The organism is Petralouisia sp. (genome assembly GCF_056822245.1).
Genome location: NZ_JBQIOP010000019.1, coordinates 1 through 57,671, shown reverse-complemented (window position 1 = coordinate 57,671; position 57,671 = coordinate 1). Strand labels below are relative to the sequence as shown.

At 47.4% G+C, this 57,671-nt stretch carries 54 protein-coding genes (1 of these 54 running past the window's edge); 48 read left to right on the top strand and 6 right to left on the bottom strand.

The genetic code is table 11. From position 1 onward, the window contains the following. Together ACTO17_RS09395 and ACTO17_RS09390 are read right to left on the bottom strand one after the other, a co-directional pair. Positions 1-1,560, bottom strand: the 5' portion of a protein-coding gene (locus ACTO17_RS09395) for a polysaccharide deacetylase family protein (RefSeq protein ID WP_482557766.1). It extends 237 nt beyond the left edge of the window; the window shows 1,560 of its 1,797 coding nt (coding positions 1-1,560); the start codon lies at positions 1,558-1,560; its stop codon lies beyond the left edge, outside the window. A 158-nt stretch (positions 1,561-1,718) separates the two neighbouring features. Next, complete coding sequence (locus ACTO17_RS09390; RefSeq protein WP_482557765.1) at positions 1,719-2,303, bottom strand: tyrosine-type recombinase/integrase; 585 nt, start codon at positions 2,301-2,303, stop codon at positions 1,719-1,721. Positions 2,304-2,435: 132 nt separating this feature from the next. Between ACTO17_RS09390 and ACTO17_RS09385 the strand changes: the two genes are divergently transcribed. From ACTO17_RS09385 to dmpG, 17 genes are all read left to right on the top strand, one after another. Continuing rightward, complete coding sequence (locus ACTO17_RS09385; RefSeq protein WP_482557764.1) at positions 2,436-4,544, top strand: hypothetical protein; 2,109 nt, start codon at positions 2,436-2,438, stop codon at positions 4,542-4,544. 84 nt (positions 4,545-4,628) lie between these two features. Continuing rightward, complete coding sequence (locus tag ACTO17_RS09380) at positions 4,629-6,020, top strand: MBOAT family O-acyltransferase (protein ID WP_482557763.1); 1,392 nt, start codon at positions 4,629-4,631, stop codon at positions 6,018-6,020. A gap of 92 nt (positions 6,021-6,112) precedes the next feature. Next, positions 6,113-7,498, top strand: coding sequence for an alginate O-acetyltransferase AlgX-related protein (locus ACTO17_RS09375; RefSeq protein WP_482557762.1), 1,386 nt, complete (start codon positions 6,113-6,115; stop codon positions 7,496-7,498). Between the two features lie 5 nt (positions 7,499-7,503). Beyond that, positions 7,504-8,451, top strand: a complete 948-nt coding sequence (locus ACTO17_RS09370; protein WP_482557761.1) for a ubiquitin-like domain-containing protein — start codon at positions 7,504-7,506, stop codon at positions 8,449-8,451. Positions 8,452-8,492: 41 nt separating this feature from the next. Next, entirely contained in the window at positions 8,493-9,986 is a 1,494-nt protein-coding gene (locus tag ACTO17_RS09365) for a fibronectin type III domain-containing protein (RefSeq protein WP_482557760.1), read from the top strand. Between the two features lie 22 nt (positions 9,987-10,008). After that, positions 10,009-12,288: a leucine-rich repeat protein gene (locus ACTO17_RS09360; RefSeq protein ID WP_482557759.1), complete on the top strand. Its 2,280-nt coding sequence runs from the start codon at positions 10,009-10,011 to the stop codon at positions 12,286-12,288. 226 nt (positions 12,289-12,514) lie between these two features. Continuing rightward, positions 12,515-12,628, top strand: a complete 114-nt coding sequence (gene rpmJ, locus ACTO17_RS09355) for a 50S ribosomal protein L36 (RefSeq protein ID WP_003497809.1) — start codon at positions 12,515-12,517, stop codon at positions 12,626-12,628. Positions 12,629-12,990: 362 nt separating this feature from the next. Further along, entirely contained in the window at positions 12,991-13,359 is a 369-nt protein-coding gene (gene rpsM / locus ACTO17_RS09350) for a 30S ribosomal protein S13 (protein WP_172535467.1), read from the top strand. A gap of 128 nt (positions 13,360-13,487) precedes the next feature. Then, the gene (rpsK, locus tag ACTO17_RS09345) at positions 13,488-13,883 is read left to right on the top strand and encodes a 30S ribosomal protein S11 (RefSeq protein WP_135989544.1); all 396 of its coding nucleotides are present in this window, start codon (positions 13,488-13,490) and stop codon (positions 13,881-13,883) included. Between the two features lie 19 nt (positions 13,884-13,902). Then, positions 13,903-14,496, top strand: a complete 594-nt coding sequence (gene rpsD, locus ACTO17_RS09340) for a 30S ribosomal protein S4 (RefSeq protein ID WP_172535468.1) — start codon at positions 13,903-13,905, stop codon at positions 14,494-14,496. A gap of 41 nt (positions 14,497-14,537) precedes the next feature. Then, a complete protein-coding gene (locus tag ACTO17_RS09335; protein WP_172535469.1) occupies positions 14,538-15,497 on the top strand; it encodes a DNA-directed RNA polymerase subunit alpha in 960 nt (319 codons plus the stop codon). Positions 15,498-15,638: 141 nt separating this feature from the next. Then, the gene (locus ACTO17_RS09330) at positions 15,639-16,175 is read left to right on the top strand and encodes a bL17 family ribosomal protein (RefSeq protein ID WP_482557758.1); all 537 of its coding nucleotides are present in this window, start codon (positions 15,639-15,641) and stop codon (positions 16,173-16,175) included. A gap of 126 nt (positions 16,176-16,301) precedes the next feature. Then, entirely contained in the window at positions 16,302-17,156 is an 855-nt protein-coding gene (locus tag ACTO17_RS09325; RefSeq protein ID WP_482557757.1) for a hypothetical protein, read from the top strand. A 170-nt stretch (positions 17,157-17,326) separates the two neighbouring features. Next, on the top strand, positions 17,327-18,097 hold the full coding sequence (locus ACTO17_RS09320; RefSeq protein ID WP_482557756.1) for an IclR family transcriptional regulator: 771 nt from the start codon (positions 17,327-17,329) through the stop codon (positions 18,095-18,097). Positions 18,098-18,354: 257 nt separating this feature from the next. Next, complete coding sequence (gene pfkB, locus ACTO17_RS09315; RefSeq protein ID WP_482557755.1) at positions 18,355-19,284, top strand: 1-phosphofructokinase; 930 nt, start codon at positions 18,355-18,357, stop codon at positions 19,282-19,284. A 42-nt stretch (positions 19,285-19,326) separates the two neighbouring features. Beyond that, entirely contained in the window at positions 19,327-20,193 is an 867-nt protein-coding gene (locus tag ACTO17_RS09310) for an acetaldehyde dehydrogenase (acetylating) (protein ID WP_172535614.1), read from the top strand. A gap of 59 nt (positions 20,194-20,252) precedes the next feature. Then, positions 20,253-21,254: a 4-hydroxy-2-oxovalerate aldolase gene (gene dmpG / locus ACTO17_RS09305; protein ID WP_482557754.1), complete on the top strand. Its 1,002-nt coding sequence runs from the start codon at positions 20,253-20,255 to the stop codon at positions 21,252-21,254. Between the two features lie 68 nt (positions 21,255-21,322). Here the strand turns inward: dmpG and ACTO17_RS09300 are convergent, their stop codons facing one another. Beyond that, on the bottom strand, positions 21,323-22,177 hold the full coding sequence (locus tag ACTO17_RS09300) for a helix-turn-helix transcriptional regulator (RefSeq protein WP_482557753.1): 855 nt from the start codon (positions 22,175-22,177) through the stop codon (positions 21,323-21,325). A gap of 190 nt (positions 22,178-22,367) precedes the next feature. Here ACTO17_RS09300 and ACTO17_RS09295 point away from each other — a divergent pair, with 190 nt between their 5' ends. From ACTO17_RS09295 to ACTO17_RS09225, 15 genes are all read left to right on the top strand, one after another. After that, on the top strand, positions 22,368-23,693 hold the full coding sequence (locus ACTO17_RS09295; protein WP_172535617.1) for an ABC transporter substrate-binding protein: 1,326 nt from the start codon (positions 22,368-22,370) through the stop codon (positions 23,691-23,693). An 11-nt stretch (positions 23,694-23,704) separates the two neighbouring features. Continuing rightward, positions 23,705-25,051, top strand: a complete 1,347-nt coding sequence (locus ACTO17_RS09290; protein WP_482557752.1) for an MATE family efflux transporter — start codon at positions 23,705-23,707, stop codon at positions 25,049-25,051. Positions 25,052-25,067: 16 nt separating this feature from the next. Beyond that, on the top strand, positions 25,068-25,520 hold the full coding sequence (locus ACTO17_RS09285; RefSeq protein WP_482557751.1) for a hypothetical protein: 453 nt from the start codon (positions 25,068-25,070) through the stop codon (positions 25,518-25,520). Between the two features lies 1 nt (position 25,521). Continuing rightward, complete coding sequence (locus ACTO17_RS09280; protein WP_172535620.1) at positions 25,522-26,244, top strand: polysaccharide deacetylase family protein; 723 nt, start codon at positions 25,522-25,524, stop codon at positions 26,242-26,244. Positions 26,245-26,255: 11 nt separating this feature from the next. Continuing rightward, positions 26,256-27,953, top strand: a complete 1,698-nt coding sequence (gene ilvD / locus ACTO17_RS09275; RefSeq protein ID WP_482557750.1) for a dihydroxy-acid dehydratase — start codon at positions 26,256-26,258, stop codon at positions 27,951-27,953. 36 nt (positions 27,954-27,989) lie between these two features. After that, complete coding sequence (locus ACTO17_RS09270) at positions 27,990-28,769, top strand: SDR family NAD(P)-dependent oxidoreductase (protein ID WP_482557749.1); 780 nt, start codon at positions 27,990-27,992, stop codon at positions 28,767-28,769. A 58-nt stretch (positions 28,770-28,827) separates the two neighbouring features. Then, entirely contained in the window at positions 28,828-29,787 is a 960-nt protein-coding gene (locus ACTO17_RS09265) for a hypothetical protein (protein WP_482557748.1), read from the top strand. Further along, positions 29,787-31,160 carry a family 4 glycosyl hydrolase gene (locus ACTO17_RS09260; RefSeq protein WP_482557747.1) on the top strand — a complete coding sequence of 458 codons (1,374 nt, stop codon included), beginning with the start codon at positions 29,787-29,789 and terminating at the stop codon, positions 31,158-31,160. The genes ACTO17_RS09265 and ACTO17_RS09260 overlap by 1 nt, the downstream gene beginning before the upstream one ends. A gap of 31 nt (positions 31,161-31,191) precedes the next feature. Beyond that, entirely contained in the window at positions 31,192-32,184 is a 993-nt protein-coding gene (locus ACTO17_RS09255) for a 2-hydroxyacid dehydrogenase (protein ID WP_482557746.1), read from the top strand. Next, positions 32,181-33,434, top strand: a complete 1,254-nt coding sequence (locus tag ACTO17_RS09250) for an SIS domain-containing protein (RefSeq protein WP_482557745.1) — start codon at positions 32,181-32,183, stop codon at positions 33,432-33,434. The genes ACTO17_RS09255 and ACTO17_RS09250 overlap by 4 nt, the downstream gene beginning before the upstream one ends. 104 nt (positions 33,435-33,538) lie before the next feature. Further along, the gene (locus tag ACTO17_RS09245; RefSeq protein WP_482557744.1) at positions 33,539-34,270 is read left to right on the top strand and encodes a GntR family transcriptional regulator; all 732 of its coding nucleotides are present in this window, start codon (positions 33,539-33,541) and stop codon (positions 34,268-34,270) included. 36 nt (positions 34,271-34,306) lie between these two features. Next, entirely contained in the window at positions 34,307-35,239 is a 933-nt protein-coding gene (locus ACTO17_RS09240) for a carbohydrate ABC transporter permease (RefSeq protein WP_482557743.1), read from the top strand. Continuing rightward, the gene (locus tag ACTO17_RS09235) at positions 35,236-36,063 is read left to right on the top strand and encodes a carbohydrate ABC transporter permease (protein WP_482557742.1); all 828 of its coding nucleotides are present in this window, start codon (positions 35,236-35,238) and stop codon (positions 36,061-36,063) included. The genes ACTO17_RS09240 and ACTO17_RS09235 overlap by 4 nt, the downstream gene beginning before the upstream one ends. A gap of 70 nt (positions 36,064-36,133) precedes the next feature. Continuing rightward, a complete protein-coding gene (locus ACTO17_RS09230) occupies positions 36,134-37,108 on the top strand; it encodes an N-acetylglucosamine kinase (RefSeq protein WP_482557741.1) in 975 nt (324 codons plus the stop codon). A gap of 41 nt (positions 37,109-37,149) precedes the next feature. After that, positions 37,150-38,001, top strand: coding sequence for a class II fructose-bisphosphate aldolase (locus tag ACTO17_RS09225; RefSeq protein WP_482557740.1), 852 nt, complete (start codon positions 37,150-37,152; stop codon positions 37,999-38,001). A gap of 61 nt (positions 38,002-38,062) precedes the next feature. On the opposite strand, the gene ACTO17_RS09220 is transcribed toward ACTO17_RS09225, so the two are convergent. Genes ACTO17_RS09220 through ACTO17_RS09210 form a run of 3 tightly spaced genes read right to left on the bottom strand, consistent with a single transcriptional unit; the run spans position 38,063 to position 42,579 of the window. Beyond that, the gene (locus tag ACTO17_RS09220; protein ID WP_482557739.1) at positions 38,063-39,484 is read right to left on the bottom strand and encodes a sensor histidine kinase; all 1,422 of its coding nucleotides are present in this window, start codon (positions 39,482-39,484) and stop codon (positions 38,063-38,065) included. Beyond that, positions 39,481-40,182 carry a response regulator gene (locus ACTO17_RS09215; protein ID WP_482557738.1) on the bottom strand — a complete coding sequence of 234 codons (702 nt, stop codon included), beginning with the start codon at positions 40,180-40,182 and terminating at the stop codon, positions 39,481-39,483. The genes ACTO17_RS09220 and ACTO17_RS09215 overlap by 4 nt, the downstream gene beginning before the upstream one ends. 27 nt (positions 40,183-40,209) lie before the next feature. Further along, positions 40,210-42,579, bottom strand: a complete 2,370-nt coding sequence (locus ACTO17_RS09210) for an endonuclease MutS2 (protein ID WP_482557737.1) — start codon at positions 42,577-42,579, stop codon at positions 40,210-40,212. 477 nt (positions 42,580-43,056) lie between these two features. On the opposite strand from ACTO17_RS09210, the gene ACTO17_RS09205 reads away from it, so the two are divergent. From ACTO17_RS09205 to ACTO17_RS09130, 16 genes are all read left to right on the top strand, one after another. After that, complete coding sequence (locus ACTO17_RS09205; protein ID WP_482557736.1) at positions 43,057-44,349, top strand: S1C family serine protease; 1,293 nt, start codon at positions 43,057-43,059, stop codon at positions 44,347-44,349. A 35-nt stretch (positions 44,350-44,384) separates the two neighbouring features. Next, complete coding sequence (locus tag ACTO17_RS09200) at positions 44,385-45,338, top strand: 3'-5' exoribonuclease YhaM family protein (protein ID WP_482557735.1); 954 nt, start codon at positions 44,385-44,387, stop codon at positions 45,336-45,338. Positions 45,339-45,521: 183 nt separating this feature from the next. Then, positions 45,522-47,006, top strand: a complete 1,485-nt coding sequence (rlmD, locus tag ACTO17_RS09195; RefSeq protein ID WP_482557734.1) for a 23S rRNA (uracil(1939)-C(5))-methyltransferase RlmD — start codon at positions 45,522-45,524, stop codon at positions 47,004-47,006. Positions 47,007-47,337: 331 nt separating this feature from the next. Next, on the top strand, positions 47,338-47,535 hold the full coding sequence (locus ACTO17_RS09190) for a hypothetical protein (RefSeq protein WP_251389462.1): 198 nt from the start codon (positions 47,338-47,340) through the stop codon (positions 47,533-47,535). Further along, complete coding sequence (locus tag ACTO17_RS09185) at positions 47,525-47,860, top strand: hypothetical protein (RefSeq protein ID WP_482557733.1); 336 nt, start codon at positions 47,525-47,527, stop codon at positions 47,858-47,860. The genes ACTO17_RS09190 and ACTO17_RS09185 overlap by 11 nt, the downstream gene beginning before the upstream one ends. A gap of 150 nt (positions 47,861-48,010) precedes the next feature. Continuing rightward, positions 48,011-48,838, top strand: coding sequence for a ParA family protein (locus tag ACTO17_RS09180; protein WP_482557732.1), 828 nt, complete (start codon positions 48,011-48,013; stop codon positions 48,836-48,838). Further along, positions 48,792-49,727 (top strand): ParB/RepB/Spo0J family partition protein, encoded by a 936-nt coding sequence (locus ACTO17_RS09175; protein WP_482557731.1) that lies wholly within the window; start codon positions 48,792-48,794, stop codon positions 49,725-49,727. Before ACTO17_RS09180 ends, ACTO17_RS09175 begins: the two co-directional genes overlap by 47 nt. A 208-nt stretch (positions 49,728-49,935) precedes the next feature. Then, positions 49,936-54,084: a SpaA isopeptide-forming pilin-related protein gene (locus tag ACTO17_RS09170; protein ID WP_482557730.1), complete on the top strand. Its 4,149-nt coding sequence runs from the start codon at positions 49,936-49,938 to the stop codon at positions 54,082-54,084. A gap of 195 nt (positions 54,085-54,279) precedes the next feature. Continuing rightward, positions 54,280-54,585, top strand: coding sequence for a hypothetical protein (locus ACTO17_RS09165; RefSeq protein WP_120427974.1), 306 nt, complete (start codon positions 54,280-54,282; stop codon positions 54,583-54,585). A gap of 8 nt (positions 54,586-54,593) precedes the next feature. Beyond that, positions 54,594-54,965, top strand: a complete 372-nt coding sequence (locus ACTO17_RS09160; RefSeq protein ID WP_482557729.1) for a hypothetical protein — start codon at positions 54,594-54,596, stop codon at positions 54,963-54,965. Then, a complete protein-coding gene (locus tag ACTO17_RS09155) occupies positions 54,955-55,230 on the top strand; it encodes a hypothetical protein (RefSeq protein WP_482557728.1) in 276 nt (91 codons plus the stop codon). The genes ACTO17_RS09160 and ACTO17_RS09155 overlap by 11 nt, the downstream gene beginning before the upstream one ends. A 149-nt stretch (positions 55,231-55,379) precedes the next feature. After that, entirely contained in the window at positions 55,380-55,985 is a 606-nt protein-coding gene (locus ACTO17_RS09150; RefSeq protein WP_482557727.1) for a hypothetical protein, read from the top strand. Continuing rightward, positions 55,985-56,680: a hypothetical protein gene (locus ACTO17_RS09145; protein ID WP_482557726.1), complete on the top strand. Its 696-nt coding sequence runs from the start codon at positions 55,985-55,987 to the stop codon at positions 56,678-56,680. Before ACTO17_RS09150 ends, ACTO17_RS09145 begins: the two co-directional genes overlap by 1 nt. Positions 56,681-56,692: 12 nt before the next feature. Beyond that, on the top strand, positions 56,693-56,899 hold the full coding sequence (locus ACTO17_RS09140) for a hypothetical protein (protein WP_016221066.1): 207 nt from the start codon (positions 56,693-56,695) through the stop codon (positions 56,897-56,899). Beyond that, on the top strand, positions 56,896-57,120 hold the full coding sequence (locus ACTO17_RS09135; protein ID WP_482557725.1) for a hypothetical protein: 225 nt from the start codon (positions 56,896-56,898) through the stop codon (positions 57,118-57,120). Before ACTO17_RS09140 ends, ACTO17_RS09135 begins: the two co-directional genes overlap by 4 nt. Before the next feature lie 71 nt (positions 57,121-57,191). Next, positions 57,192-57,650 (top strand): DUF3435 domain-containing protein, encoded by a 459-nt coding sequence (locus tag ACTO17_RS09130; protein ID WP_482557724.1) that lies wholly within the window; start codon positions 57,192-57,194, stop codon positions 57,648-57,650. The last annotated feature ends 21 nt before the right edge of the window (positions 57,651-57,671 follow it).

The following is a 57,671-nucleotide window of genomic DNA, read 5'->3' as shown; positions in this document are numbered from 1 at the left end:
GGACCAGAGAATCAGTGGCATACCTACGCTTCCCTCTACGGTTCCGTTGTGGGCTCCTCCAGGAGGGCGCATGACAACAGGAGAAATGCCGGTGATGGCTTTGACGGCGTCATTGGTCATGTTTATCTGGCTTTGAATTTCAGATATGCTGATTTTGGTAAGCGTTTTGTGGCTGTAAGTGTGATTGCCGATTTCACAGTGCAGCTCGCATGCCCGTCTTAAAATATCAGGATAACTGTTTACCCGTTGGCCTACCACGAAAAAAGTTGCGGCGCTGCCATGCTGTTCCAGTATATCCAGAATGGCTGAGGTATACTGGGAAGGCCCGTCGTCATAAGTTAAAGCAACCATGGGCTTGTTCAAATCAATCTGCCTGACTATAACCCCTTCTCCATTGTAATAACACATAAAATGAGAATCCCTGACGCGGCAGCTGGTGATTCTGTTTCCGTCTGCTGTGTAGGAAAGAAGTTGGCCGTGGATTTCTTTTTCCACCCGCCCCTTTGAGGTGACGTAAATCAGCTTGCCGGATATAGTTTGATAAAGTCCGGGAGAACTCATTTTTACTCCGTCAGGGCCAAAGAAATATTTCTTTTTATGGATGCTTCGGATGTCATTTTTGATCAAAGTTTTGCTGTTTTTCCCCAGATCATAGAATTTGCAGGAGGAGATATTGTACAGGTGGGTGCATTTGCCGGAGCCGTTAAAATAATATCTCTGTTTGTTTACAGTTTTCCATACTTTTTTCTGTTTCTGCCATGCATCTTTGGAATAGCTGTATTGATAAAATTTCCAGTAACCGCTCTTTTTTTCCATTTTGCAGGTGACAAAACCATTTTTCCCGATTTGTACATAGAGAGAGCCGGAACTTTTCTGCCATCCCTTTTTGGCAGTCCGCACTCCTTTGGAGTTAAAATAATAGAGTTTTCCATCAGAAAGCCGGCCGATTTCTTTTTTCATGACGGTCATTTTGTCCTTCTTGAGCTTCTTGCACTGTTTAGAGGCCGGATCATAAATTCTTGTGCATTTGCCGGATTTGCTGAAATAATAATATTTTCCCAGTACGTTTTTCCACACATCTTTCTGGAGCTGGAAGGATACAGTTTCAGAATCATAGTCGTAATAACGCCAGATATTGCCGGATTTGGACATTTTGGCGGTGACAGCGCCTTGCTTGTCAATTAGATAGCGTTCAGCGGGAGAAAGTTTTTTCCATCCCGGTTCTGTGACAGGCGTTCCGTCTATGTACAGCAGATAATGGCCGTTTTGTAAAACCAGACCGTTTTCAGTCTCCGGCTGCGGTGCGGGAAGTTCTTCGCCGGCAGAGGAATTTATCTCCTTCGGAATTTCCTGAACAGGAACGGAATCTTCTGGCGGATACAGGGCTGTACTTTCTTCGAAAGGAAGCGTTTCCTCTGTCTGCTCCCATACCTGGGTCATTGGACGCACAGTGTCCAGTTCTGCGGCGCTGGCTTTTGCGGGCAGGAACATACAGAACATGAAAAGCAGAAATAAAAATCTTGTGTTGCTGCTTCGTTTTTTCTTCTGAGTAAAACTCATGATGTCATCTCCTTGTTAAAACTCGTTTGAATAAAATTAATTGGGTAAAGTAAAAAATGTAACCTTATATTGACAAAGGTTACATTTAGACCATATGGTATATATCGGCAGAATTTGTAAAAATTTTATAGATATTGTAAATTTTCTTGAAAAAGCAGTTAAAGATTGAGCTGACAAAAAACATGATCTTTATCCTCCTGGTCAATACATAAGTAACGTTTGGTAATCTGGTAAGAAGAATGATTAAAAATGGCCATCAGAAGGGCCGGAGGAGTTCCGTTTTTCCAGGCATGATAACCGAATGTTTTCCGCAGGGAATGGCAGCTGATATGCTCCGTCAGGTGGGCATGGTCTGCGGCCTCTTTTATAATGCGGTAAGCCTGCTGCCGGCTGATAGGGGCGGATTTGTTCTTCTGGCCGGAAAACAGGTAGAGGTTTTCACTGGCAGGCTGCCGGCTTTGCCTGAAAGCGTCCAGGGCGGCAATGGCAGTATGGTTCAGCGCTATCATGGTTTCTTTGCGCGTTTTCTGTTCCGTTAAAAGTAAATGGGAACGGTACTGATTTCTTTCAAAATCATATACCATCCCCCATTTGATTTTTAAAATATCCCCGATGCGCAGCGCAGTATTCAGTCCCAGAGTAATCAAAGTGTAGTTGCGCAGGTTCGGGTGTTCGGTCAGATAATATTCTTTCAGTTCTGTTAATTGGCGGGTTTCCCGGATTGGCTGTGTCTTACTCATCATTCATTTCCTCCTTTGTACATGTATAGTTCTGATTCTAAATTTAAAGCTGTAGTACCAGATAAAATCATGATTCAAAATGTAACCTTTGTCAATAAAAGGTTACATTTCACAATTAAATGGGAGGAAAAACTTATGGAGAAAAAGAAAATTGCAGTCCGTCTCTGCGCATTTTCACTGGCTGCAAGCCTGTTTGCCGCTGATGTGATGCCTGCATTTGGGGCGGCAGAGCCGAAGCAGCCGGCGGACAAAGTACAGACTGCAGGATCAGAACAACCGGCAGATAAGCCACAGACTGCGGAGCCGGAGCAGCCAGCAGACGAAATACAGACTGCCGAGCCGAAGCAGCCGTCAGATAAACCGCAGCCAGCAGAACCAGAACAGCCGTCAGACGAAATACAGCCAGCAGAACCAGAGCAACCGTCAGACAAACCGCCAGTTGATGAAGCAGATGCAGAAGCGGAGAATCTTCAGCCGGAACAATCCGACAGTACCGCAGAAGAGACCGAAATGTTGGAGGAGACCAGTGAAGGGCCGGAGTTTTTTTCTGTTCCACAACCGGGAGAAGTTTCAGAAACAACGCCGGATGCACCGGAGGAAAAAGACGGTCTGATTTATGTAAACGGCGTGGTTTACAGCGGGTATTATCTGGACAGCGCCGGACTTTTCTGTCTGGTGTCCAACGGAACAGCAGAACCATTCTGCGGAACGGTCAGGGAAGGGACAGAATATTACAGCAGCGCAGACCAGAAAATGATAAAACTTGCCAAACAGACGGTATATGTGGAAGGAAAAACGTATACAGGATACTATCTGGACAACGGTGTCTTTTATCTGGTATCTGACGGTGCGGCAGCGCCGGTTTTCGGAACCGTGAAGGCAGGAACAGAGTATTACAGCAGCGCAGACCAGAAAACGCTGAAGCTGAACAGCCAGACAGTATATGTGGAAGGAAAGGCCTATACGGGATATTATCTGGAAAATAATATTTTATACCTGGTATCCAACGGAACGGCAGAAGTAAAAAGCGGAACCCTGAACAAAGGAACGAAATATTACAGTTTCGCAGAACAGGGCATGATTGCATTGCCGGATCAGACAGTATTTGTACAGGGAAAAATTTATACCGGGTATTATTTGGACAGCAGAAAGAAGATGTATAAGGTAAAACAGGGAATACGCACCCTGCACACCGGAACGCTGAAGGCGAAGGCCAAATACTACAGTTATAATGAGGCCAAAACAAAAAAACTGTCTAAAAAGACGCTGTATGTCAAGGGAAAAGTTTATACGGGCTATTACCTGAACAGCAAAAAGAAGCTGTATAAGGCCAAACAGGGAACCTGCACTCTGCACACCGGAACGGTAAAAGCAGGCGCAAAATATTTTAATTATAATACAGGCAAGAAAAAGAAGCTGTCGAAGGATACTTTGTATGTGAAAGGAAAAGTTTATACCGGGTACTTTTTAGACGGCAAAAAGAAGCTGTATTATGTAAAAAAGGGAACGCGTGTCTTACAGACGGGAATTGTGAATGCCGGTACAAAATACTATAACTATCAGGCGAAAAAGACAGGAAAGCTGTCAAAGGATACGTTATATGTGAAGGGAAAAGTTTATTCCGGTTATTATCTGGACGCCGGAACGATAATGTACAGCGTCAGTGACGGCACATGCACTCCGGTGAGTGCGGCCCTGAATGCGGGAACCCGTTATTACAGTTTCAATGAGGGCAAAATGCTGGCCCTTTCGAACACAACCGTATACATAAACGGAAAAGCAATGGAAGGAATGAGCCCGGAATCTCTGGCAACCCTTCAGAGGGCCCAGGCTGTGGTAGCCAGTATCACAAATGACGGTATGACCAGGGAAGAAAAACTGAGAGTCTGCTTTGATTACGTGAAAGCGGCTTATCCTGAAATCAAGCCCAGAATCCCTCATTACCTGGGAATGGACTGGCCGGTGATTTATGCCAATGATATGTTTATAAACGGAGCGGGAAATTGCTGCAGTTATGCGGCTGCTTTTGCGTATATGGCAAAGGCCATTGGATATGAAGAAGTGTATTGCTGCAACAGCGGCGGTCATGGCTGGGCTGAGATTGACGGGCTGGTTTATGATCCGGAGTGGAGCAAGTGGCATCATGTATACAATTATTTTGCACTCAGCTATGACACCCCCACAGATCAGGGCTACAAAGGCGCCATTGGAGCAGGAAAACCCTGGATGCGTGTAAAAATCTGATTGTGGAGCGGCTGCAGCGACGGCTTTAGTTCCATTCCTTTTTAAAGCTCATAAGTTCGCTGCAGCGGCAGCAAAGGAGAAAAAATGGTTTTCAGTTCATTGGTATTTTTATGCATATTTTTTCCGGTGGTATTTTGCCTGCACAGCGCAGTCCCTTCTATAAAAATAAAAAATATCCTTCTGGTTCTGGCCAGTCTGATTTTTTATGCCTTTGGAGAACCGGTCTATGTGATTTTAATGGTCATAAGCGCTTTTCTCAATTATCTGTGTGCATTATTTATGGGAAAAGCCGGCCGGAACGCATTGCTGATTGGGGCGGTGGGAATTAACATCGGGATCTTATGCGTATTTAAGTATACCGGATTTATCATAACAACAATGAATGGCGTACCGGGAGTCAGAATAAACGATCCTCAGATAAGCCTGCCTGTGGGAATTTCTTTTTTTACATTTCAGGCATTGTCTTATGTCATTGACGTTTACCGGGGACAGGTGGAGGTTCAGAGGAATTTCGGCAAAGTGCTTTTGTACATCTCTTTCTTTCCCCAGCTGATTGCGGGGCCCATTGTAAAGTACAGAGATATTGCCCTGGAAATTGACAGCCGCAGCGTGAATCCCCGGGAGGCGGCCCTTGGCCTGAGACGTTTTATCTGCGGCCTGGCGAAAAAGATTTTGATTGCCAATACTATGGCGGTAACTGCGGATCAGGTATTTCGGCAGGGGATAGATTCTCTGAATATCATAAGCGCGTGGCTTGGGGCCATTGCCTATACCATGCAGATTTATTTTGACTTCAGCGGATACAGTGACATGGCAATCGGTCTGGGGCGGATGTTCGGATTCCATTTCAGAGAAAACTTTGCGCATCCCTACGGTTCCCTTACCATTAAAGAGTTCTGGCGGCGCTGGCATATCTCCCTGTCCTCCTGGTTTAAAGAATACGTCTATATTCCCCTTGGCGGCAGCCGGAAAGGGAAAGTGCAGACAGGGCTGAATAAAATGATTGTATTTTTCTTAACCGGGCTCTGGCACGGAGCCAACTGGACGTTTGTGGTATGGGGGCTGTTCCATGGGGCCTTCAGCTTTTTCGAAGAATATGTTCCGTCATTGAAAAAGCTGCCTTCTGCCTTGCTGCATGGTTACACCATGTTGACAGTAACCGTGGGATTTGTGATTTTCCGGGCAGATACCCTGGGCTACGGGCTTCTCTTCATTGGAAAAATGTTTACAGGATTTGAATGTTCGGCAGCCTCCATGTCTTTGGTCTGGCAGCAGCTTACGCCCTATTTTCTTGTCATGTTATCGGCAGCCGTAATCGGATGCGCGCCTGTCTGCCGGGTATTACCTGTCTTTTCGGATACGAAGAAACATACAGTGCAGCTGATTTTGTATCTGGCAGCTTTTGCATTGCTTTTGTGGTGTATCCTCAGGCTGTCAGGAGGTTCTTATAATCCGTTTATCTATTTCAGATTTTAATCCGGCGGCGGTACTGCCGGGATGCTTTATTCATAAACGGGGCGGCGTTTCGGCAAACCGGCGGCCGAAGGTTTATCAAGAGGAGAACAGGTATGAAAAAATATTGGATATTTATAATCGCCTGCCTGGGGGCCTGTCTGGTGCCCTTTGCGGGAATGGCGGTGCATCCTACAACTGTCACCACGGAAAATAAGGCAATGGCTGAGTTTCCGAAGTTAAAGACAGAGGAGGGAGCCTGGAACCTGGATTATTTTCAGGAATTTGAGGCTTATTTCCAGGAGCATTTTGCATTCCGCAATGAATTGATTTATGCGGACGCAAAGATTCAGACTTCTTTGTTTGGGGTTTCTAATGTGGATACGGTCATCTATGGGACAGAGGGCTGGCTTTACTACACTTCAACACTGGAGGATTATCTGGGAACAGGCAGGATGTCTGACCGGGAGATTTATAACCTGGCCCATAACATTTCTCTGGTCTGGCAGTATGTGGAAGAGAAAGGGAGTGATTTTCTCCTGACGGTTCCGCCCAATAAAAATACCCTGTATGGCGGGAACATGCCCTATTATGATTCCCATATTGCAGATAAAACGCACAATGTGGATTTGCTGGAGCCTAAGCTGCAGGAACTGGGGGTTCCTTATGCGGATTTGCTGAAGCTGTTTCGGCAGGAAGATGAGACGCTGTATTTAAAGCGTGACTCCCACTGGAACCAAAAAGGCGCCCTGATGGCTTACCGGTGCATAATGGACGGACTGGGATATGCCTATGAGGATTATAAGGAGGCTCCCGTTACCCGGGCCAAAGATGAAAACGGGGATTTGGACCGGATGCTTTATACCTTTTACGGGGAAAAGGAATTAAATTATCATTATGGGATTGAACAAAAGCATTCCTATGCCAATGATGCAGAAAGCGTGGAGGACGTATGGATTGAAACAGAAGGCCAGACCGGCAGCGGCACATTGCTGATGTTTCGGGATTCTTTTGGAAATACGCTGATTCCTCTGCTGGCGGATCAGTTTGAAAAGGCATGGTTTACAAAAGAGGTGCCCTATGGACTGGAAAGCCTGATGGAGCAGTATCATCCGGACACAGTGGTGTTGGAAAAGGTGGAGCGGAATCTGTCGGAATATCTCACCATGCCGCCGATTATTTCCTCTCCGAAAACGGAACGGCCCCAGGCCGCCGAAACCATAGAATCGGATACCACCATATCGCTGAAAGCCCTGGAGTATGATTTTAACTATTATAAAATCAGCGGAAAAGTGACAGACGGGCTGTTAAAGGAGGAAACGGATATTCTGGTCTGCATAAACGGAGATTGCCGCAGGGCGTATCACACAAAAGAGAATGGGTATGAGGTTTACATCAAAAAGAATGAAATAGATACCTGGCCGGCAGAGATTCAAGTGCTGACAGCAGATCAGGGGAGCAGCAAAAGGGTTCAGACCAGGCAGCTGGAGAAAGGAGAATAATTGTCATGAGAATGGGAAAGAAAATTATGCTGCTTGCTGTGGCAGCAGTTTTTTTACTGGGGCTGTGCGCCTGCAAAAAAGCAGAAGTGCAGATTGAGGACGGCGGCATTGTTACAGAGCTGGAGGTTTCCACCCCGTCTACAGTGGAAGAGATTCTGAAGGACGCAGAAATTACATGGAAGGAAGGAGATGAAATCAGCCCCGCACTGGATACAAAGATAACAGAAGCCGGGAAAATTGTGATTTCCAGAAAGAATACCGTAAAGCTGACGGCGGATGGAGCCACCAGAGAAGTAGTGATGATGGGCGGAACCATCGGCGACCTTCTGGAGCAGGAAGGAATTACTCTGGGAGAAAAGCAGCATGTCAATTATGAACTGGATGAATACATCAAAGATGGGATGGAAGTGAAAATCTCTTATTCCTACAGTATAGAGGTGGTGTGCGACGGAGAAACCTACGCCCGGGAAACAGAGGCGGGGAAGGTTGGCGACGTATTGGAAGAACTGAAAATCACATTGGGAAAAGACGACCGCGTCACCCCCGCAGTCACAGAGGCAGTGACAGAGGGCATGAAAATTGTGGTAAACCGGGTGACCTTTGATACGGTTGTGGAAACGGAAACCATCGAGTATGAAACTGTCTATGAGGACGACAGCTCCATGGCAAAAGGGCAGGAGGAAGTCAGTACAAACGGCGAAAACGGAGAAAAACAGGTTACCTATCAGGTTACCTATGTGGACGGAACAGAGGAATCCAGGGAAACGGCAGAGGAAACAGTTACGAAGGAGCCGGTGAATAAAGTTGTCAGGGTGGGAACCCAGGAAGAATCCTCCGGCGATTCCGGAAGATCCGTAGTGTCTAAAAAGGCATTTTATGACTGCAACGGTTCCGGCCATGGGTATTATGAAATTACTTATTCGGACGGCAGTGTGGAGTATGAGGAATTTTAAGGGGATCAAGGTGTGGCTGTAAGAAAGGAACGGGTGATTTTATGAAAAGACAATGGAGAAACAGCATGGTAATGCTGGCAGCAATGGCATTTATGTTGGGAGCATTTTTCCTGCAGGGACAGGAACGGATGGTATATGCGGCAGGGCCGGATGCCGGGGGAACCATGGCGGAAGCAATGGAAATACAGGTGAATAAAACATATTCTGAAGTGCTCGACACGGAAGATGATGTAGATTATTTTAAGTTTACCTCCACAGCTCATGGATATTTTCAAGTGCAGCTTGCCCATAACAGTGCAAACGACACAAGTGAAGGCGGCTGGGAGGTAAATGTGCTGAATGAGAAAGGAGAAGCGCTGACTACGGGCTATGGGATTACAAAGACCTGGACCAGTATTGTGCTTCCCTATGCAGATCCGGGAAGGATATTTTATATCCGGGTTGAGAAATATTACAGTTCAGCAGTTAACAGCGTTTATGATTTGACTGTTACGCAGACCGCTTCCGCAGACTGGGAGTCAGAGTCAAATGAAACGATGGCGGAGGCCAGCGCCATATCAGTAAACCATACGTATCATGGAATTACAGAAAGTAAGTATGACACAGACTTTTTCCGGTTTCAAACAAGCGCCCAGGGATATTTCCAGGTGCAGCTTGCACATAATGAGACAAATATCTCAAATCGGGGAGGATGGTATATTAATGTTTTGGATGAAACAGGAAGGGCGCTGACTTCAGGAACAGGGATAACAAAGACCTGGACCAGTGTGATTCTGCCCTATGCGAAGCCGGGCAGAGTATTCTATATTCAGATAGGAAAATATTACAGCGATGCGGTAAAGTCTGTCTATGATTTGAAGGTGGTTCAGAAAGCGGCGGCAAACTGGGAATCGGAACCCAATGGAACGGCGAAAGCAGCCACTTCCATTAAATCGGGCAAAACGTATCACGGCATTACCGGAGCAAAAGGAGATGAAGATTTTTATAAATTAAATATACCGGCATCCGGAAAAATCAGCGTGAAACTTTCCTCTTCAGACACAAACCAGATAAGCGACGTGGGTTCCGGATGGGAGGTTGTTGTCTATGACAGGAAATTAAATACAGTTGCCGGGTTAAATGGAATTGCAGCAGAAAAAGCCTTCAGCCTGGATGTAAAGAAAGGGATTTATTATATTAAAGTCAAAGGAACTTATGACAGTTCAGCGGTATTCTGCAGGTATGCTCTGTCAGCGAATTTTGTAAAGGCTCCTGCAAAGCCCAAGATTTCTTCTGTGAAAGCGGGAAAAAGAACTGCAACTGTAAAGTGGAAAAAAATTCAGGGTGTAAACGGCTATTATGTATACCGCAGCGCATTCAAAAAGAGCGGCTACAAAAAAGTGAAAACGTTAAAAAGCGCTTCTGCTGTATCTTATACCAATAAAAAGTTAAAGTCAGGCAGAACGTATTACTACAGAATTGCCGCCTATAAAAAAGGAAAGGGAATGACTGTGATATCACCCTATTCTGCAGTGAAATCAGTGAAAGTGAAGTAAATGTGAAAGGACGGGAAGAAGAATGAAAAATGGCAGGAAACGATTGGCGGGATTTCTGGCTCTGCTGCTTCTGATGGCAAGTATGCCTTTGAACAGCATAAAAGCCCGCGCAGGGGACTGGATGGAATCAGAGGAATGGATGTATATTCTGGATGAAGTACACGGCATTGAGGGCGAGGAATGCGTAGAGCTCAAAAAGTATACAGGAGAGGATACAGATATAATCATTCCTGCAGAGATTGAGGGGAAGAAGGTTACAAGCATCAATCTGTTTTCTTCTATTGGCTACAATGTGGAACGTGTGACAATTCCGGACAATGTGAGATATATCGGAAGAATGACATTTGGCTCCTGCACCAGTTTAACAAGCCTGGCAATCGGAAGCGGAGTAACAACCATTGAGAGTGACGGGTTTGGCTTATTCCGCGGATGCAGCAGTTTGGAGAGTGTTACGGTTGACGAAAATAATACAGTATTTGACAGCAGGGAAGACTGCAATGCGATTATCAGGACAGAAACCAATGAACTTTTTGCAGGCTGCAAAGGCACACAAGTGCCGGACAGTGTGGTCAGCATCGGAGCATCGGCATTCTGGGGCTGCAGCGGGTTGGAGAGCGTAGTATTGCCTGATAATATGGAAAGCATTGGGAAATTTGCCTTTGAAGGCTGCAGCGGATTGACAGAACTGATCATTCCGGACAGTGTAACAAGTATCGGAAGCCGCGCGTTTACCAATTGCGCAAATTTAACAAGCGTGTCTGTAGGAAAAGGGATAACCAGCCTTGAAACTTATGTATTTTATGGCTGCAAAAAATTGCAGGAACTAACGATTCCAAACAGCGTAACAAATATAGGGGCCTATGCATTTTCCAATTGCAGCAGCCTCAAAAACTTAACAATTCCAGACAGTGTGGCCAATATTGATGAAGCGGCATTCCACTATTGTATCGGCCTGGAAAGTATCACAGTTGACAGTAATAATGAAGCATATGACAGCAGAAATAACTGCAATGCCATTATATCGAAAGACAGCGGTATTCTTATAGCCGGCTGCAGCAATACGAAAATGCCGGAGCATGTAACAGCCATTGGTGAGTACGCATTTTCCGGCTGCAGCGGATTAACGGAATTGGAGCTGCCCGGCAGTTTGAAGGAAATCAAATACTGCGCATTTGTCGGCTGCAGCGGATTAACGGAACTAAAGCTGCCTGACAGTTTGGAGGAAATCGGAGAGCAAGCGTTTTACAACTGCAGCGGGTTAACAGAAATAATCATTCCAAACAGCGTAACAAACATAGGGGCCTATGCATTTTACAATTGCAGCAGCATGAAGAGCGTGACAATACCTGGCAGTGTAACAAGTATCGGCAGCAAGGCTTTTGGACTTTCTGATGGAGTAAAAATTTCTGATTTTGTGATTTATGGCACAGATGAGAACTCAGCGGCAGCCGATTATGCAAAAGAACATGACTTTTTGTTCCGCCTTGTTTCAGACAACCAGCCGCCGGATTCTTCCCAGGATGATTCCCTCCAGGATGACCCGGCAAAGGAGGATATTTCCAAGTCTGAGGTCACATTAGAGAAAAACAGTTGCATTTATGACGGAAAAGCCAAAACTCCGGCTGTCACAGTCCGATTAAACGGAAAAACGCTTACTCTGAATACAGATTATACAGTTTCATACAGCAATAATGTCAATATAGGAACGGCAAAAGCAGTTGTTACCGGCAAAGGGAATTATACCGGCAGCAAAACAGTAAATTTTACAATTATAAAAGCCGAAGAACAGCAGGATATGTCTGTCACCTGTACAAAAAAACTGTATAAAGTTACTTACGGCGCGAAGCCTTTCCAAATCCGGGCTTCCTCGTCAGGTAAGCTGGCCTTTGCCAGCTCCAGGCCGAAAATTGCCGCAGTGGACAGAAACACCGGAAAGGTGACAGTTAAAAACACCGGAATTGCAGTGATAACGGTCAGGACAGACAAAGATCTTGTCAGGGTAACAGTCAAAGTAAGCCCTAAAAAGCCGGCAATCAAATCTGTTAAGGCGGCAAAGGGAAAGAAACTGGCAGTGAAATGGGCAAAAGATAAAAGAGCCTCCGGATATCAGATTCAGGTAAGCACTGCCAAGAATTTTAAGAAAAGCATGAAATCCCAGAAAACTTCCAAGGCTTCGTACACATTTAAAAAGCTGAAGGCCGGGAAGAAATACTACGTAAGGCTCCGCAGCTATAAAAAAGTCGGTAAAGAGACACTGTATGGCCCGTGGAGCAAGGTGAAACAAAGCAGCAAAATAAAATAGAACAGAATGTCAGAATTTTCAGTATCCGGTGAGAGGCATATGGCAGAGCAGCCGACCTGTCACCGGAGTGAAAATTTCAGTACAAAAAATTTCGTTATTCCCTTGATTTTTCTAAAATCAGATGATATAATAACTCGTGAACGCTTTTGGAGCGAGTTGTTTTTGTGTACAAAAACAAGAGGCAGGTTCAATGAAACTGTACAGACAGCAGAAAGGAGGAATTGCTGTGAAGGTAAGATCATCCGTAAAACCTATTTGTGAGAAATGCAAGATTATAAAGAGAAAAGGAAGCATCCGGGTTATCTGTGAGAATCCAAAACATAAACAGAGACAGGGATAATGAGGCGCATGGATCGGGCGCAGGTTTTGCCGGGTATTTGCCGGGCAGAACTTCCTTTTTGAAAAAACATTTTATTTATGTGCGGCTGTAGTGAAACACCAGGGACGGTTGTTCCCGAATCATGTTTTACTGTTCATAATAAACAGCAGGTGCGGCTGTTTCCGGGTTTTTTGATACCGAGGGAATCCGGAAGAACGTGCAGAACCAAATAGTAAGCAGAGAACAAAGATATACACTCATTTCAGGACGAGCAACCGTAGCTGTATATGTTTGTTTTTCGTGTGTAAGGCAGATTTTGTTGCAGGTTTGCCTGAACTATTGCAGTTATCAATAAGAAAATATTATGGAGGTGTACGACATACATGGCTCGTATCGCAGGTGTAGATTTACCAAGAGAAAAACGTGTGGAAATAGGATTGACTTATATTTACGGAATCGGAAGAACCAGTTCTAACCGCATTCTGGCAGAAGCCAAAGTGAATCCGGATACCCGTGTCAGAGATTTGACAGATGAAGAAGTAAAGAGAATCAGTGAAGTGATTGACGCTTCCCAGATGGTGGAAGGTGATTTGAGAAGAGAAATCGCTTTGAATATCAAGAGATTGCAGGAAATCGGATGCTATCGCGGAATCCGTCACAGAAAAGGACTTCCGGTTCGCGGTCAGAAAACAAAGACCAATGCAAGAACCAGAAAAGGTCCTAAGAGAACTGTTGCGAATAAGAAGAAATAAGCAGTTGCCGCTTAGCAGAAATAGGCGGGAAAGAGCGGCCTGAAGCGTCAGGGATGTTTGCAGGTTTGCCGGATATCACCGCCCCGGAACAAGTAAATAAATTATTCAGAAAGTAGGTTAGTTTAGATATGGCGAAAAACACTGGAAAAAAAGTGACAAAAAAGCGCGTAAAGAAAAACGTTGAACGTGGACAGGCGCACATTCAGTCATCTTTTAACAATACAATTGTAACAATTACAGATGCTGAAGGAAATGCTTTATCATGGGCAAGTGCAGGCGGTCTTGGCTTTAGAGGTTCAAGGAAATCTACTCCGTATGCCGCACAGATGGCAGCAGAAACAGCGACAAAAGCAGCTCTGATACATGGGTTGAAAACAGTAGACGTTATGGTTAAGGGTCCGGGTTCCGGAAGAGAAGCGGCAATCCGTGCGCTTCAGGCATGCGGCCTTGAGGTAACCAGCATCAAAGATGTTACTCCGGTGCCTCACAATGGATGTCGTCCGCCCAAACGTAGAAGAGTCTGATTAGGAGGTATAAAATAAGATGGCAGTAAATAGAGTTCCCGTTCTTAAGAGATGCAGATCTCTTGGTTTAGATCCAATTTATTTAGGAATAGATAAGAAGTCCAACAGACAGTTGAAGAGAGCAAACAGAAAAGTTTCTGAATACGGACTTCAGTTGAGAGAAAAACAGAAAGCGAAATTCATCTACGGAGTACTGGAAAAACCATTCCATAACTACTACCTGAAAGCTGACAGGATGAAAGGCATGACCGGTGAGAACCTGATGACCATTCTGGAAAGCAGACTGGATAACGTAGTATTCCGTTTAGGCCTGGCAAGAACCAGAAAAGAAGCAAGGCAGATTGTTGATCACAAGCATGTAATGGTAAACGGCAAACAGGTCAATATTCCTTCCTATCTGGTAAAAGCCGGAGATACAATCGAAATCAAAGAAAAATGCAAAGGTTCCCAGAGATACAAAGACATCCTTGAAGTTACAGCCGGAAGACTGGTTCCGGAATGGCTGGAGGCAGATCAGGAAAACCTGAAGGGTACTGTAAAAGAATTACCGAACAGAGAAGTAATTGACGTTCCGGTAAACGAAATGCTTATCGTCGAGTTATATTCTAAATAATCATTAACAAGCAACGATACCCGAAAAGGAGGGACTTTGTAGTGTTCGATTTTGAAAAACCAAAAATTGAAATTTCCAAAATTTCAGAAGACAAAAAGTACGGCCGATTTGTTGTAGAACCACTGGAAAGAGGCTATGGTACTACACTTGGCAATTCTTTAAGAAGAATTATGCTTTCTTCGTTGCCAGGCGCAGCAGTCAGCCAGGTAAAAATCGAAAGTGTTTTGCATGAGTTCAGTTCTATTCCCGGCGTAAAGGAAGATGTAACTGAGATTATTATGAACATCAAGAATCTGGCATTAAAAAACACCAGCCCAACAAACGAGTCTAAAGTTGCTTACATTGAATTTGAAGGTGAAGGCGTAGTTACAGCAGCCGATATCCAGGTTGATCCTGATATTCAGGTATTGAATCCGGATTTGGTAATCGCCCATTTGAACGGCGGCGCAGATTCCAGATTGTATATGGAACTGACCATTACCAAAGGCAGAGGCTACGTAAGTGCTGATAAGAACAAGAGTGAAGATGTGCCCATCGGCGTGATTGCGGTAGATTCCATTTATACGCCGGTAGAACGTGTGAATCTTACCATTGAGAATACCCGTGTGGGACAAATCACAGATTACGATAAGCTTACCCTTGACGTATATACAAACGGTACACTGGAACCGGACGAGGCAGTAAGTCTGGCAGCAAAAGTTTTAAGCGAGCATTTGAATCTGTTCATTGACTTATCTGAGAATGCAAGAACTGCAGAAGTCATGATAGAAAAAGAAGACAATGCAAAGGAAAAAGTTCTTGAAATGAATATTGATGAACTGGAGTTGTCCGTTCGTTCTTATAACTGCCTGAAACGGGCAGGAATTAATACCGTGGAAGAGTTAACAAACAGAACACCGGAAGATATGATGAAAGTTCGTAATCTCGGACGTAAGTCTTTAGAAGAAGTGTTAGCGAAGTTAAAAGAATTAGGCCTGCAGCTGAATCCCGGAGAGGAATAAAATCCCTGAGGGGTGCAGCAGAATCAGCAGTCTGGTTCAAATACAGGGTTTGTAAGACCAAAAGGCGAAACCCTGCAAATCACATGTTCGGTAAATAAGACCAAAAGGCATTGCCGGATATTAAAATGGAGGACGATTAAAATGGCTAAATATAGAAAATTAGGCAGAACCTCTGATCAGAGAAAAGCTTTGATCAGAAACCAGGTAACAGCGCTGTTATACCATGGCAAAATTGTTACTACTGAAGCAAAAGCAAAAGAAATCCGCAAAGTGGCAGAAGGCTTGATTGCCATGGCAGTTCGGGAAAAAGATAACTTTGAAGAGGTTACAGTAACCGCCAAAGTGCCCCGTAAAGACAAAGACGGCAAGAGAGTGAAAGAAGTAGTAGACGGTAAGAAAGTTACTGTATACGACGAAGTAGAGAAGAAAATCAAAAAAGACCTTCCTTCCCGTTTGCATGCAAGAAGGCAGATGAACAAGGTATTATACTCTGTAACATCTGTTCCCGCTGAAAACGCAGGAAAGAAGAAAAACACCAAGAAAGTTGACGTTGCAACCAAGATATTTGACGAAATTGCTCCAAAATATGTAGGCCGTAACGGTGGATACACCAGAATCGTGAAAATTGGTCAGCGTAAAGGTGACGGCGCTTTAGAGGTTCTTCTGGAATTAGTATAGAATCGGAAAATAAGAATGTACGATAGGCCGCTGGAAAGAGTATTTGAAATGTATTCTTTCCAGCGGTTTATTTTTTGGAAAAAAGTGACGATGTTATATAAAAGTGATTTCAGGGAGGGAAGAGCTATGAAGGTGACATCGTACAGCGCCGGCGGCGTGGCGTCGGGAAGCATGCAGGGAAGCATATCAACCGACAGTGCAAAAAGATACGGAGGAATTCCGAAGAAGGACAATAAGAATAAAGTAAAAAAGAAAAACGTCAACTACAATCCCAGGGAGATCCGCTCCGCGCTGACCCGGGCAAAAAGATCCCAGAGCGCAGGCCAGGTGCTGGCCCAGGCCAAGGGAAAACTTGCCAATCTGCTCAAGGCCAAGGGAACCGGGCAATTTAAGGAATCGGAGCTTGCCGCTGCGATTATTCATGCCAAACGGATGGTTCGCTGCGCTCAGATGAAAACCCAGAATTTAAAGCAGGAAGAGCAGCTTCAGAAAAGACATGCCGCAGAAGCAAAGGCGGAAGAACAGCAGCAGAAAAATGATATCAAGCTTCGGGTCAAACGGAAAGAGCAGAACTTAAAGCAGAAAGCCAGAAATGAAAAATCCCAGAAGGTTCAAAAGCAGAAACGTCAGCAGATGGAACTGATGCAGAGGCGCCGGATGCACCGGAATATAGAGCATGGCAAAATGGAAGAAGCGGATTTGGAATATAAGAAGAATATGAGCAATGCAGACAATTCGGACGGTACAGAATTTGAACGGGCATATATTCCCATGGACGGCGTGGAAGTGCAGTTAAGCGAGGACGGCATAGAACTGACAGAAGCCCAGATTGAGGCCCAGATTGAGCAGCAGGTACAGATGATGATCGCAGCGGAACTGGCAGGAGGCGGAATGCCGGATCTTTCAGCTCCGGCGGCGGAGCTGGGAGGCGCAGATTTAGGCGGCGGAGATATTCCGGCGGCAGATATTGCAGTGGGATAACGGTGAGCAGGATAGTCTACAAGCGGAATTTACGGCAGGATAGAGCAGGATAGCGGTGGGCTGCAGCAGCATACTCTGCAAGCGGAGCATACGATAGCAGTGCGACTGCAGCAAGATACTCTGTCAGTAAATAGCAGCAGAACGGAAGAAAGAAGAAAAGGTGGAAATTTATGGGTCAGGGAGTTACAATTCAGTCTGTAGAACGTGCATTTCGTATTCTGGAATGCTTTGCCGGAAGCATCTCGGAACTGGGAATTACAGACATTTCCCGGCAGATGGGCCTTGGAAAAAGCACGATTTACGGACTGGTGAATACTCTGGTGCAGGAAGGGTATCTGGAGCAGAATCCGGAAAATAAATGTTACCGTTTGGGGCTGAAACTCTTTGAAATGGGCTGTATTGTCCAGGAGCGGATGGACATTCGGGAACTTGCAAAACCCTATTTGAAGGAGCTGTCCGCCTGTTTTAAAATGACAGTGCATATGGGGCTGTACAAGGATTATGAAGTAGTTTATATCGACAAAGTGGATGCGCCGGACACCAGAATTGTTTATTCCCAGGTGGGGAAACGGGCGCCTATGTACTGTACCGGAATTGGCAAGGCAGTTCTGGCAGAATTAGAGCAGAGGGAAATTGAATTTTTACTGGAAGGGCAGAAGCGGGAACCCCTGACGCCCCATACCCTTACCGCAAAAGACGACATCCTCAGAGAATTGGAAGGAATCCGTCAGAGAGGGTATGCGATAGATAATGAGGAAGTGGAGCTTGGGCTGAAATGTGTGGCTTCTGCCATTTATGATTATCAGGGAAAGCCTGCAGCGGCAATCAGTATCTCCAGTTCTGCAGTCAGAATGACTGAGGAGCAGATCAGGGAGGCTTCCTGCAGACTGAAAAAGGCGGCGGAAGATATTTCCAGGAAACTGGGATATCGTGGAAGCTGAAAATCACGAAAATCTCTTGAAAAGTTTCGCTTTTTATATTATAATCAAAATTACGAACATGATTCAATAATATTGAACGATAAATCTGTGAGAAGATGGGGATGCCGCATGGAGAAATTCTGTACCAGATATAGAAGATTCATTCGCCAGGTATATCTATCCCTGGTGTCTGTGATCTTTCATACGGCAATCCCAAATTAATAATCAAAAATCAGAACATCGTTCGGTATTATAGAACAATCAGGAAAGGAGGAACTATGATTCTGACGGTAACGTTAAATGCTGCAATTGACAAACGGTATCAGGTGAAAAAACTGCGGCTGGGTGAGGTAAACCGTGTTTTGGAATGTCAATGCAGCGCAGGGGGAAAGGGGCTGAATGTGGCCAGGGTTGCCGTACTTGCAGGAGAACAGGCAACGGCTTTTGGGTTTGCAGGCGGGCATACCGGAGCGTTATTGGAGGAGCTTGCCGGCAGGGACGGAATTACTGCCGGCTTTGTGCATGTTGGCGGCGAAAGCCGGATCTGCCTTAATATTGCGGAGGAGGAAACTGGCCTGCAGACGGAAATACTGGAAGGCGGTCTGGAGATTTCCGATGAAGAAATCAGTCAGATGGAACGCGGATATCGGGAACTTCTGAGAGACGCCGAAGCGGTGGTGATATCCGGAAGCCTGCCCCGGGGCATGGAGGCAGATGTGTATGTGAGAATGATACAGGAAGCAAAACGGGCGTCTGTTCCGGTATTGTTAGACACCAGCGGGCCTGCATTGCAGGAATGTGTCAGGGCAGCGCCTGTACTGATTAAGCCCAATCAGGATGAAATCAGACAGTTGACAGGTAAGGAGGAGCTTTCCAGGGAGGAGCTTTTTCTGGCGGCGGAGCGGCTTGGAAAACAGGGAATTTCTTATGTTGTGATTTCACTTGGTCAGGAAGGGGCGGTTATGGCTGTAGCTTCGGGCATTTATCAGGCAGCCGTGCCCAAAATAGAAACAATTAATACCGTAGGCTGCGGAGATTCCATGATGGCCGGATTTGCAATCGGCATAAAAAATCATTGGGAACCGCCAAAGATTCTCCGCTATGCCAGCGCTCTGGCAGCGGCAAATGCCAGACAGGAGAGAACCGGATATTTTGCCCAAAAAGACTTTGAAGAGCTTTATGCAGACATTCTGGTGCAGAAACAGTAAATACAGACAAGAAATCTTTAAAAATGCAGAACGGAGGAAATTATGGAGAAAGTAAAAGCGGCGATTATCGGGCCGGGGAATATAGGATCTGATTTGATGTATAAAATTATGCGAAGCAGATATCTGGAAATGTCCTGTATGGTGGGCATTGTGGAATCCGAGGGAATCCGGCGGGCAAAAAAGCTGGGATTTGAGACAACCACAGAGGGAGTGGAGGCAATTCTTGAGAAGGATGAAATTCAGATTGTCTTTGACGCCACAGGAGCAAAAGCCCATGCATTCCACGCCCCGCTGCTGAGAAAGGCAGGAAAAATTGCCATCGACATGACGCCGGCGGCCGTAGGCCCCTATGTGGTGCCCTGCGTGAACCTGGAACGTCTTTCCGATGAAATGAATTTCAATATGGTAACCTGCGGCGGGCAGGCCACAGTACCGATTGCCTATGCCATCAACCAGGCGGCGGACAGTCAGTATACAGAAATCATTTCCTGCATTTCTTCCAAAAGCGCAGGGCCGGGAACCCGGGCGAATATTGATGAATTTACAGAAACCACTGCCAGGGCTCTGGAAACAGTGGGCGGGGCGGATAAAGGGAAAGCCATTATTATTTTAAATCCGGCAGAACCGCCTCTGATGATGACAAATACCATTCATTCACTGGTGAAAAACCCGGACAGAGAGAAAATTACCGCCTCAGTCAGCCAGATGGTAGAAAAGGTGCAAAGCTATGTGCCGGGATACAAATTGCGGACGCCGCCCATTATAAAAGGCAGTCAGGTGACGGTAATTGTGGAAGTGGAGGGAGCCGGAGATTTTCTGCCGAAATATTCCGGCAATCTGGATATTATCAACGCTGCGGCAATTGAAGTTGCTGAAAAAATTGCAAGGGAACGGCTGCTGAAGGGCTGATATATGGAGAATTGATGATAAGAAGATAAAAAAATCACAGATATAAGGAGGAAAACAGCATGAAAGATAGAATCAGGCTCATAGACACTACCCTTAGGGACGGCAGTCATGCCATGAGCCACAGTTTTACCAGAGAACAGGTGAGAAATATAGCTGCAGGATTGGATGAGGCAGGCGTTGCGATCATAGAAATCAGCCATGGAGACGGTATTGCAGGCTCCTCCATCAATTATGGTTTTTCCGAGACACCAGATATGGAGCTGATAGAAGAAGCGGCGTCTGTTATCAAACGTGCCAGACTGGGCGCTTTGCTGATTCCGGGCATAGGCACCATTGCAGATATGAAGGAAGCGTATCACAGAGGCGTCCGGGCAGTGCGGATTGCCACCCATGTGACAGAGGCGGATGTGTCACTGCAGCACATCAAAGCCGCAAAAAGCATGGGCATGTTTACGGCGGGATTTCTGATGATGGTGCACATGGCCAAACCGGAGCAGATCTTAGAGCAGGCCAGGCTGTTTGAGGATGCCGGAGCGGATTATGTGAATCTGGCGGATTCGGCCGGATATCTGCTGCCGGATGATGTGAGAAGAAGGGTCAGCCTTCTGACAGAAAAGCTGAGTATTCCAGTGGGATTTCATGCCCATAATAATCTGGGAATGGCAGCGGCCAATTCTCTGGCGGCTGTGGAGGAAGGGGCTTCCTATATCGACGGCACCTGCCGGGGACTGGGCGCGGGAGCCGGCAACTGCCAGATTGAAGTTTTTACTGCGCTGCTTGAGCGGATGGAATGTCAGACAGGAGTAAATCTGGAAAAACTTCTGCAGACGGCGGAGGAGCAAGTGGAGCCCATAATGTTGCGGCCCCAAACCATTGACACGGATGCTCTGATGCTGGGATATGCCGGCGTGTATTCCAGTTTTCTGCTTCATGCCAGACGTGCGGCGGAGCAGTTCGGACTGAAAACAGGAGATATTTTGAAAGAACTGGGCAGGCGGGGCATGGTAGGCGGCCAGGAGGACATGATTGTGGATGTGGCCTATCAGCTTTCTAAGTCCTGAGCTGCTTTAGCCCGGGAATGAAAGCGGAGGTTTTTAACTTAGAAGAGGTTCCGTTTATGCGGCGGCTTTTAATCCGAAGATTTTCTGTTTATGCGGCGGCTTTTCCGGTAGGCGCCGGGAGTCATGCCAGTATGTTCTTTGAAAACCCGGTTAAAATGCGGAATGTAATTGTAGCCGCAGGCCACGGCAATGTCAATGATCAATTCCTCCGTATCTTCCAAAAGAACCATGGCATTTTGGATGCGGACCTGATTGATGTAATGGGAAAGAGGGATGCCGGTTTCCTCCTTAAAGACCCGGCTTAAATAACTGGGATTTGCAAATACAGAAGCAGCAATATCAGAAAGAGACAGAGATTCAGAGTAATTCTGGCGAATCAGGTATTTGACCTGTTCCGTCAGAATACTGCGGGAGAAAAATTCCCGGGAATCCTGTCTCTTTTCTGGTTTTAAAATCGCCAGAGTGCGGGAAAAATATAAGAGCATGGCATGGAGCGTCTGGCGGTAAATGGTCAGGGAATCCTTTTGCATGGACAGGCACAGTTTTTGATAGGAACGCATGGCGTCCATTTGCTCCGGTAACAGTTTAAGATGACAAAAGGAAACCTCTTCGGAAAAAAGCTCCCGGATGGCAGTATCCTGAAAATCCCTGCCCAAAAGAGCGTTCACGTCCGTCAGGGAAAAAGAAAGCAGGGAGATTTGGCAGGAGAGCTCCGGGGAAAGGACAGCCGTATTGGGCGCTTCTCTGGTATATAGCAGAAAACAATGGCCGGCTTCAAATTCGGAAATAATTCCCTGATGATGAAAGCTGCCGCATCCGGAGCAGACTAAGGCCAGAAGGGCCTGTTTCGGTTTGGGAGCGAGCGGAAAGGAACTTGTGTATTCCGTATATTCAGTAAAAGAACGGTCCGTGGTATAAGACATGGCAAACTCCTTGGCTGATTTTGGTAAAATTGTAAAATTTATTTACAATATATCTTAAAAAATATAAAAAGTCAACAGTAATAAATAAATATAAAATAAGTTTTAGTAAAAATATAATAAGTATATATCATAACAACATGTTATTATAGTCTCATCAGACAACTATTATTTTATACAGGGGGCAATGCATATGAAGAAAAGATTTACAGCGTTATTATTGACAACAGCCATGACAGCGTCTTTACTTACAGGATGCGGCGGAGCAAAAGGATGGGAAGACGGAGACGGGAAAATTGACGGAGATCTGACATTCTGGACGCAGGATACAGAACCCTGGAAAGCGTATTTCAATCCGGCAATCAAAGAATTTCAGGAGAAATATCCGGAGGTGAATATTCAGGTGGAATATTTTCCGGAATTTGACCAGAAGATTACCCAGGCATTTTCAGCAGGAGAAGAGCCGGACGTAATTCAGACCTGGTCCAGTATTACCGACTGGGCCAAAGGCGGAAAAATTGCATTAATTCCGGACAGCGTGATGAGCGCGGAGGAGTTGGAAAACAACTACTATGAGAGCGCGCTGAAGAATAAGAAATATGAAGATAAGTATTATGGAATTCCTTCAGAAATTAATGTGGAATCGCCCAGTCTTTATGTGAATATGGACATATTAAAGCAGGAAGGAGTAGAGCTTCCCAAGAGCTGGATTGAAAATAACGGCCCGGCAAGCTTTTCGGAACTGCTTGAGGTGGCAGAACAGCTGACCCAGAAGGATTCCGGCGGACAGGTAACCCGTTCCGGACTGGCTTACACGTATGCGCAATGGGAGGCGAATTTCCTTTCCCTGATTCTTCAGCATGGCGGAGACTACAAGGACGAGGCCAACAATCAGGTGCATTTTCTGACAGAAGAGGGCAGGAAAGCGGCAGAGATGCTGCTGAAATACACCCAGGGAGAAGAGGCTGTCAGCGATGAGGGAGAGAGCAGGTATGACGCGTTTATCCAGGGAACGGCAGCGATGTGCGTAGGGGCGCCCTGGTATGCAGGCAGCTTTTCCATTGATATTCCGGATGTGAACTGGCAGGTGTTCAACATGCCTGCATGGGTGGAAGGCTCAGACCCCATCAGCATCGGCACCGGAGGCTGGGGATATATTGTCTCTGAGAAATGCGAGAACAAAGAAGCAGCCTGGGCCTTTGTGGAGTTTATGACATCTGCAGAACAAACCGGAAAATGGGCTTATGCCACAGGCGCGCTTCCAGCAAGAAAAGATGCGTTGGAAGATCTGGAATACGATCCCGAACAGGGTTCTGTGGATAAAGCAATTTCCATTGCAAAAGACGTTCTGCCCTTTGCAGAGGAAGAAGGGGCTTATATGCAGACGCCGTCCACACTGACCTACACCATCGTCCGTGAAAAATTAAGGCAGCTTTTGGTAGACGGAGACATAGAAGCGGCTTTAAAGGGAATGGAGGAAGAGGGAAACCAGATGATTGAAGAGAATCTGAACCGATAAGCTGGTGATTTATGAAAAAACAGATTGATTTGCTGAGGGGGAAGGTAAATGAGACGTTTCTGCAGTATCTTCTCCCAAGCGTATCAGCAACCATAATGATTTCTTTTAACTATTTTATTGATACTCTGTGTATCGGGCAGAAGTTAGGAGAAAAAGGGCTGGCAGCCTTAAATCTGGCCTGGCCGGTGACAACGGCTCTGTATGCCACAGGGCTGTTGTTGGGAACCGGAGGAGGAGCGCTGTTTTCCGCCTTTCTGGCGGCAGGCGATACAAAAAGGGCCAGAAGCATCTATACCAAAGCCATGGCTCTCTGGCTGATACTGGCGGCGGCGGTTACCCTGTTGGGCCTGGCTTTTCTGGAGCCTCTGGTGGCGGGACTGGGCGGCGTCGGAGAGCTGCGGCAGGGAGTTTCCGATTATGTGAAATGGGTGCTGGTTCTGGCTGTTTCCTACATGGGAGAATGCTTTTATACTTCAATGCTCCGTAATGACAATGCGCCGCGGCTGGCCATGGCGGGAACCCTTCTGTCCTGTTCACTGAATATTTTTCTGGATGTGTTTTTTATCTATGTGCTGGACTGGAAGATGGCGGGAGCGGCTCTTGCCACAAGCCTTGCGGTGACTTCCACAGTGATTCTGGGCCTTCTGGCCTCCCTCCGGCCAAAGTCTGACATGAAGCTGTGCTTACAGGGCGGGAGGATGCAGGACATTGCCGCAATTGTCAAAGTGGGAATGTCGAATTTTCTGACAGAAATCGACAGCGGAGTTGTGACCTTTGTGTACAATACGGTATTGATTCAGATCGGAGCTTCCAATGCCACTGCCCTGATTGCAGTCTATGGAATTGTAGTGAATATCAATACCATTGTACTGGCGGCCATCAACGGGGTTTCCAATGCCATGCAGCCTTTGGTCAGCGCCAACAGCGGAGCGGGGATGCCCGGCCGGGTAAAGGCATTTACGAATCTGGCGGTCAAATGGGCATTTGGCATGTCGGCGGCCTTTGTAATCGTTCTGGAATGGCAGGCAGAATGGTTTGTGGGGATCTTTCTGGTTCCGGAGGCCGGATTTTTGCAGCAGGCGGCCGGGGCCATCCGTATTGTGGCAGTTTCTTATATCATGGCGGCAGTAAATATGATATTGATTTCTTTTTTCCAGGCCATTCAGGCAGCTGGAAAAGCCGTCTGTTTTTCCTTTATGAGAACCTTGTTTCTTCCGGTGGCTTCTGTCATCGGCGGAGCCTGGCTGGCAGGGGTGACGGGCGTGTGGGCCGCTTCCCTGGCGGTGGAAGGAATCACAGCAGCTGTACTGCTTGTTACATATGGGAAAATGCTTCGGACAACCATAAATGAACTTTGAGAAAGGAGCAGATGAAATGAAAGAGATGCAGGATGTTTGGGAAGATTTAAAACATCAGGAATTAGACAAATATAAAGAAACCATGGAATATTGCAAAACAAGGGTAACTGCCAACGAAGGGATTCCGGCGGTTTTAGGACTGGATGATCTGACGGCGCCCTGGGACGCTGTCTGGCAGGGGCCTGAGGCAGAAAAGGAACTGCATGGAGCTATGGCGGCAGCGGCAATGATTTTTGCCAGCCTCTATGAAAAACTGGAGCCGGAGGAACTGGGGCATTATCCGGGCATTGCGCCGGCCATGAGCGCATTGGCAGAATTGTTTTTCCGGCCGGGGACAGACGGGGAAGCGGTGCCGTACCGGGATGTGGTAAAAGATTTTTTAAAACAGCAGCCCAAAGCCGGGGAAGCAGACCGGCAGTGTGAAACAAAAACAGAGCTTTTAAGTCAGCAGCAGAAGGGAGGAAAATAAGTTGGAAAATTTTCAGATGAAAGAATTCCTGCAGTTGGTATCCCGGGATAAACGTACCCTGGAAATGTTTCGTTATCTGATGAACAATTCTTATATTCGGGTGGTGAATTACCACAATACCAATCCGGTGGACGCTGAGCGGTTTGAGGCGGAAATCAAATACTTCAGCCAGCATTTTGTTCCGGTTACGTTAAAGGATTTGGGACAGTTTTTTGAGACGAAAGTGTGGCCCTATGACAAGCCAGGTCTGATTCCCGCCATTTTTGAAGGCTTCCGCAATCATTATGACGTAATTCTGCCGATTCTGGATAAGTATCATTTTACCGGATGGTTCTATCTTCCCAGCTTCTTTATGGATGTTCCGGTCATGGATCAGCTTGCCTTCAGTGAGGCTCATGACTTGAATGTATCAGATAAAAATCTGTATCCGGATCAGCGGGTGGCAATGACCTGGGACGAGGTAAGAGAGATTGCCGGGCGGCATGAGATCTGCTGCCACACCGGAAATCATTTTGAGATCACCAAAGAGACCTCCCAGGAGGATATGCAGCGGGAAATAGTGGAAGCCAAGCGGTATCTGGAAGAAAAAATCGGCCGGGAAGTGGAGGTGTTCTGCTGGCTGTACGGAGAAGAATACCATTACAACGAGAAGGCGCATAAATTCTTAAAAGAAGCAGGCTACAAATATGTGGTAAGCAACCTGAAGCTGGAAAGAATCCGGTAGGAGGAATAAGTGTGAGAAGAAGCGAGAAGATTTTGAGAAGGCCGGATTTCAGTTTTAACCGGGCTGTATACAAGTCCATGGGATTTTCCGACCGGGATTTGGAAAAGCCTATCATCGGCATTGCCAATACCTGGAGTGAACTGGTGCCGGGAAGCTATAATCTGCGGGAGGTGGCAGACAGCGTAAAGAGAGGCGTTTATGCAGCGGGAGGAACGCCGGTGGAATTCGGCGTGATCGGAGCCTGTGACGGAACGGCCCAGGGAAATGAAGGGATGCGCTATATTCTTCCCTCCCGGGATTTGATTGCCAATGACGTGGAGATTATGGTACAGGCGCACCAGTTAGACGGAGTAGTCCTTCTGGGCTCCTGCGATAAAATTGTGCCGGGCCTTTTGATGGCGGCCGCAAGGCTGAAGCTGCCTGCCGTCCTCCTTCCCGGCGGGCCCATGCAGGGCGGCCCGGTATTCGACCAGAGGGCGTCGGATCTGACCTCCCTTTCGGAAGGCTGCGGCATGGTAAAAGCGGGCAGTTTAACAGAAGAAGAGCTGTATGAACTGGAAGATACCTGCGGCCCCGGCTGCGGCTCCTGCTCCTTCTACGGTACGGCCAATACCATGTGCTGTCTGGCAGAGTGCATGGGAATGACTCTGCCTTACGGAGCTTTGATTCCGGCAGTTTATGCAGAACGCAAAAGAATTGCCTTTGAAACAGGGGAAACGATTGTATCTCTGGTAGAAAACAACATAGACGCAGGACAGATTATTACGGAACAGTCGCTAGAGAACGCCGTCCGGTTTCTCAATGCCACAGGAGGCTCCACCAACGGCATTCTGCATCTTCTGGCTGTTGCCCGGGAAGCAGGAATTGACAGCCGGGTGATGATGGAAAAATTTAAAACCGCAGGAATGGAAACGCCGCTGATTGTAAAAGTCAATCCGGCTTCTGAATATAATATGGAGGATTTGCACCAGGCCGGCGGCGTTCCTCAGGTGATGAAGGAGCTGCGTTCCCTTCTGCATCTGGAAGCCATGACGGTAACCGGGGAAACTCTGGGAAAAACCCTTGAGAAAATCAGAAAAAAGAACGTGAACCGGAGCATAATCAAAACATTGGAGGAACCTTTCAGCAGCTTTGGCGGAATTGCGGTATTAGAGGGAAATCTGGCGCCGGAAGGATGCATTACCAAGCCTTCAGCCATCAAAGAAAAGATGCATGTGTTCCATGGCTTTGCCAGAGTCTTTGACTGTGAAGAAGATGCGGAAGAAGCCATTTTAGGCGGAGAGATACAGCCGGGAACGGTGGTGGTCATACGTTATGAAGGACCCAAAGGAGGCCCCGGCATGCGGGAAATGTACAAAGCCATGAAATATTTGTACGGAATGGGACTGGCGGAGAGCACGGCGCTGATTACAGACGGGCGGTTCTCCGGAACCAACAACGGCTGCTTTGCAGGACATATTTCACCGGAAGCGGCGGAAGGGGGCCCCATTGCCATTGTAAAAGACGGGGACGAAATAACTGTGGATATTCCGGCGGGCAGCATCACTCTGCATGTGGAAGAACAGGAGCAGAAGCGGCGGATGGAGCAGTTCACCCCGCCGAACCCCAGATATACCAGAGGCTATCTGGGGCTTTATTCCAGAATGGCCTCCTCTGCAAGCAGGGGCGCAGTCCTGTCTCTGCCTGATTCGGACAGGCAGACGTTTTAGCAGAAGGAAACATTTGATACAGGGAAAGGAGATTTTATGGCATTTGATTTTAGCGGAAAAACAGTGGGAGTTACCGGAGCGGCGGGAATTCAGGGCATTGGATTTGCCATTGCAAAAAAGTTTCTGGAGTCCGGGGCAAAAGTTTTTCTCTGTGATTTAAAGGAACAGGAGTTGGAGAAGGCAAGGGAGCAGCTTGCGCCCCTGGGAGAAGTGAAAGCCTATGTGATGGATGTATCCAGAGCGGATTCTGTGGAGAAAGTATTTGAAAGAGCAGAACAGGAATTGGGGTCTATAGATGTATTCGTAAATAATGCAGGGATTTATCCCCAGTCAATGATCTGTGATATGGAAGAAGAGCTGTGGGAAACAGTGATGAACGTGAACCTGAAATCCGTATTCCTCTGTTCCAGGGAATGTAAAAAATACATGCAGGAAAAAGGCGGCGTGATTATCAATGCGGCAAGCTTTGCTTCCCTGTTAGGCTCTGCCGGAAGCGGGGCTTATGCAGCCAGTAAAGCGGCAGTTTACAGTCTGACCAAAACTCTGGCGGCAGAGCTTGCGCCTTACCGCATCCGGGTGAACGGATATATTCCGGGAGTCATTGAGACTGGAATGACCGCAGGCGTTATTGACAGCAAGGGAAAGGAACTGGTGGAAGCCATTGCCCTTCACAGACTGGGCAGTCCGGAGGATGTGGCCAACGCAGTATCATTTCTGGCTTCCCTGGAAGCTTCTTACCTGACCGGAACATTTATCGAAATCAGCGGCGGAAAACTCTGTGTGCAGAATCCTGATTTTCCCTGGAGGCAGAAATAAAAGGCACAGGCAGACGGAATTTAAAAAACACAGAACCGAAAGAAACAGGAGGATAAAAATGGAGAAACTGCATGTAGATATCAAGGCTCTGGAGTCCATGCACCGGTTTGGGGATATTCTGGAGGAGGCGATTCTGGGAATACAAAGTGAAATCGCAGAATTTCAGGTAATTCGGGATGCCGGGGACTGCATCGGCCCTCACTGGTACGGATTGCGGTGCCGGGTGACCTGCAGGCGTTCCGGAACAGGACTGTATCTGCATATCGGGCTGATTTACTATCCCGCAACCCGGCATGGGCTGATGATAGAACTGGATGAGCAGAATAACAGAAACACTTATGGATGGGTAGTGGAACAGATCAAAGAATCACCGGAATTTGAAATCAGCAGAGAGGAGCAGGAGTACTTTAAGCTGTTTCTGCCGGATGCAGTCTTTGAGGATATGTCCGGAAAGATGCGAAAGGAACAGACGGCAATTTTACGGAAATTTGTAAAGAGCGGGGCGGAAGCCATGGTGGAGGCGGCGTACCAGACAGGATTTACATTGAATATCCAGAACCTGAAAGATTCCCTGGGGCTGGTAAAGGCTTTTGAGAAGACACTGCTGGAGGCGGAAAGCGAAATCTGTGATGTGGCTATAAATGTTCAGGACAAGGATAATTTCGGCCAGTATGCCCAGGGATTTAGGTACACGCTGACCAATCAGAAACAGATGTCCCTGTACGCCTATTTCGGGGCCATTTACAGCTACAAAAAACAGCCGGCAGGAATCTTTGCAGAGATTGACCGGTTCAGCAACCAGAAGGAATTCGACCGGGTGTTTAACCATTTCAAACCCTCCGGGGAGTATGAGACAGCCACCGGGGAGGAGGGATTTCTCAAGCTGTTTCTGCCCAGGGAGAAGATAGAACAGCTGAATGCAGCAGAATATGAAGAGCAGACAGAGATATTGAAAAGATTTTTAAAGGCATGCAATGAAGCTATGGCGCAGGCATGGGAGCAAGGAGGAGAACAGTGATGGCAGAGAGAAAGAAAATTGTGCTGATTGGCGCAGGAAGCGCGGTGTTTACCAAAGGGCTGATTGCAGATTTTATCCAGTCAGGTTTTGGAAGCTGGGAAATTGCGCTGTGCGACATCAATGAGGAAATTTTATCCTCTATCCGCAGACTGGCGGAAAAGATGGTGGCCCAGAAAGGAGCGGATATTCAGATTACCGCATCCACCGACAGGCGTCAGCTGCTTCCGGGGGCGGACTTCGTGGTGACCACCATTGCGGTGGGAGGCCGGAGAGCCTGGGAACAGGATGTGAAGATTCCCCGCAAATACAATATTTATCAGCCGGTAGGTGATTCTGTTATGCCCGGAGGAATTTCCAGGGCCCAGAGAATGATTCCTGTTATGGTGGAAATCGCAAGGGACATCGAAAGACTTTGCCCGGAAGCATATTTTTTCAATTATTCCAACCCCATGACTGCCATTGTAACGGCAGTGCGGCGGGTCACCAAAGTGAAAATCATAGGGCTGTGCCACGGCGTGATTTACGGGGAAAAATACCTGGCGAAGATGCTTGGGGCAGACGTGAAGGAGCTGACCACCATCGGCGCAGGGCTCAATCATCTGACCTGGCTGTATGATATCCGGGTAAAAGGGAAAGATGTACATCAGGAGCTTTTGGATATTGTGAAAAAGCAGAAGGAGGAGCATGAAAAAAATCCCCATGTGCGCAATTTCTTCAATCCGCTTCTGGAGGATAAGGAAATCCCAAACCATATGGATAATCCCCTTTCCTGGGAATTTTTTGAGCGGTATGGAGCAATCCCGGCAGTGGTAGACCGCCATGCGGTGGAATTTTTCCCGGAACGGTTTCCGGAAGGACGCTATTACGGAGCGACTCTGGGCATAGACGCATTTCCCATTGAGGATGTGATTGCAAGAGGAGAAAAAACCTACCGGGATATGCTGTCTCAGGGGGAAGGAGACGGGGAAGTGGAGCCGGAGCTGTTTCAGCGTGCAGACGGGGAGCATGAACAGCTGGTGGAAATTATCAAATCCCTGCTGCTGGACGAGCGGAAGGTATTTTCTGTAAATATCCCCAATGAAGGAGCAGTATCCGGAATTCCGGAGGATGCAGTACTTGAGATACCCGGCGTGGCTGCGGCCTGCGGATTCTCTTCTATACATGTCAATGGATTTGAAGGCCCCATAAAGGACATAATTGTGAAACGTCTGGCTTCTGTGGATTTGACGGTGGAGGCTGCCCTGAAAGGGGACAGGAAGCTGTGGGCGGACGCCATGATGCTGGATGGAGCAGTGACAGATATAGAGACGGCGGAACAACTGGTGGAGGATTTTATTCAGGAGCACAAAGACTACCTTCCCCAGTATCGGTAATGGGTTCCAGAAAGGGAGAGAGGGCAGGAGCATGAAGAAAAAAGTATTGATTGTGTCATTTTCCTTTGAGCAGGAACCGGAGGCGTTTCAGGTATTGGAGGATGCAGGGTTTACCCCCGTGCTGTTGGCAGAGAAAGACAGGAAGGGATTTACGGAACAGGATTTTGCCGGCTACTGGGCAGGACTGAAGGAAAAACCGGAAGGCATTCTTATGGGGGCCGATCTTCCTTTAGGGAAATATTTTGCCCGGCGGGCAGAGGGGCTGAAGGCCATTTCCCTGAATTGCGCGGGAGCCGATCATCTGGATTTACAGGCCATGGAAGCCCGGGGAATTACAGTCTGCAATGTGCCCAGGCAGAATTTCGACGCAGTGGCGGATTTTATCTGGGGACTGATTCTGGCAGTGATGCGTAAAATACCGGAAGGCAATGAGAATATCCGCAAAGGAAACTGGTGCCGGGGCGTGGAACGGGGATATGCAGTTTCCGGAAAAACCATCGGCATTATCGGATTCGGAGCCATCGGACAGGCCGTGGCAAAACGGGCCGCAGGGTTCGATATGAAGATTCTGGTAAGCAGTACCAGCAGAAAGCCGGAGCCGGCAGAAAAGTACCGGGCGGAATATACAGAACGTGAACGGCTGTTTGAAGAGGCGGATATTCTGGTGCCGGCCTGTCCGTTAGCGCCGGAAACTTATCATATGATCAATGAGGAATCCCTTGGCAGAATGAAGAAGGAGGCGGTGATCGTCAATGCTTCAAGAGGGGGAATTATCGACACAGAAGCGTTGTGCCGTTCCCTGAGGAAACAGGAAATAGCCGGGGCTGCACTGGATGTTTTTGAAGAAGAGCCGTTATATTCCAGTGAATTGTTTGACTTGAAGAATGTGGTGCTGACGCCTCATATGGGAGGGCTGGCAGACCGGGAAATTCACAATGTAGCCATGCAGTCCGCCTTCCATATGGTAAAACTGCTTTCGGGAGAACAAACGGGAACTGAATTAACAGGGAGAAACGAAACATGAAACATGAATTATTTGGAAGGCCCTTGGCCTATTATCAGGAGCGTCAATGCAGGAATACGGCGGCTGAAATCGCTCAGCAGCCGGCTCTCTGGAAACGCCTGGTAAAAGAGCTGACAGGGAGGAAAAGGGAAATTGAAGCATTTATGGAGACTGTGTCTCAGGAAAAGAGACTGAGAATTGTAACCACCGGAGCAGGCTCCTCTGCGTTTATCGGGGAAACCTTTCAATTTCTTTTGGCGGAGGAGCTTGGAATCTATACGGAAAATGTACATACCACAGATATCATCAGCGCACCGGAGGGCGTGTTGTTTGATATTCCCACGCTGCTGATTTCCTATGCCCGCTCCGGGGAAAGCCCGGAAAGCATCGCGGCGGTGCAGTTTGCAGAACAAAGGATTTCAAAGCTCTTTCAGATTATTTTTGTCTGTGATACAGAAAGCAGCCTGGCAAAAGCCGGATACCAGATGGAGGGTGCCCTTGTGATTGGAATGCCGCCGGAATCCTGCGACAAGGGGTTTGCCATGACAAGCAGCGTCAGCTGTATGAGCATTGCGACCTGGTGCGTGTTTCATTATCAGGAACTGGAGCAGTATGCAGGGTATGTGAATGCGCTGGCGGAATCTGTGGCCGAACAGATAGACGGCCTGGCGGAATCTGCAAGGCAGATTGCAAAGGAGCCGTACCGCAGGATTATCTGGCTGGGCACAGGCCCCTTAAAGGGTCTTGCAAGGGAAGCGGCTGTCAAATCTATGGAATTGTCCAATGGATATGTGCATGCAGGATACGACGGGGCGGCGGCCTTCCGTCACGGGCCCAAAACCGTAATCAACGAAGAGACCCTTACGGTGCACTTCTTGTCAGAAAATGAATACAGCAGAAACTATGACCTGGATCTTGCCAGAGAGGTAATCCGGGAAAAGCAGCAAAATCTGGTGGCAATTGTAAGGCCGGAAGCTGACGGTATGAATCTTGCAGGAAGAGACTACGAAGCTGTGTACCGTTTGCCCAAATGCCTGCCTCAAAATTCCGGAATGGGTGCGTATTTGTTTTCACTGGTATTTTCCCAGCTTTTGTCTATGGAAAAATCTCTGGAGCTGGGCTGCACTACCGATAATCCCTGTCCCAAGGGAGAGGTGAACCGGGTGGTGCAGGGAGTGGTGATTTACCAGCTTCCCCAGAAACAAAAGCAGTCTGCTGCGGCAGGTATCTGGCATACCGGGCAAAAGCAGGCGGATACAGGCCCGAACTAACTGCAGCATGTGAAATTCCTTTGGCCGGCTTCCGGTAATTTACACAAAAAGGTAATGATGTTATACTCAGTATATCATGATTAGAAAAAAAGGAAGAGGGAGACATGGCAAAGGAAAACACAATCAGAAAAGATATACCAGTTGCGCTTTATTATCAGTTAAAGGAAGAAATTCGAAGAAAAATCCTGTCGAATGAGTGGCCGGAGGGGAGCAGGCTTCCCTCCGAAAATGAAATATGCAGAATGTTTGAGGTAAGCCGCATTACGGTTCGGAAAGCCATTGATGAGCTTCAGGCAGAAAATTACATTACCAAAAAGCAGGGAAAAGGGACGTTTGTACAGAGCCGTTCCATTGGACACAAACTGTATAAGTTCTATTCTTTCAGCGAGGAATTAAGCAAACTGGGAATCAGGGAAACAGCAAAACTAATGATATTTCAGGAGATCGTTCCGACGGCGGATATCCGGGAGCCGCTGCATTTGCAGGCAGACGAGAAAGTATTCTGGATTAAGCGGATTCGGTATATGGATGACAAAGCGTACACCATAGAGCACTCTTTTATTCCGGTGAAATATGCGCCGGAGCTTACGGCGGAACTTGTGGAAAATAACGGATTGTATAAAACGCTCAGGATGTTTCAGGTATTTCCGGAACGGGCCACAGAAACATTTTCCGCAGTGAACATTTCCAGGGAGGACGCCGGGGACATGAATTTGAAGGCCAATGACGCCGCGATCAATCTGACCCGGGTCACCTTCTGCGGAACAGATGTTATTGAATATTGCCGGAGCATTGTGCGGGGCGATGTATTCCACTATACCGTTGAACTGAAATAAGCCGAAGGACGAGGAACCTGAAAAGGAGGAATTGTTATGGGAAGAAGAAAAAGGCCAAAACGGAACCGGGGACGGAATCTGTTTCTGCTTTGCGTATTGGCGCCTGCCTTTCTATGGTTTTTACTATTTTTTATTCTGCCGTTTGTATCGGTAATCTTTTATAGCTTTACCAATGCCCATATGGCATATTCTGAGTTCCGGTGGGTAGGGCTGGATCAGTACCAGAAAGCATTTACCAAAGACCCTACGTTTTTGATATCTTTAAAAAATACGGTGACAGCGGCTCTTGTGATTGTGCCGTCCACAGTGGTTTTGTCAATTCTGCTGGCGGCGGGGCTGAATATGCTCAGAGAGAGGATGCGGCAGTTTTTTACATTTATTTATTTTCTGCCCTCTGTTATTTCCGCAGTGGCAATTTCCCTGGTGTGGGACTGGCTCTACAGTAAGAATTACGGGCTGTTTAATGCCATTCTGCAGGCTTTGGGCCTGGAGAAACAGCCTTTTTTGTCCTCAGTATCCCAGGCGCTGTTCTGCCTGTGTATTGTTCAGATCTGGTCGGTGTTCGGCTATTATGCAGTGATTCTTCTGGCGGCCATGCGGGGGATTGACCGGAGCTACTATGAGGCCGCGGAAATAGACGGTGCAGGAGGAATGGCGAAATTCTTCAAAATCACCCTTCCCCTGATTAAAAACAATATTTTATTTGTGTGTATTATGACTACCACAGTGGCATTTATGTTCTTTACCCCAGTAAAAATTCTGACAGACGGAACGCCGGGAACCAGTACCATGGTTATGCTGCTTCACATTATGAATAAGGGAATCATCAACAGTGATATTGGCTACGCGTCAGCAATGTCAGTGATTCTTATGCTGATTATCCTGTTTTTCAGCATGATACAGTGGGTGATTACCAAAGAACGTAAAAGAAAGCCCGTATCCGGCGGCAGAAAGGAGGCCCGGTCATGAAGAAAAAACGCAGGTTTGGATTTTATCTGACAGTGGCAGTACTGGCGGCTGGGGCATTTTTTATGGCTCTGCCCCTCTACTGGATGGCAGTGTCGTCTTTTAAGGGCCAGTCGGAGCTGCTTCAGATGCCGCCCACTATGTATCCCCATGAATGGGTGTTTTCTAATTTCAGCCGTGTGCTTGAAAGTATTCCCTTTCTCCGTTATTATACCAACAGTATTGCCACAAGCGCAATTAATACGGCGGCCGGGGTGCTCACAAGCGCAATTCTGGGATTTGTGTTTGCAAAGTACCGGTTTAAAGGAAGAGATGCGATCTTTCTCTGTATTCTGGCATTTATGATGATTCCTTATGATACCCTGATGATTCCTCTGTACAAGCTGATGGCAGGCATGAAGCTGACAAACAGTTACTTTGTGCTGACGGTGCCTTATTTTATCAATATTTTCGGAATCTTCCTGATGCGCCAGTTTTACCTGGATTTGGCGGATGATTACCTGGAAGCGGCGGAAATGGACGGCTGCGGTCATTTCAAACGGTTTTTCACCATTGCGCTGCCCATGGCCAAGCCCATGATGTCGGCTTTATTTATCTATCTGTTTATGGCAAGCTATAATTCTTATCTCTGGCCGCTGATTTCGGTAAGCAAACGGAACCTGTTTACGCTGACGGTGGGAATCGGAGCATTTTTCAGTGATCGGGGAACGCAGACAGATTTGATTATGGCGGCTTCCGCCATGATGATTGTGCCCATTGTCGTGATTTTCTGCCTGGCCCAGCGCAACTTTGTGGAAGGGCTGACAGTAGGCGGCGTAAAAGGATAGAAAGGGACGGTAAGGGATGAGGTATGATTTGGGAATTGACGTTGCGGACAGAAGAAAGGGACGGTAAGGGATGAAATATTATTTGGGAATTGACGGAGGCGGCACAAAAACCGCATATCTTCTCACAGATGAAAATGGAACATTTCTTGCACAGCTGCAGACAGAAGGATGTTCTTATCCGGAGCTTGGCCCAAAGCGCATGATAGAACGTCTGATGGCAGGGACAGAAAGCTGTCTGAAAAAAGCGGGTATTTCCCTGGAAATGCTGTCGGCAGCGGGAATCGGACTGCCCGGCCTGGGAGAAAATCGGGCCATGGATGTCCGTATCACAGAGACACTCAAAGAAAAATTTGCCGGAGTTTCCATCTGCTGCGTCAATGATGTGGAAGCAGGATGGGCAGGCTCTTTGGGAATGGAACCGGGGATTCATCTGGTTTCAGGCACCGGAAGCATTGCTTTTGGAAGAAATAAGGCCGGAAACAGCCAGAGAAGCGGCGGATGGTCGGCTTTTTTCGGAGATGAGGGCTCTTGCTGCTGGCTGGGGCGGCGGACTATGGAATTGTTTTCCAAACAGGCGGACGGGAGGGTCCCGAAAGGCCCGCTGTACCATCTGGTGAGAGACAGGTTTCAGTTAGAACAGGATATGGATTTTATCGCATATATGGAAAAAGAATATATTCCTGTGCGCAGCAAAACAGCGTCCCTGCAGAAGCTGCTGCTTGCGGCGGCAGATCAGGGAGACGAAGGGGCCAGGTCCCTGTATCGGGAAGCGGCAGAGGAATTGGGAATGATGGCTAAAAGTATTGCTTTCGGGATTTTTGCCGGTGAAAAGGTTGTGGTTTCATATTCCGGCGGTCTGTTTCACGGGAAAGAATTTGTGCTTCCGGTTCTGGAAGCGCGGATTGCCAAATGGAACGGGATACTGGCAGAACCGCTGTTTTCTCCGGTGCAGGGCGCGGCGCTTCTTGGGGCGTTCCAGGATGGAAAAGAGCAGATGGAGCGAATGAAAAATCACTGGAAACATTCAGAAAACAGCCAGGCATGACAGACGGAGGAAGCGTAAAAAGTCAAAAGGGAGGACAGAATATGTCATTGGTAACAACAAAAGAGATGCTCAATGATGCCCGGGACAGGCATTATGCAGTGGGTGCCTTTAATGTGGAAAATATGGAAATGGTTCAGGCAGTTCTTGCGGCGGCAGAAAGGCTTAGGGCTCCGGTGATTATGCAGACGACGCCTTCTGCCATAAAGTATGCCGGTGCAGATTATTTCTATGGAAATGTATTTGAGGCGGCAAAAGACGCCTGCGTACCCGTCGCCCTTCATCTGGATCACGGCTCAGACTACAGTCTTGCAGTCCAGGCGGTCCGGGCGGGGTATACGTCCATTATGATAGACGGTTCGAAAATGCCGTTGGAATCCAACATTCAGATTACCAGAAAGGTAACGGAGCTTTGCAGCAGCATTGGAATACCGGTGGAGGCAGAACTTGGAAAAGTGGGCGGCAAGGAGGATGATTTGGAAGCAGGGCCGGGAGAAGCTTATACAGATCCCGGGGAAGCGGAATACTTCGTAGAACAGACAGGTATTTCTTCCCTTGCCGTGGCAATTGGAACAGCTCATGGCTTCTATCAGGGAGAGCCTGAGCTGGATTTGCAGAGATTGTCAGACATTAAAAGGAGAGTGTCTGTGCCTCTGGTGCTTCACGGCGCTTCCGGAGTGCCGGCGGAGGCAGTTGCCGAAAGTATCCGCAGAGGAATCTGCAAGGTAAATTATGCCACGGAGCTGCGGGCCGCCTACACCGGCGCAGTCAGAGAAACACTGCAGAATCAGCCGGAGCTGATCGATCCCAAGATATTTGGAAAAGCAGGACGGGAGCGGGTAACGGAGCAGGTAATGGAAAAGATGAAGGTCTGCGGCTGTGCCGGGAAAGCATAGCGGGACTTAGAGTATGGTATAAAAGCCATTGTCTTAAGGAAAGGCATAAAAGTCCTCCCTCTCAGACAATGGCTTCGTTTTCATCCTGCTTTAAAGGCAGGGTGAAGATAAATTCCGTGCCCACGCCTTCGGTGCTGATGACGTTGATATTTTCGTTGTGGGCGGAAATAATTTCCTTTACAATGGCAAGGCCCAGGCCGGTGCCCCGTTTGTCTTTTCCCCGGGACAGGTCGGTTTTGTAGAACCGCTCCCAGATTTTTTTCAGACTGTCTTTTGGAATGCCGATTCCCGTATCTTTCACAGAGATAAAGACCTTTTCATTTTTCTCTGTGGTCTCAATGGTGATGGTGGAATCCGGGTTGCTGAACTTGATGGCATTGTCAATCAGGTTGTAGAGCACCTGCTGGATTTTGCTCATGTCTGCCCAGACAAAAGAAGTATGTCCTGTCAGGATCAGTTCAAAGGAAATCTTCTTTTCCTGGCAGGTTCCCTCAAAGGATTGAACCACTAACTTAATGGTATTGTTAATGTCAAAGCTGCTGATATCAAGCATAGTGCCTTTGGCGCCGTATTTGTTCAGCTCCAGCATACTCTGGGTCAGTTTGTTCAGCCGCTCCGTTTCAAACAGAATGATATTCAGATACTTATCCTGCATTTCATGAGGAATGGTGCCGTCCATAATGGCCTCAATATAACCCTTGATAGAGGTCAGGGGGGAACGGAAATCATGGGAAACATTGGCGATAAATTTCCGCTGATCCTCTTCTAAAGTGGAAAGCTCCGTTGCCATATAGTTCAGGGAAGCTGCCAGATAACCGATTTCATCGTTGGTGTGAATATTGATCTGGGACTCAAAATTTCCCTCGGAATAATCTCTGGCGGCCCGGGTAATTTTCCGGATGGGAATATACACGGTACAGGTAAAAAGCCCCAGAACCACAAAAGCGCAGAGGAAAATAACCGCAAGGGTCATATAAGAAATATTGATGAAGCCGTCTTTCAGTGAAACCAGATCCCGCACCGGCTTGTGGATTAAAACATAGCCTCTGACCTTATAACTGATGGTAATAGGCGAAAACACCGATAACGTATCTTCAGAAAAAGTATCAAAGAATGTGCCCGTCTGATAATAACTGGAGCCGAAAGCTGTGATATCAAAGTTTTCCACGGCGCCTTCATAGGAGTCAGAGCCGGAGTTAATCAAAATCAGGCCGTTTGGGTTTATCACCTGGGCGTCTGCGTCCAAATAGGTGGCTACCGCGTTAAAATGTGCCGTTACGTCGTCTAAAGTCATGGTGCCGCGGTAATAATTGGCGGCATAGTTGGCAGCCAGGAGATTGGATTCCCGGTATAAATGGGAGGCGGTATCTTCTGTTATGTAATTCAGCGTCAGCCGGGAGGTGAACGTGGCAATCGTGAGAAAACCCAGAATGCCAAATGCCGCATACCCGGCCAGTATTTTCAGATAAAGTGTCCGTTTCACTGTTTCACCTCGAATTTATAGCCGATGCCCCAAACGGTTGCCAGGCTCCAGGAACCGTGATCCTTGATTTTTTCCCGAAGCCGTTTCACATGGACGTCTACGGTGCGGGTGTCCCCGATGTATTCATATCCCCAGATGTGATCCAGTAATTGCTCTCTGGTAAACACCTGATTGGGAGAGGAAGCCAGAAAATACAGCAGCTCCAGTTCCTTGGGAGGCATATCCACCGGCTTTCCGCAGTAAACCACTGAATAATTGGTCTGGTTGATGACCAGGTCGGGGTATTCCACGCATTTGATGTTGGGAGCGGCAGTTTCCTGCCGGGAGGGCTGATAGCGGCGGAGTACTGCTTTTACCCGGGCCACCAGTTCCTTGGAATCAAAGGGCTTCATAATATAATCGTCTGCGCCCAGCTCCAGTCCCAGTACTTTGTCAAAAATCTCTCCTTTGGCGGAAAGCATAATAATCGGAAGATTGGATTTGGCGCGTATTTCCCTGCACACCTGATAACCGTCAATGCCGGGAAGCATCAGGTCCAGTAAAATCAGGTTGGGCTGATACTGCTCATAGACAGCCAGAGCTTCTTCACCGTCGTGCACCATCCGGGTGTCGTAGCATTCTTTGGTCAGGTAAAGGGAAATCAGTTCTGCTATATTTACATCATCATCTACGATGAGAATTTTCTGTTTTGATACCATGGGTCTCCTTTCGCTGTTAAAAATTACTTACTTAAAGGTTACGATGGTGACGCCGGAATCTCCTTCGCCGAATTCTCCCAGACGGAAAGAATCTACGTATTTCAGCCGTTTTAAATGTCCGTGAACGGCTTTACGTAAAGCTCCGGTGCCTTTTCCATGCACCACGCGCACAGAAGGCATATGGGCCAGATACGCATCGTCCAGATATTTATCCAGTAAGGCGACAGCTTCGTCTGTAGTTTTTCCAATCAGGTTGATTTCAGTGGAAATGGAAGCTGACTTGGACATTTTCAGCTTGCCGGCTCCGGTGGATTTCTTTTTATTTCCAAAGGCAGGGGCGTCTTCGAGCAGCGCCAGATCTTTGATATTCACCAGGGAACGCAGAATTCCCATCTGTACATATAAATCTCCTTTGTCGTTGGGCAGTGTGTGAACCGTTCCTTTTAAGTTCATGCTCAGAACCTTGACGGAATCTCCAATCCGCAGATTCTTGGGAACTTTATGGTTGGACACTTCCTTCTGCTTCATGGTCATATTTTTTTCCAGGTCGTTCATTTTGCCCCGAAGCTTGCTGCGCTCCTGCTCCATTTCTTTGGCGGAAGCAGTTCCCTGGCCGTATTTATGGAAATTTTTGATGGTCTGATCTGCCACTTCTTTGGCTTCCCGGAGAATGGCATGGGCGTCCTCATGGGCCTGGCGGATGATTTTCTCCCGCTGACTGTCCAGCCGTTCCCGTTTTTCTTCCAGTCTGCGCTTCAGCGCTTCGATTTCTTTCTTGTACTGCTCTGCTTCCAGACGCTCGTTTTCTATGGTAATCCGGCTTGCCTCCAGATCGGAAATCAAATCCTCGAAATTCTCATCTTGTTCTGTCATCCGGCTTTTGGCGTCCTCAATAATATCCGCCGGAAGGCCCAGCTTGCCGGAAATGGCAAAAGCGTTGCTCTTGCCGGGAATTCCAATGAGCAGCCGGTAAGTGGGGCTTAAGGTTTCCACAGAAAATTCGCAGCTGGCATTTTCTACGCCCGGGGTGGAAAGGGCAAATACTTTCAGCTCGCTGTAATGGGTTGTGGCCATAGTGCGGACGCCGTAATCGTGGAGCCTGGACAGAATGGAAATTGCCAGTGCGGCGCCCTCTGTGGGGTCTGTTCCGGCGCACAGTTCGTCGAAAAGCACCAGTGAATTTCCGTTTACCTGCTTCAAAATAGAAGTAATATTTGTCATATGGGAGGAAAAGGTACTGAGATTCTGTTCAATACTCTGCTCATCTCCGATATCTGCAAAAACTTCTTCAAAAATGGACAGCTCTGAACGGTCATTGGCAGGAATATGGAGACCGGCCTGGCCCATCAGCGTGAAAAGCCCTACGGTTTTTAAAGAAACGGTTTTGCCGCCGGTATTAGGGCCTGTAACAATCAAAAGGTCAAATTCTTCTCCCAGATGAATGTCAATGGGCACGACCTTGCGGCTGTCTAACAGCGGGTGGCGTCCCTTGCGGATGCGGATGCGGTGTTCTTCATTAAAAATCGGCGCAGTTCCGTTGTAATTCCGGGCCAGGGAGCCTTTGGCAAAAATAAAATCCAGTTCTGTTAAAATCTCATAGTCATCCTGCAGACAGGAGACATATTCTCCGGTGAGACTGCTTAAATTGGCCAGAATCACTTCGATTTCTTCCTGCTCCTTCAGATAAAGCTCTTTCAGATCGTTGTTTAGCTTCACAATTGCCATAGGTTCAATGAAAAGGGTGGAGCCGGTGGAGGACTGATCGTGAATCATGCCCGGCACCTGGCCTTTGGATTCTGCTTTTACCGGAAGGCAGTAGCGGCCGCCCCGCATGGTGATAACGGCATCCTGCAAATGGGTGCGGTTGCTGTTTAACAGAGCGTTCATCTGGCTGCGGATTTTTTCATTGGTATTTTTGATGGAACGGCGGATGTTTTTCAATGTTGAGGAAGCGTCGTCCGCAATTTCGTCCTCGGATAAAATACAGCGCCGGATTTCGTCTAACAGAGGGCTTAAAGGCTCTAACCTGGAAAAATAACTGTCCAGGGAATCGACTTTTGCATCTTCCCGTTCGCTGCGGGCGTAGGCTTTGGCGCGTTTGGCCACCTCCAGCAGGGAGGCAATCTTTAAAAATTCTCCGATGCTGAGGGCGCCGCCCACTTCCAGACGCTTCAGGGAAGCGCCTAAATTGTGGATGCCGGAAAAAGAAAGAGAGCCTTTCTGGTAAATTCTTGTCAGTGCGTCAGAGGTCTGCTGCTGGGCAAGCTGAATCTCTGCCAGACTGACGGAAGGGGTCAGGTTTTGGCAGAGGGTTTTGCCGGAGGCAGAGGTGGCGCATTCGGCGAGCATATCTATGATTTTATGGTATTCTAGTGTTTGGAGTGCTTTTTTGTTCATTTGGGTGATCCTTTTCTTTTTAAATATTAGTGGAGAGGGGAGTTTCTCAGGGGAAATGTGTGAAGGACCCTCAGGACTCCTCCCAACAGGCAACACTGAGGAAGTTGAAAGGTATATAGTTGGGTCCCTCCTCAGGGTAACCCTCAGGACTCCTCCCAACAAGCAACGCTGAGGAAGTTGAAAGGTATATAGTTGGGTCCCTCCTCAGGGTAAGGCTCAGGACTCCTCCCAACAAGCAACGCTGAGGAAGTTGAAAGGTATATAGTTGGGTCCCTCCTCAGGGTAACCCTCAGGACTCCTCCCGGTAGTCAGGGTGGAGGGGAGTTGTAGGTTAAGAACCGGGTCCCTCCTCAGGGTAAATTATACCCTATAAATAAAATTCTTGCAACAAGGCGGGGAAAAACGTATAATAGTCATAGTTAGGTAATTTTTGGGGAAAGACGTGGACGGAACTGTATTTTATTAGGAGGGCGTACCATGAAGCAACAAGAGAAGAAGGGGCAGGAATTTGATTTTATTAAAGAGAAAATAAAAGACAAACCGGTCAACAAGCGGCGGCTGTTGGTTCGCGGGGGCTTTAATCTTCTCTGTGCTGTGATTTTCGGGCTTGTGGCTTGTTTTGTATTTGTGCTGCTGAAACCTTATCTGGAAGAATGGCTGTATCCGGAGGGAAGTTCTACCATCAGTATTCCGAAAGACGATGTTCCCCAGGAGGAAGAGCCGAAGGAACCGGAAGAAACACCGACGCCTGTCCCGGCAGAACCGGAAACGGAGCCTGTTGTGTTGGAAGCGGAACTGGAAATTGAAGATTATCAGGAACTGCAGAATAAACTGTATGAAATCGGAAAGCAGGCCAATAAATCTATCGTAACAGTTACCGGCGTGACCAGCGGCAAGGACTGGTTTAATACGCCTTATGAAAATGAGAACAGCGCGGCGGGAATTGTGATTGGAAACAACGGCCAGGAATTGCTGATTCTGACAGAGAAAAAGGTGATCAAGGACGCCCAGGCAATCAGCATTACTTTTATTGATGAGGCAATGGTTTCCGCTTCTTTGAAAAAATACGACGGGAATACAGGAATTGCCATTATCAGCGTGCCTCTGGATGAAATACCTAAGGAAACCATGGAGCATCTGGCAGTGGCGTCTCTGGGAAATTCCTATATGGTTCAGCAGGGAACGACTGTGCTTGCCATCGGAAGCCCTCTGGGAGCCAATTACTCTATTTTATGCGGAACCATCACTTCATATCAGAATGAAGTTTCCACCATAGATAAAAATTTCACCATATTCACTACGGACATTGTCGGCAGCGCAAACGGAAGCGGCGTGCTGATTAATCTGGAGGGTGAAATTGTGGGATTGGTACTGCAGAGCTACAGCAGCCAGAGTGATCGGAATACCATTACGGCTCTGTCGATTTCTGAGCTGAAGCAGATTATAGAAGATTTATCCAATAACCGAGATGTTCCATATGTGGGACTGCGTTTAAGTACCGTGACAGATGGCATTGCCAGGGAATACAGCATTCCCAAGGGCGTTTATATTAAATCCGTGGAAATGGATTCTCCGGCGATGGCAGCGGGGCTGCAGGAAGCAGATGTGATTGTAAAACTCAATGGAGAAGAGGTTGCCACGGTAGAGCAGTATAACCAGAAAATTTATGCGCTGAATCCGGAAGATACGGTTACTGTTTCAGTGAAGAGGCAGAACGGAGAAGAATATGTGGATTTGGAATGCGCAGTGGTGATTGGCGTACTGAAATAACAGTGAACATTGAAACAGGAAGAAGGAGTAGAGTTATGAAATTTATAGAGGAATTGAGAGAGGGAGAACGTGTTGGGAGCATCTACCTGTGCAAAACAAAGCAGACAGCTTTGACAAAGGCCGGAAAGCCTTACGAGTCATTGATTCTGCAGGATAAGACAGGAACGCTGGATGCCAAAATCTGGGACCCTAATTCTCAGGGAATTGACGAATTTGAAGCGTTGGATTATATTGATGTGGTGGGAGACGTCACCAGTTTTCAGGGCGCACTGCAGATGAATATCAAACGGGTCCGCAAAGCCCGGGAAGGAGAATACGATCCGAAAGAATATCTGCCGGTCAGTGAGAAAAATATTGACGGCATGTATCAGGAGCTTATCGAATTTATCCAGGACATGAAAAATCCCTATCTGAAAAAATTATGCAGCAGCTTTTTTCTGGAGGATAAAAAATTCGAAAAAGAGTTCAAATTCCACAGTGCGGCAAAAAATGTCCATCACGGATATGTAGGAGGACTTCTGGAGCATACTTTAAGTGTGACAAAATTATGCAATTATTATACCCAGGCGTATCCTCTTTTGAATAAAGACTTGTTGCTGACAGCGGCAATGTTTCATGATATCGGAAAACTTCAGGAGCTTTCGTCTTTTCCGGAAAATGACTATACAGATGCCGGACAGCTGCTGGGGCATATTATTATCGGAGAAGAGTGGGTGGGAGAGCACATTCGCAAAATTTCCGGATTTCCGGTGAAACTGGCCAATGAACTGAAACACTGTATTTTGGCGCATCACGGAGAACTGGAATACGGATCGCCCAAAAAGCCGGCTCTTGTGGAAGCGGTGGCCCTCAGTTTTGCAGACAACACGGATGCTAAGATGCAGACGATGAAAGAGGCTCTTGCTTCAGCCGGAGAAAACAATGGCTGGCTGGGTTACAACCGGCTCTTTGAGTCCAATATACGGAAAACCAGTACAGAGATTTTTTAGTGTTGAACAATACGTGCTTTGGAACATTATGATTGAAACCGTGAGGAATATAAAAATGCCCATATACAGAAAATGGCTGTATGGGCATTTTTTAAAATATGGATGAAAAAAGAATTTCGTAATTGGGCAAAGCAGGGGAAACATTTGCAGATTAATTTGGAACAAATACAGTAAGGAATCAGGATGATGAAAGAAAAAAAACAGCGGAACGGGAAACAGGATTTTTCCAGGCAGGAGAATAAAAATTTTTTTCAAAAGGATATGGAGCTGGAACTTCTGATAGAAGATATGGGGACGGAAGGAGAGGGGATTGGGAAAAAAGAAGGCGTGGCATTTTTTGTAAAAGATGCCGTATTGGGCGATCTGGTATGGGTGAAAATCATGAAAATGAAGAAAAATTACGGATATGCCCGTCTCATTCAGGTATTGAAGCCCTCTCCTTACCGGACAGAGCCTCGGTGTCCCATGTACCGCCAGTGCGGCGGCTGCCAGATTCAGGTTTTGGATTATGGAAAACAGTTGGAATTTAAGGAAAATAAGGTAAAGAATAACCTGAAGCGAATTGGCGGTTTCCAATTGGAGGAAGCTGCCTGTGAATCAGGAAAAGGGCTGCCGGTAATACATCCAGTAATGGGGATGGAAGAGCCGTACCACTACAGAAATAAGGCGCAGTTTCCCATCGGAACGGATAAAAATGGAAATATCGTCACTGGATTCTATGCGGCCCGCAGCCATACCATAATTCCCAACCGGAACTGTTTTCTGGGCGTGAAACTCAATGAAGAAATACTAAATCTTGTGATTGAATTTATGGAGGAAAACGAGATTGCCCCATATCAGGAAACCACCGGCACAGGGTTGGTGCGGCATGTGCTGATTCGGTGCGGATTTGCCACAGAAGAGGTGATGGTCTGTCTTGTGATAAATGGAAGAAAACTGCCTTTTGCCGATAAGCTAACAGCAAAACTGCAGAGTATTCCGGGAATGACCAGTATTACCCTGAATGTGAATGAGAAAAATACCAATGTAATTCTGGGGGATGAAATTATTCCGCTCTGGGGGCAGAACTATATTACCGATTACATCGGAAATGTAAAATATCAGATTTCTCCCCTGTCCTTTTATCAGGTCAATCCGGTACAGACGCAGAAATTATATGAAAAAGCCCTGGAATATGCAGAGCTTACCGGCACAGAAACCGTATGGGATCTCTATTGCGGGATCGGGACGATTTCATTGTTTCTGGCCCAAAAGGCGAAGCAGGTGTACGGTGTTGAACTGGTTGCCCCTGCCATTAAAGACGCCAGAAATAACGCCAGGATAAATGGGATTACGAATGTGGAGTTTTTTGTGGGGAAGGCAGAAGAAGTGCTTCCGGAGTTCTATGAAAAAGGAATTTCAGAACATCTGGGAGCCGAAATGCTGCATCCGGATGTAATTGTAGTAGACCCGCCCAGAAAAGGCTGCGATGCCAGGTGCCTGGAAACCATTGTGAAAATGCAGCCGAAGCGTGTGGTCTATGTGAGCTGTGATTCAGCCACACTGGCTCGGGATTTGAAGTATTTGTGCGGGGAAGGATATGAGGTGAGGGAGGTGCAGCCGGTGGATATGTTTCCGCAGACGACACATGTGGAGACTATTGTGTCGATACAAAGGAAAACCTTGTAGAAATCCTTTATTTTAGGCACTTTGCGAAGCATTTCATGTTTACTTCGGAGGGTGAAAAAATCCGAAATAAGCACCTCAAAAACTACTTTGATGTTTCGGTGGTAGTTGATATCGGGTGTGGGAACACAAACGGAAAATAAAGGGTTTCCGCAATCAACGTGTCTATGTAGTGTACACCCTGCTGATAAAATATAGGCAACAGGCTCATAGAAATTGAATGGGATAGGCGTATCATTAGAGATAGTGGTACGCTTATTTTTTCGCTTATTTGCATCTTTGAATATACAGGCATCTGTCTATATAATGAAAATAAAAAAGGACGGTGGCATTTATGAGAGAAAAGAAAAATCATTTGTATGTGGATAGCAATGAGCGAAGCATTTTATTACATAGCCTTGTGGCATTGAAAAATCAACTTATACAACAGGGCAGATATACAGATTGTGTTGATGAACTTATTTTTAAGGTTATCCATGCACCTATAAAAAAGTTAAGGGTAGAAATGGCAGGAGGAAGTGATGTGCGATAAAGAATTTAAAGAACTGGTAAAAATAGCAGTAGAGAAACTGAAAGATGAATCTGTATTGAAACTGTTACAAGCCGATGCAAGTTATCAAAAAGATAGTAATAACGAAGGAGATGCAGAGGATGCTTTTCATCAGCTTGATTTGACGGAGAAGCAGAGGGCAGTTTGCCAACGTCTTATAGATTGCAGGGATAAGCAGGATTTTGAATATGGCACTCATGCGTATATTGCAGGGCTGATGGATGCGTTTCATATTATGGCGGTATTGTTCCCAGAGAAATGGGATACAGAGAGAATAAAAGAAGCCTTATCACGAAAGAGCATATAAGGTGAAGAATAAAACGGAATAGATTTTTACATAGCCGATTGGTGTAGTTTAGCAAACAAAACAGCCAGTCGGCTTTTTTTATTGCCATGAATCCTTTACATAGCCACCTTGACAAAGTGGCTAAATCTATGCGAAAGGAGGACGCACCCTATGTCAAATTGCAAAGTGATTGCTTTAACCAACCAGAAAGGCGGCGTTGGAAAGACCACCACGGCGGTCAATCTGGGCGTAACTCTGGCACAGCAGGGTAAAAAGGTACTGCTCATTGATGCCGATGCACAGGCAAATTTAACCATGTCGCTCGGTTACAGCCGACCAGACGATTTACCCAATACACTCTCAACCATTATGCAGGATATTATTGATGATAAACCCGTCGATGTTTCCAAAAGCATCCTGCACCATGACGAGGGAGTTGACCTGCTCCCATCCAACATTGAACTGTCGGGTTTGGAAGTAAGGCTCATCAATGCCATAAGCCGTGAAAGTGTGCTGAAAACCTGCATCAATGATGTAAAAAAGAATTACGATACTGTCCTTATTGACTGTATGCCGAGCTTGGGTATGCTGACAATCAATGCACTTGCGGCGGCTGACAGCGTGGTTATCCCGACACAGCCGCACTATCTTTCTGCAAAAGGTTTAGAGCTGTTGCTTCGCTCCGTGTCTAAAGTCAAACGGCAAATCAATCCCCATCTGCGGATTGACGGTATCTTAATGACGATGGTAATGCCACGCACAAATATTTCTAAGGAAATCACCGCTACGGTGAAAAGTGCATATGGGCAGAGAATCAAGGTGTTTGATACCCAGATACCCCATTCCATCCGTGCAGTAGAAGCCACCGCAGAGGGAAAAAGCATTTTTGCCTACGACAAAGGCGGCAAGGTAGCCGCTGCTTATGAGCAATTCGGAAAGGAGGTAGCAGAGATTGGCGAGAAACAAAAGAACAGAAATAGAGCTGACCGCATACGATGACCTCTTTGAAACAGACGAGAGCCGAGCAGAAGCGAATCTAAGCAAGATAAGGGAGATACCCATTTCCGAAATTGATGAGTTCCCAGACCACCCATTCAAGGTTTTGATGAATGAGGATATGGAACAGCTTGTGGAAAGTGTCAGTCGGAGCGGCGTAATGACCCCTGCGACGGTTCGGCAGAAAGAGGATGGGCGGTATGAGCTTATCAGCGGTCACAGACGTAAAAAGGCTTGTGAACTTGCAGGACTTGAAACGCTGAAATGTGAAGTTAAGGAGCTGACCCATGATGAAGCGGTTATTGTCATGGTTGAAAGTAATCTCCAACGCTCTGTTATCTTGCCAAGTGAGAAAGCCTTTGCGTATAAGATGCGGTTAGAAGCCATGAAGCGGCAGGGAGAAAGAAGTGATTTGACTTCGTCCCCATTGGGGACAAAGTTACGAAGCGATGCCGAGCTTGCTGAAAAGGTTGGAGAAAGCCGTAATCAAATTCAGAGGTATATTCGTCTTACCGAGCTTGTACCCGAAATCCTGCAAATGGTAGATGAACGCCAGATTGCTTTCCGTCCTGCGGTGGAAATCTCCTATCTTTCCGAGGAACAGCAGTACACGCTTTTAGAAGCGATGGGCTACAACGATGCCACGCCCTCTCTTGCACAGGCTATTAAGATGAAAAAGTTCATGCAGGAGGGAAAACTCACGGACGAGGTTATCCAGTCCATCATGCAGGAGGATAAGCCGAACCAGAAAGAGAAGCCTGCCTTTAAGGACGAGCGGATAACCAAGCTCATACCGAAATCCATCCCAAAAGGGCAGGAAACGGATTTTGTCGTAAAGGCGTTAGAGTTTTATAACCGACACTTGCAGCGGAACAAAGCCCACGAGAGGTAGAACAGGCAAAATGGGGATTTTGGCATGGAACGCCGAGGGAGAAGTCTGCCCTTTGGGGGACAGCAAATTTTTTTGAACTTCTCCCTCTCCACACCTCTCCCCCTAGATACTGCCAGTAACTATCCGAGAAAAGAAATATTAAAGGCTGTCCACATGGACGGCTTTTTTTGACGGCAACTATCAACACGAGAACGAACAGGAGGTAACGATGAAGATTCGTAAATTATTAAGGAGGGCTGCGGCGTTTGCTCTGGCTGCGGTCACGGCATTGTCCGCCGTCCCTGCCACGACAGCGTTTGCAGCAGGCGACATCGGGACGATTAGCTTTACCCACACCTACGACGGTGCAGGGAACGCCATGAGGTATAATTCCAGTGCCAATATTGGCGGTCATACCGCAGGAGGAACGGGTGAATACAAATACCGTATGTATGTGGACGGGGAAACGGCGTTCTGCCTTCAGCCAGGCGTGCCGCTGAAAACGGGGAACACATTGGCAAAGGCTTCTTCCAACGCTTGGAACGCCCTCTCCGCAGAACAGAGGAAGGCGGTGGGGCTTGCACTTTTGTATGGGTATCAGGGCAACAGCGGGAATTTATCTGGGAGCGATGACGAGAAGTGGCTTGCCACCCAGACCCTTGTATGGGAGTTCGTCACGGGATGCCGCAACGCCACAAGCCCGTACAGCCAGACAAGCACGACCGTTTACAGCCTGCACTTTGGCTCTAATTATGCGAACAGCGGGGCAAGGGCGGCTTACGACCAGATTGTGTCGCTGATGACAAGGCACAGCACGATTCCGAGCTTTATGTCGGCAGGGAAGAAAGACGTCACAAAGGAGCTTGCCTATAAGGACGGCAAATACAGCCTTACGCTGACCGACAGCAACGGCGTGTTATCCGAGTATTCCTTTACCAGTTCCGACAGCAATGTGAAAGTGTCAAAGTCTGGGAACAAGCTGACCATCACATCATCAAAGGCGATTGACGGCAAGGCAAGGATTACCGCAGCAAGAAACAACACGCCGACGGTCAGCAGCGGGGCGATGATGATTGCCTACGGCGACCCCAACTTGCAGGACGTCATTACGGGCGTGGAAAACGTAGATACCATGACGGCGTATATCAACGTGGAAACGCCGACAGGCACGGTCGCACTGAAAAAGACTTCCGAGGACGGCGTTATTGCGGGGATTTCTTTTACCATCAAAGGCGACGGTTTCAACAAGACCGTAAAAACAGATAAAGACGGAAACATCACGGTGGAGGGCTTATTCCCTGGCACTTATACTGTCACAGAGCAGTCCATTGACCGCTATGAGCCACAGAAAACCCAGACCGTGACAATCATCGGGGGAAAGACTTCTACGGTCACGTTCAGCAATACCTTGAAGCGTGGCAGTTTGGAGGTTGTGAAAACATCCGAGGATAATCTTGTGGAGGGCGTGAAGTTTCACCTTTACGGAATGTCATTGAGCGGATTGGCTGTTGATGAGTATGCCATAACCGACAAGAACGGGCTGGCAAAGTTTGAGAACGTCCTTATCAGCGGCAGCACGCCATATACCCTTGAGGAAGTGGACACGGCAATCCGCTATGTCGTGCCTGCATCCCAGACCGCCCCGATTGAGTGGAAAAAGGTCACAAACCGCAGCTTCCACAACACTTTAAAGAAGTTCAATGTCACGGTATTAAAGACCGACGTGGAAACGGGAAAGAAGCCGCAGGGCGACGCCACCCTTGCAGGTGCGGTTTACGGCATCTATAAGGGGGAGGAACTGGTTGACACTTACACCACCGATGAAAACGGGCAGTTCACAACGAAATATTATATCTGCGGTAACGATTGGAGCGTCCGTGAGATTACCCCGTCCGAGGGCTATCTTCTGGACACGACCGTACACCATGTAGGGGCAGAGCCAGAGCTTTACACCGTGGAATACAATTCTGCCAAGAATGACGTAAACGAGCAGGTCATCAAAGGCAATATCGCCATCATCAAGCATACCGACAACGGCGAAACTCAGATTGAAACGCCAGAGGAGGGGGCTGTCTTTGAGGTATATTTGAAATCCGCAGGCAGCTTTGATGCAGCAGAGGAAACCGAGCGTGACACGCTTATCTGCGATGAGAACGGCTTTGCACAGACAAAGGATATGCCATACGGCATCTATACGGTTCACCAGACCTCTGGATGGGACGGGCGTGAGCTGATGAAAGACTTTGATGTGTTTATCTGCAAAGACAGCCAGACCTACCGTTACCTTATCAACAACGCCAACTTTGAGAGCTATATCAAGATTGTGAAAAAGGATATAGAAACAGGCAGGGTTATCCCGTATGCAGGTGCAGGATTCCAGATTTACGACCCAGAGGGAAACCTTGTGACGATGACGTTCACTTATCCCGAAGTGACGAAGATTGACACGTTCTACACTACCGCAGATGGAGAGCTTATCACGCCGCAGACCTTAGAATACGGCAAGGGATATTCTCTTGTTGAGGTGCAAGCTCCGTATGGTTACGTTCTGGATTCCGAGCCAGTCTATTTTGATGTGGAGCAGGAAAATTCCGAAGAAGAAAGCGGCATCACCATTGTCAAGGTGGAACGCTCCAATATGGCACAGAAAGGAAAAATCACGGTAGGAAAATCTGGGGAGATATTCAGCAGGGTATCAGGAAACAAGGGGCTGTACCAGCCGATTTTTGCCGTGGATAATTTGGAGGGTGCGGTCTATGAGATTACCGCAGCCGAGGACATTATTACGACGGATGGAACGGTCAGAGCCGAGAAAGGCGAGGTTGTAGATACACTCACTACGGGCGAGGACGGCACAGCGGAAAGCAGGGAACTTTATCTCGGAAAGTACGAGGTAAGGGAAGTGACCGCCCCACATGGCATGGTGTTAAGTGAGGAAGTCCACGCCGTGGAGCTTGTGTACGCAGGACAGGAAATCGAAGTGACGGAAGCAGGCACGGAGTTTTACAATGAGCGTCAGCGTGTGGAAATCGACGTAATCAAGAGCCTTGAAGTGGACGAAGCATACGGCGTGGGCAATAACGGCGAAATCAAAGACGTTACGTTCGGTCTGTATGCCGCCGAGGAACTGACCGCCGCAGACGGCACAACAATTCCTGCGGACGGATTGATAGAAGTCATCTTCCTTGATGAAAACGGTCATGGTAAGGCTATCAGTGATTTACCAATGGGCAGCTACTATGTGCAGGAAATATCAACAAACGCCGCTTACCTTATGAGCGACGAGAAATATCCTGTTGACTTCGAGTACGCAGGGCAGGAAACCGCCGTTGTGCATATCACAGCCAACGAGGGAGAAGCCATTGAAAACGAACTGATTTACGGCTCTGTCAGCGGTAAGAAATCCAATGAGGACGGCGAGGATTTAGGCGGTGCGTTCATCGGCATCTTTCAGACAGGGACAACAGAATATACAAAGGAAAATGCAATCGCAACTGCCACATCCGAGGATGACGGCAGTTTTTCTTTTGAGGAAGTACCGTATGGCACATGGGTTATCCGTGAAATTGAAAGCCCGAAAGGATATGTACTCTCCGAGGAAGAAATCAGCGTGACAATCAGCGAGGTTGATGAAGTTGTAGAGATTGAGCTTGTCAATTACTTCATCACGGGCAATATCACTCTGACTAAAGTAGACAAGGACTACCCAGAAAACAAGCTGACAGGTGCGGTATTTGAGGTTTACTCGGATACAAACGAAGATGGAAAACTGAATAAGAAAGATAAGCTGCTCGGCGAGATGGGCGAGGTGGAAAAAGGCGTGTACCAGATGGACGACCTGCGTTACGGTAAGTACCTTGTCCGTGAGAAAACCGCCCCGACAGGCTTTGTTCTGGACGAGAATGTCTATCCCGTATCCATTGAGGAAAACGGCAAGACCTATAACGTAGAGAACGAAGCGGGCAAAGGATTCTTAAATGAAGCACAGAAAGGAAGCCTTAAAATCGTCAAGACATCTTCTGATGGCAAGGTGGAGGGCTTCTCTTTCCGTGTCATCGGCAAAGATTACGACCAGACATTCAAGACGGACAAAAACGGCGAAATCGCCATTGACGGCTTGCGTATCGGCGAATACACCGTGTCCGAGGTCAGCGATAAGGCATCTTCTGGATATATCCTGCCCGCCGACCAAAAAGTGACCATCAAGACAGACGAAACGGCGACCGTCACCATGCACAACGAACTCCGTAACACGCCGAAAACAGGCGATGACTTTAACCTCGGTTTGTGGGTAAGCCTTGCGTCGGCATTTACAATCGGTGCGGGAATCTTCGGATTTGTCGGTTATAAGAGCGGAAGAAAGAAAAAGGAGGATTAAACAGGATGAGAGAAAAAACCATTATTGCCATTGTGCTTGTGGCATTTATCGGCGGTGCGGCTGCGTGGCTTCATTTCCGCAGGAAGAAATAAATTAGGAGGTTTTTGATATGGGATTGGGGCGGTTCAGAATGACCGCCCTCTTTCCATTTATAGAGGGTGTTTGTGCGAAGAAACACACAGAACGGAGGAATTTATGGACAGTCTGAAAACCATTGAGGGCAAAGTCAGAGCCGTCCTGCAAGAGAATGAGGACGCTAGAAATGACGACATGGTGCTGTACCTTGCCCTCTGCAACCTTTATCTGAAAGATGCGGGAGCTATGCCGCTTGCCCGAATACTTTTGAACCATAAGGAGCTAGGCTTGCCGAGCTTTGAGAGCGTGGGCAGGACACGCCGCAAATTGCAGGAGAAATGCCCAGAACTTTTAGGGAGTGTGCGGATGCAGAAAATCAGAGCCAAAGGCGAAAAGGCATACCGCAGATATGCGAAAGAATCGTGAGGTGAAAGATGCAGGATAAGTCTTTTGAATACGGAGGGCATCATTTTATCCCAGAGCGGCAGTTCACAAAGCGGGAAGATGATTTTTTCAAGATTACACGCAGGCTTCGGAGTGATACGGAGTTAGGATTTTTTGCCGCTGACTATTACGGCAGGGGAAGCCAGAAATTCCCTTATTCTTACGATGATTTTTATGCTGCATCCACGGATAAGAAATGCGATATTTTCCGCTGCGTGGAGAACGGCAGGCTGTACGTCCCCTGCCAGTATGAATTGCAGCAATATATGGACGGGAAACAAAAAGAGATACCACAAGGGCATACCACGATGCCCAGAGAGCGTGGGCAGAAAAAGGAAAGGAGGAACGCCTATGAACGGTGAAACACGCTCCAATCAGGGCTACGAAATCATAGAGAGCTGCACTATCGGGAACACGGAGCTTGTCATCGGGCATCACCCGAAAGCCCCGAACCCTTATGTATGCTGGTACTGTAAGGGCGGCGACAACTATTACTGGGGCTGCTACTGCAATACCCTTGAAGCCGCAAGAGAGAAGCTGAACGAACGCTACCAGTCAGAGTGCCAGATGCCGTACAATCAACAGTCCGATAAAAAGGCGAAGCAGCACGATGGGCGTGAGCGGTAGCATGGGTAGCAATGAAAGTCATAAGAAATATGACTGCACGACCTGTCCTTATCCCCGATATAAGGACAGCCGTGTTATCTTCTGCGATGTCTGCATCCGAAAGGTTTTAGACTGGCAGAGGGAGAAAAAGCAGGGAAAGGAGAAGCCCGATGGAGAATGAAGAAAAACGGATGATTAGCTCTTATGAGGTCATACAGAGCATCCACATCGGAAAAAAGGAAGTGGTGTTCGGCATAGATGAAAAAGAGGAATATCCTTTTTTAGTCTGCAACTGCACTTATGATAACCCGCTGTCCGCAGGATGGGTGACGGATGCGGTCGGCTCTGACGACTATCTGGAAGCCATGCAGATTTTTACCGACAGGGTGCAGGAGCAGATAGGGCTTGTGCGGGCAGAGCAGGAACAGTTTAAGTTTGACATGACCCCGTTTACCATAGACGACTGTATCCCAGACAATAAAAATGACAGCATTGTGGGAAAGGTCGTTGTCATCAATGCCGAGGTCAATCGCTATGAGTACAGGCATTCCGCCTATCAGCTTGTGTTGGTGGACGGCGGACACGGTGCAAGGGGCGGCAGGGGGCAGGCGGTGTTTGGGACTTCCCTTGCAGACGGCAAGCACGCCCGATGGGAAAGGTACGATGTGCTTGGGGAAATTAAGCCAGAAAAAATGCCCGATTGGGCAAAAGAAGCCCTCACAAAAATCAAGGAACAGGAAAAAGCGAAAAAATCAAAGAGCAGGGAGGAACGCTGATGGAGATACGGGCTTTGACGCAGCCAGAACAGAAATACACCTACGACCAGAGTATGCAGCTTGAGGGGCAGACAGGGTGCATCGGTCATCTCCGAGGTGATTTTGCCCCTTCTGGATATGGCTTTTATACTTCTTGGACGGATACGAGGGAGCAATGGAAAACTGATGAATTTAAGTCGGAGTTTGATGATGTAATCAATGATTTGCGTGAGGATAAGGGACTTTTGCATAACCGCTATGATATGGGTGCATATGTAAAAAAATTCCCCGAAAGTGCGTTCAAAGGGAATTACTGTACCGAGTACGGATTCCGTGTGGATACGGAGAAACACGCTTTTCTGCTCCGCTGCAACCCGACAAAGGGCGATTATAACTTTTACTGTTACTGCTATGTAAAAGAATGGCTTGATAAGCATATGGCAAAAGCAGAACAGGGAATCCGTTTTATTGACCCACATTATAAAGAGAAGTTCCGCATCCCAGACGGCGGGAAAATCACCATCACTTATGATTGGGGAGAAAAGGCGGAAAAGAGCTGCCGTTTCATTGACGAGTACCATACCGAGGTGGGCAGCAGCCTTTACCACATCTGCGAGTTTGCCGAGCGTATGGAGAGGAACGGACACACCTATGAGCCGAAGCCAGAAGATGTGCAGGCGGCGAAAGCCCCGAAAAAGAAAGAGTATGAGCGATAGGAGGGATATGGAATGGCTGTAAACCAGAAAGCGGTTAAGGTTTTGAATAAGATTTTTGAAGCAGGCTTTACCGAGGAAAAGGCGATTGCCGCCATGACGATGGACGACATCCTCTCCATGCAGGGAATCACGGTTGCGGACATTACGCTCATCAATGAGCTGCAAAAGAGCATCAAAGGGAACAAGGTCATTTCTTTTCTGGGAGGCGGCACGGAATGAGCGGAGGACGGAAAATCTGCATGACGGACAGCGTAGGAAAGGCACTTTTCTCTGTTCCCGATGGCGGTATCATCCGTATGCTTTACGGGAACGGGGAGGATTATTTTGCCGTCTGCCGTTATCTGGACGAAACCCATGCAGAGATTGACGGCGTAAAGTATGCCGTTCAGGAGTTTGCAGGGAGGATGGAACGAAACAAAATCAGCTATGCCCCTGCCTAAAGGTGGGGCATGGGTAACAGGAGGATTGATATTTTTATGGAACAGATTGTTTTATCGGGCGGTGATAGGGATTGAGTACAGAGCTTATCAACCGCATCACGGTAAAGAAAGACGGTGTTTACTTGTCCTCTCACAGCTCCAACGATACCTCGCCGTATCATTCATGGAGGTGCAAGAGCTTGTCGGAAATCTATGCTGTCGAGGGACAGAAAGGGCTTGATCGTGAGGTTATCCGTATGCTCTACGAGTATGCTGAGCTGCGTGGCTCACATAGAAGCCGTGAACGCTACCGATACGCAAAGGATACACCCGCCGCCCGTGCCGTCTATCAGAAATATATGGATAAGATAGACGACCGCTATGGGCAGATGGATGAAGCTGACCAGAAAAGCGTCTGGTACAAGCCCACGGAAAAGGCAAAGGAATACCGAGCCTATAAGCGTGAGATGCGGGAAAAGATGTATTCCGAAATCGCTGAACGGTGCGGGGAATACGACAGGAAGCAGAAAAACAAAGATTTGGAACGATAAGGAGGTGTGAGCCTATGGCTG

Bases quoted from the DNA above. Each gene is read 5' to 3' on its own strand.
- ACTO17_RS09390 (WP_482557765.1), bottom strand. From the start codon at position 2,303: ATGATGAGTAAGACACAGCCAATCCGGGAAACCCGCCAATTAACAGAA.
- ACTO17_RS09385 (WP_482557764.1), top strand. From the start codon at position 2,436: ATGGAGAAAAAGAAAATTGCAGTCCGTCTCTGCGCATTTTCACTGGCT.
- ACTO17_RS09380 (WP_482557763.1), top strand. From the start codon at position 4,629: ATGGTTTTCAGTTCATTGGTATTTTTATGCATATTTTTTCCGGTGGTA.
- ACTO17_RS09375 (WP_482557762.1), top strand. From the start codon at position 6,113: ATGAAAAAATATTGGATATTTATAATCGCCTGCCTGGGGGCCTGTCTG.
- ACTO17_RS09370 (WP_482557761.1), top strand. From the start codon at position 7,504: ATGAGAATGGGAAAGAAAATTATGCTGCTTGCTGTGGCAGCAGTTTTT.
- ACTO17_RS09365 (WP_482557760.1), top strand. From the start codon at position 8,493: ATGAAAAGACAATGGAGAAACAGCATGGTAATGCTGGCAGCAATGGCA.
- ACTO17_RS09360 (WP_482557759.1), top strand. From the start codon at position 10,009: ATGAAAAATGGCAGGAAACGATTGGCGGGATTTCTGGCTCTGCTGCTT.
- rpsM (WP_172535467.1), top strand. From the start codon at position 12,991: ATGGCTCGTATCGCAGGTGTAGATTTACCAAGAGAAAAACGTGTGGAA.
- rpsK (WP_135989544.1), top strand. From the start codon at position 13,488: ATGGCGAAAAACACTGGAAAAAAAGTGACAAAAAAGCGCGTAAAGAAA.
- rpsD (WP_172535468.1), top strand. From the start codon at position 13,903: ATGGCAGTAAATAGAGTTCCCGTTCTTAAGAGATGCAGATCTCTTGGT.
- ACTO17_RS09330 (WP_482557758.1), top strand. From the start codon at position 15,639: ATGGCTAAATATAGAAAATTAGGCAGAACCTCTGATCAGAGAAAAGCT.
- ACTO17_RS09325 (WP_482557757.1), top strand. From the start codon at position 16,302: ATGAAGGTGACATCGTACAGCGCCGGCGGCGTGGCGTCGGGAAGCATG.
- ACTO17_RS09320 (WP_482557756.1), top strand. From the start codon at position 17,327: ATGGGTCAGGGAGTTACAATTCAGTCTGTAGAACGTGCATTTCGTATT.
- pfkB (WP_482557755.1), top strand. From the start codon at position 18,355: ATGATTCTGACGGTAACGTTAAATGCTGCAATTGACAAACGGTATCAG.
- ACTO17_RS09310 (WP_172535614.1), top strand. From the start codon at position 19,327: ATGGAGAAAGTAAAAGCGGCGATTATCGGGCCGGGGAATATAGGATCT.
- dmpG (WP_482557754.1), top strand. From the start codon at position 20,253: ATGAAAGATAGAATCAGGCTCATAGACACTACCCTTAGGGACGGCAGT.
- ACTO17_RS09300 (WP_482557753.1), bottom strand. From the start codon at position 22,177: ATGTCTTATACCACGGACCGTTCTTTTACTGAATATACGGAATACACA.
- ACTO17_RS09295 (WP_172535617.1), top strand. From the start codon at position 22,368: ATGAAGAAAAGATTTACAGCGTTATTATTGACAACAGCCATGACAGCG.
- ACTO17_RS09290 (WP_482557752.1), top strand. From the start codon at position 23,705: ATGAAAAAACAGATTGATTTGCTGAGGGGGAAGGTAAATGAGACGTTT.
- ACTO17_RS09285 (WP_482557751.1), top strand. From the start codon at position 25,068: ATGAAAGAGATGCAGGATGTTTGGGAAGATTTAAAACATCAGGAATTA.
- ACTO17_RS09270 (WP_482557749.1), top strand. From the start codon at position 27,990: ATGGCATTTGATTTTAGCGGAAAAACAGTGGGAGTTACCGGAGCGGCG.
- ACTO17_RS09265 (WP_482557748.1), top strand. From the start codon at position 28,828: ATGGAGAAACTGCATGTAGATATCAAGGCTCTGGAGTCCATGCACCGG.
- ACTO17_RS09260 (WP_482557747.1), top strand. From the start codon at position 29,787: ATGGCAGAGAGAAAGAAAATTGTGCTGATTGGCGCAGGAAGCGCGGTG.
- ACTO17_RS09255 (WP_482557746.1), top strand. From the start codon at position 31,192: ATGAAGAAAAAAGTATTGATTGTGTCATTTTCCTTTGAGCAGGAACCG.
- ACTO17_RS09250 (WP_482557745.1), top strand. From the start codon at position 32,181: ATGAAACATGAATTATTTGGAAGGCCCTTGGCCTATTATCAGGAGCGT.
- ACTO17_RS09245 (WP_482557744.1), top strand. From the start codon at position 33,539: ATGGCAAAGGAAAACACAATCAGAAAAGATATACCAGTTGCGCTTTAT.
- ACTO17_RS09240 (WP_482557743.1), top strand. From the start codon at position 34,307: ATGGGAAGAAGAAAAAGGCCAAAACGGAACCGGGGACGGAATCTGTTT.
- ACTO17_RS09235 (WP_482557742.1), top strand. From the start codon at position 35,236: ATGAAGAAAAAACGCAGGTTTGGATTTTATCTGACAGTGGCAGTACTG.
- ACTO17_RS09230 (WP_482557741.1), top strand. From the start codon at position 36,134: ATGAAATATTATTTGGGAATTGACGGAGGCGGCACAAAAACCGCATAT.
- ACTO17_RS09225 (WP_482557740.1), top strand. From the start codon at position 37,150: ATGTCATTGGTAACAACAAAAGAGATGCTCAATGATGCCCGGGACAGG.
- ACTO17_RS09215 (WP_482557738.1), bottom strand. From the start codon at position 40,182: ATGGTATCAAAACAGAAAATTCTCATCGTAGATGATGATGTAAATATA.
- ACTO17_RS09210 (WP_482557737.1), bottom strand. From the start codon at position 42,579: ATGAACAAAAAAGCACTCCAAACACTAGAATACCATAAAATCATAGAT.
- ACTO17_RS09205 (WP_482557736.1), top strand. From the start codon at position 43,057: ATGAAGCAACAAGAGAAGAAGGGGCAGGAATTTGATTTTATTAAAGAG.
- ACTO17_RS09200 (WP_482557735.1), top strand. From the start codon at position 44,385: ATGAAATTTATAGAGGAATTGAGAGAGGGAGAACGTGTTGGGAGCATC.
- rlmD (WP_482557734.1), top strand. From the start codon at position 45,522: ATGATGAAAGAAAAAAAACAGCGGAACGGGAAACAGGATTTTTCCAGG.
- ACTO17_RS09190 (WP_251389462.1), top strand. From the start codon at position 47,338: ATGAGAGAAAAGAAAAATCATTTGTATGTGGATAGCAATGAGCGAAGC.
- ACTO17_RS09185 (WP_482557733.1), top strand. From the start codon at position 47,525: ATGTGCGATAAAGAATTTAAAGAACTGGTAAAAATAGCAGTAGAGAAA.
- ACTO17_RS09180 (WP_482557732.1), top strand. From the start codon at position 48,011: ATGTCAAATTGCAAAGTGATTGCTTTAACCAACCAGAAAGGCGGCGTT.
- ACTO17_RS09170 (WP_482557730.1), top strand. From the start codon at position 49,936: ATGAAGATTCGTAAATTATTAAGGAGGGCTGCGGCGTTTGCTCTGGCT.
- ACTO17_RS09165 (WP_120427974.1), top strand. From the start codon at position 54,280: ATGGACAGTCTGAAAACCATTGAGGGCAAAGTCAGAGCCGTCCTGCAA.
- ACTO17_RS09160 (WP_482557729.1), top strand. From the start codon at position 54,594: ATGCAGGATAAGTCTTTTGAATACGGAGGGCATCATTTTATCCCAGAG.
- ACTO17_RS09155 (WP_482557728.1), top strand. From the start codon at position 54,955: ATGAACGGTGAAACACGCTCCAATCAGGGCTACGAAATCATAGAGAGC.
- ACTO17_RS09150 (WP_482557727.1), top strand. From the start codon at position 55,380: ATGGAGAATGAAGAAAAACGGATGATTAGCTCTTATGAGGTCATACAG.
- ACTO17_RS09145 (WP_482557726.1), top strand. From the start codon at position 55,985: ATGGAGATACGGGCTTTGACGCAGCCAGAACAGAAATACACCTACGAC.
- ACTO17_RS09140 (WP_016221066.1), top strand. From the start codon at position 56,693: ATGGCTGTAAACCAGAAAGCGGTTAAGGTTTTGAATAAGATTTTTGAA.
- ACTO17_RS09135 (WP_482557725.1), top strand. From the start codon at position 56,896: ATGAGCGGAGGACGGAAAATCTGCATGACGGACAGCGTAGGAAAGGCA.